The sequence below is a fragment of the Synechococcus elongatus PCC 11801 genome, assembly GCF_003846445.2.
GTDB classification, from domain to species: Bacteria; Cyanobacteriota; Cyanobacteriia; order Synechococcales; family Synechococcaceae; genus Synechococcus; species Synechococcus elongatus_A.
In genome coordinates this window covers 687,110-740,855 of sequence record NZ_CP030139.2, presented here as the reverse complement: position 1 = coordinate 740,855, position 53,746 = coordinate 687,110, and the positions used below count along the sequence as shown (strand labels likewise).

General features: G+C 55.3%; 62 protein-coding genes and 1 pseudogene (1 of these 63 only partly in view). 20 read left to right on the top strand and 43 right to left on the bottom strand.

Translation table 11 applies throughout. From position 1 onward, the window contains the following. The 3 genes from DOP62_RS03505 to DOP62_RS03495 form a co-directional block, all read right to left on the bottom strand. Positions 1 to 384, bottom strand: partial view of a methylenetetrahydrofolate reductase gene (locus tag DOP62_RS03505; protein ID WP_208673308.1) — the 5' end (the start) only. The gene continues 549 nt to the left of window position 1, outside the view; only the first 384 of its 933 coding nucleotides appear in the window; its start codon is at positions 382 to 384; its stop codon lies off the left edge, out of view. Beyond that, complete coding sequence (gene trpS / locus DOP62_RS03500; protein ID WP_208673307.1) at positions 381 to 1,394, bottom strand: tryptophan--tRNA ligase; 1,014 nt, start codon at positions 1,392 to 1,394, stop codon at positions 381 to 383. Before trpS ends, DOP62_RS03505 begins: the two co-directional genes overlap by 4 nt. 66 nt (positions 1,395 to 1,460) lie before the next feature. Beyond that, a complete protein-coding gene (locus DOP62_RS03495) occupies positions 1,461 to 2,276 on the bottom strand; it encodes an ABC transporter permease (protein WP_208673306.1) in 816 nt (271 codons plus the stop codon). 100 nt (positions 2,277 to 2,376) lie between these two features. On the opposite strand from DOP62_RS03495, the gene DOP62_RS03490 reads away from it, so the two are divergent. Then, positions 2,377 to 2,943, top strand: a complete 567-nt coding sequence (locus DOP62_RS03490) for a DUF3172 domain-containing protein (protein ID WP_208673304.1) — start codon at positions 2,377 to 2,379, stop codon at positions 2,941 to 2,943. Positions 2,944 to 3,123: 180 nt separating this feature from the next. Here DOP62_RS03490 and DOP62_RS03485 read toward each other — a convergent pair whose 3' ends face one another. Next, complete coding sequence (locus DOP62_RS03485; RefSeq protein ID WP_208673302.1) at positions 3,124 to 3,852, bottom strand: Bax inhibitor-1/YccA family protein; 729 nt, start codon at positions 3,850 to 3,852, stop codon at positions 3,124 to 3,126. Positions 3,853 to 4,019: 167 nt separating this feature from the next. Between DOP62_RS03485 and DOP62_RS03480 the strand changes: the two genes are divergently transcribed. Together DOP62_RS03480 and DOP62_RS03475 are read left to right on the top strand one after the other, a co-directional pair. Next, positions 4,020 to 4,379, top strand: a complete 360-nt coding sequence (locus DOP62_RS03480; RefSeq protein WP_208673301.1) for a tetratricopeptide repeat protein — start codon at positions 4,020 to 4,022, stop codon at positions 4,377 to 4,379. A gap of 67 nt (positions 4,380 to 4,446) precedes the next feature. Continuing rightward, on the top strand, positions 4,447 to 4,620 hold the full coding sequence (locus DOP62_RS03475) for a hypothetical protein (protein WP_338462504.1): 174 nt from the start codon (positions 4,447 to 4,449) through the stop codon (positions 4,618 to 4,620). Here DOP62_RS03475 and nblB read toward each other — a convergent pair. Then, positions 4,617 to 5,279, bottom strand: coding sequence for a phycobilisome degradation protein NblB (gene nblB, locus DOP62_RS03470; protein WP_370538863.1), 663 nt, complete (start codon positions 5,277 to 5,279; stop codon positions 4,617 to 4,619). The genes DOP62_RS03475 and nblB overlap by 4 nt on opposite strands. 6 nt (positions 5,280 to 5,285) lie before the next feature. Beyond that, positions 5,286 to 5,750, bottom strand: coding sequence for a CBS domain-containing protein (locus DOP62_RS03465; protein WP_208673298.1), 465 nt, complete (start codon positions 5,748 to 5,750; stop codon positions 5,286 to 5,288). 85 nt (positions 5,751 to 5,835) lie between these two features. Between DOP62_RS03465 and pgsA the strand changes: the two genes are divergently transcribed. Further along, positions 5,836 to 6,357 carry a CDP-diacylglycerol--glycerol-3-phosphate 3-phosphatidyltransferase gene (gene pgsA, locus DOP62_RS03460; RefSeq protein WP_208677030.1) on the top strand — a complete coding sequence of 174 codons (522 nt, stop codon included), beginning with the start codon at positions 5,836 to 5,838 and terminating at the stop codon, positions 6,355 to 6,357. Here pgsA and DOP62_RS03455 read toward each other — a convergent pair. Next, the gene (locus DOP62_RS03455) at positions 6,349 to 7,284 is read right to left on the bottom strand and encodes an NAD-dependent epimerase/dehydratase family protein (protein WP_208673296.1); all 936 of its coding nucleotides are present in this window, start codon (positions 7,282 to 7,284) and stop codon (positions 6,349 to 6,351) included. The two genes, pgsA and DOP62_RS03455, sit on opposite strands and share 9 nt — an antisense overlap. 122 nt (positions 7,285 to 7,406) lie before the next feature. Between DOP62_RS03455 and DOP62_RS03450 the strand changes: the two genes are divergently transcribed. Genes DOP62_RS03450 through hisA form a run of 3 tightly spaced genes read left to right on the top strand, consistent with a single transcriptional unit; the run spans position 7,407 to position 9,092 of the window. Next, a complete protein-coding gene (locus tag DOP62_RS03450; protein WP_208673294.1) occupies positions 7,407 to 8,030 on the top strand; it encodes a hypothetical protein in 624 nt (207 codons plus the stop codon). After that, the gene (locus tag DOP62_RS03445; RefSeq protein ID WP_208673292.1) at positions 8,031 to 8,288 is read left to right on the top strand and encodes a TIGR02450 family Trp-rich protein; all 258 of its coding nucleotides are present in this window, start codon (positions 8,031 to 8,033) and stop codon (positions 8,286 to 8,288) included. A gap of 33 nt (positions 8,289 to 8,321) precedes the next feature. Then, positions 8,322 to 9,092: a 1-(5-phosphoribosyl)-5-[(5-phosphoribosylamino)methylideneamino]imidazole-4-carboxamide isomerase gene (gene hisA / locus DOP62_RS03440; RefSeq protein ID WP_208673290.1), complete on the top strand. Its 771-nt coding sequence runs from the start codon at positions 8,322 to 8,324 to the stop codon at positions 9,090 to 9,092. A 252-nt stretch (positions 9,093 to 9,344) separates the two neighbouring features. On the opposite strand, the gene trxA is transcribed toward hisA, so the two are convergent. From trxA to DOP62_RS03425, 3 genes are all read right to left on the bottom strand, one after another. Beyond that, entirely contained in the window at positions 9,345 to 9,668 is a 324-nt protein-coding gene (trxA, locus tag DOP62_RS03435) for a thioredoxin (protein WP_208673288.1), read from the bottom strand. A 309-nt stretch (positions 9,669 to 9,977) separates the two neighbouring features. Then, positions 9,978 to 11,141 carry a GuaB3 family IMP dehydrogenase-related protein gene (locus DOP62_RS03430; protein ID WP_208673286.1) on the bottom strand — a complete coding sequence of 388 codons (1,164 nt, stop codon included), beginning with the start codon at positions 11,139 to 11,141 and terminating at the stop codon, positions 9,978 to 9,980. Positions 11,142 to 11,273: 132 nt separating this feature from the next. After that, positions 11,274 to 11,723 (bottom strand): CAAD domain-containing protein, encoded by a 450-nt coding sequence (locus tag DOP62_RS03425; RefSeq protein ID WP_208673284.1) that lies wholly within the window; start codon positions 11,721 to 11,723, stop codon positions 11,274 to 11,276. 170 nt (positions 11,724 to 11,893) lie between these two features. Between DOP62_RS03425 and DOP62_RS03420 the strand changes: the two genes are divergently transcribed. From DOP62_RS03420 to DOP62_RS03410, 3 genes are read left to right on the top strand one after another with little or no spacing between them, the layout of a single operon-like run. Continuing rightward, positions 11,894 to 12,655 carry a ParA family protein gene (locus DOP62_RS03420; RefSeq protein WP_208673282.1) on the top strand — a complete coding sequence of 254 codons (762 nt, stop codon included), beginning with the start codon at positions 11,894 to 11,896 and terminating at the stop codon, positions 12,653 to 12,655. Then, entirely contained in the window at positions 12,652 to 13,110 is a 459-nt protein-coding gene (locus tag DOP62_RS03415) for a hypothetical protein (RefSeq protein ID WP_208673281.1), read from the top strand. Before DOP62_RS03420 ends, DOP62_RS03415 begins: the two co-directional genes overlap by 4 nt. A gap of 42 nt (positions 13,111 to 13,152) precedes the next feature. Further along, positions 13,153 to 13,779 (top strand): rhomboid family intramembrane serine protease, encoded by a 627-nt coding sequence (locus tag DOP62_RS03410; RefSeq protein ID WP_208673280.1) that lies wholly within the window; start codon positions 13,153 to 13,155, stop codon positions 13,777 to 13,779. On the opposite strand, the gene DOP62_RS03405 is transcribed toward DOP62_RS03410, so the two are convergent. The 9 genes and pseudogenes from DOP62_RS03405 to DOP62_RS03365 all read right to left on the bottom strand — a co-directional run bounded on the left by DOP62_RS03405 (position 13,780) and on the right by DOP62_RS03365 (position 22,103). Further along, complete coding sequence (locus DOP62_RS03405) at positions 13,780 to 14,112, bottom strand: DUF2973 domain-containing protein (protein WP_208673279.1); 333 nt, start codon at positions 14,110 to 14,112, stop codon at positions 13,780 to 13,782. 39 nt (positions 14,113 to 14,151) lie between these two features. Continuing rightward, entirely contained in the window at positions 14,152 to 14,496 is a 345-nt protein-coding gene (locus DOP62_RS03400) for a DUF2605 domain-containing protein (protein WP_208673278.1), read from the bottom strand. A gap of 56 nt (positions 14,497 to 14,552) precedes the next feature. Next, the gene (gene bchB, locus DOP62_RS03395; protein WP_208673277.1) at positions 14,553 to 16,079 is read right to left on the bottom strand and encodes a ferredoxin:protochlorophyllide reductase (ATP-dependent) subunit B; all 1,527 of its coding nucleotides are present in this window, start codon (positions 16,077 to 16,079) and stop codon (positions 14,553 to 14,555) included. A gap of 136 nt (positions 16,080 to 16,215) precedes the next feature. Next, positions 16,216 to 16,956 (bottom strand): esterase/lipase family protein, encoded by a 741-nt coding sequence (locus DOP62_RS03390; protein ID WP_208673275.1) that lies wholly within the window; start codon positions 16,954 to 16,956, stop codon positions 16,216 to 16,218. Between the two features lie 343 nt (positions 16,957 to 17,299). After that, a complete protein-coding gene (locus DOP62_RS03385; protein WP_222610238.1) occupies positions 17,300 to 17,806 on the bottom strand; it encodes a pentapeptide repeat-containing protein in 507 nt (168 codons plus the stop codon). A 42-nt stretch (positions 17,807 to 17,848) separates the two neighbouring features. Continuing rightward, complete coding sequence (locus DOP62_RS03380; protein WP_208673273.1) at positions 17,849 to 19,225, bottom strand: UDP-N-acetylmuramoyl-tripeptide--D-alanyl-D-alanine ligase; 1,377 nt, start codon at positions 19,223 to 19,225, stop codon at positions 17,849 to 17,851. A 22-nt stretch (positions 19,226 to 19,247) separates the two neighbouring features. Then, a complete protein-coding gene (locus DOP62_RS03375) occupies positions 19,248 to 20,048 on the bottom strand; it encodes a DUF362 domain-containing protein (RefSeq protein ID WP_208673271.1) in 801 nt (266 codons plus the stop codon). Then, positions 20,048 to 20,535, bottom strand: a pseudogene (gene queF / locus DOP62_RS03370) (preQ(1) synthase); the annotation flags it as partial. The pseudogene queF and the gene DOP62_RS03375, both read right to left, overlap by 1 nt. A 98-nt stretch (positions 20,536 to 20,633) precedes the next feature. Beyond that, positions 20,634 to 22,103: a TldD/PmbA family protein gene (locus DOP62_RS03365; RefSeq protein WP_370538862.1), complete on the bottom strand. Its 1,470-nt coding sequence runs from the start codon at positions 22,101 to 22,103 to the stop codon at positions 20,634 to 20,636. Between the two features lie 149 nt (positions 22,104 to 22,252). Between DOP62_RS03365 and DOP62_RS03360 the strand changes: the two genes are divergently transcribed. Continuing rightward, complete coding sequence (locus DOP62_RS03360) at positions 22,253 to 23,086, top strand: ABC transporter permease (protein WP_208673267.1); 834 nt, start codon at positions 22,253 to 22,255, stop codon at positions 23,084 to 23,086. Positions 23,087 to 23,188: 102 nt separating this feature from the next. Here DOP62_RS03360 and DOP62_RS03355 read toward each other — a convergent pair whose 3' ends face one another. The 4 genes from DOP62_RS03355 to rpmG all read right to left on the bottom strand — a co-directional run bounded on the left by DOP62_RS03355 (position 23,189) and on the right by rpmG (position 26,720). Next, positions 23,189 to 24,124 (bottom strand): Hpt domain-containing protein, encoded by a 936-nt coding sequence (locus DOP62_RS03355; RefSeq protein ID WP_208673265.1) that lies wholly within the window; start codon positions 24,122 to 24,124, stop codon positions 23,189 to 23,191. Between the two features lie 97 nt (positions 24,125 to 24,221). After that, complete coding sequence (locus DOP62_RS03350; protein WP_208673263.1) at positions 24,222 to 26,237, bottom strand: ribonuclease R family protein; 2,016 nt, start codon at positions 26,235 to 26,237, stop codon at positions 24,222 to 24,224. A gap of 21 nt (positions 26,238 to 26,258) precedes the next feature. Then, positions 26,259 to 26,474, bottom strand: a complete 216-nt coding sequence (rpsR, locus tag DOP62_RS03345) for a 30S ribosomal protein S18 (protein WP_011242738.1) — start codon at positions 26,472 to 26,474, stop codon at positions 26,259 to 26,261. 51 nt (positions 26,475 to 26,525) lie between these two features. Next, positions 26,526 to 26,720 carry a 50S ribosomal protein L33 gene (rpmG, locus tag DOP62_RS03340; protein ID WP_208677026.1) on the bottom strand — a complete coding sequence of 65 codons (195 nt, stop codon included), beginning with the start codon at positions 26,718 to 26,720 and terminating at the stop codon, positions 26,526 to 26,528. Between the two features lie 218 nt (positions 26,721 to 26,938). Between rpmG and DOP62_RS03335 the strand changes: the two genes are divergently transcribed. After that, the gene (locus DOP62_RS03335; protein ID WP_370538861.1) at positions 26,939 to 29,053 is read left to right on the top strand and encodes a protein kinase domain-containing protein; all 2,115 of its coding nucleotides are present in this window, start codon (positions 26,939 to 26,941) and stop codon (positions 29,051 to 29,053) included. Positions 29,054 to 29,270: 217 nt separating this feature from the next. Next, complete coding sequence (locus tag DOP62_RS03330; RefSeq protein ID WP_208673261.1) at positions 29,271 to 29,426, top strand: high light inducible protein; 156 nt, start codon at positions 29,271 to 29,273, stop codon at positions 29,424 to 29,426. 655 nt (positions 29,427 to 30,081) lie between these two features. Here the strand turns inward: DOP62_RS03330 and DOP62_RS03325 are convergent. The 9 genes from DOP62_RS03325 to DOP62_RS03285 form a co-directional block, all read right to left on the bottom strand. After that, positions 30,082 to 30,741 carry a Na(+)/H(+) antiporter subunit B gene (locus DOP62_RS03325; RefSeq protein WP_208673259.1) on the bottom strand — a complete coding sequence of 220 codons (660 nt, stop codon included), beginning with the start codon at positions 30,739 to 30,741 and terminating at the stop codon, positions 30,082 to 30,084. Beyond that, positions 30,738 to 31,322, bottom strand: coding sequence for a DUF4040 domain-containing protein (locus tag DOP62_RS03320; RefSeq protein WP_208673257.1), 585 nt, complete (start codon positions 31,320 to 31,322; stop codon positions 30,738 to 30,740). The genes DOP62_RS03325 and DOP62_RS03320 overlap by 4 nt, the downstream gene beginning before the upstream one ends. Further along, positions 31,315 to 31,608 carry a monovalent cation/H(+) antiporter subunit G gene (locus DOP62_RS03315; RefSeq protein WP_208673256.1) on the bottom strand — a complete coding sequence of 98 codons (294 nt, stop codon included), beginning with the start codon at positions 31,606 to 31,608 and terminating at the stop codon, positions 31,315 to 31,317. The genes DOP62_RS03320 and DOP62_RS03315 overlap by 8 nt, the downstream gene beginning before the upstream one ends. Then, on the bottom strand, positions 31,605 to 31,862 hold the full coding sequence (locus DOP62_RS03310; RefSeq protein WP_370538860.1) for a hypothetical protein: 258 nt from the start codon (positions 31,860 to 31,862) through the stop codon (positions 31,605 to 31,607). The genes DOP62_RS03315 and DOP62_RS03310 overlap by 4 nt, the downstream gene beginning before the upstream one ends. After that, entirely contained in the window at positions 31,859 to 32,245 is a 387-nt protein-coding gene (locus DOP62_RS03305; protein WP_208673255.1) for a Na+/H+ antiporter subunit E, read from the bottom strand. Before DOP62_RS03305 ends, DOP62_RS03310 begins: the two co-directional genes overlap by 4 nt. Further along, positions 32,242 to 33,681, bottom strand: coding sequence for a cation:proton antiporter (locus DOP62_RS03300; protein WP_208673254.1), 1,440 nt, complete (start codon positions 33,679 to 33,681; stop codon positions 32,242 to 32,244). Before DOP62_RS03300 ends, DOP62_RS03305 begins: the two co-directional genes overlap by 4 nt. Continuing rightward, positions 33,678 to 34,013: a cation:proton antiporter subunit C gene (locus DOP62_RS03295; RefSeq protein WP_208677022.1), complete on the bottom strand. Its 336-nt coding sequence runs from the start codon at positions 34,011 to 34,013 to the stop codon at positions 33,678 to 33,680. The genes DOP62_RS03300 and DOP62_RS03295 overlap by 4 nt, the downstream gene beginning before the upstream one ends. Before the next feature lie 353 nt (positions 34,014 to 34,366). Next, complete coding sequence (locus DOP62_RS03290) at positions 34,367 to 36,556, bottom strand: transglutaminase family protein (RefSeq protein ID WP_208673253.1); 2,190 nt, start codon at positions 36,554 to 36,556, stop codon at positions 34,367 to 34,369. Between the two features lie 75 nt (positions 36,557 to 36,631). Beyond that, positions 36,632 to 37,006 (bottom strand): c-type cytochrome, encoded by a 375-nt coding sequence (locus DOP62_RS03285; RefSeq protein WP_261789802.1) that lies wholly within the window; start codon positions 37,004 to 37,006, stop codon positions 36,632 to 36,634. 180 nt (positions 37,007 to 37,186) lie between these two features. Here DOP62_RS03285 and petG point away from each other — a divergent pair, with 180 nt between their 5' ends. Further along, positions 37,187 to 37,300, top strand: coding sequence for a cytochrome b6-f complex subunit V (gene petG / locus DOP62_RS03280; protein WP_208673251.1), 114 nt, complete (start codon positions 37,187 to 37,189; stop codon positions 37,298 to 37,300). A gap of 170 nt (positions 37,301 to 37,470) precedes the next feature. Here the strand turns inward: petG and DOP62_RS03275 are convergent, their stop codons facing one another. Next, on the bottom strand, positions 37,471 to 38,382 hold the full coding sequence (locus tag DOP62_RS03275) for a restriction endonuclease (RefSeq protein WP_208673249.1): 912 nt from the start codon (positions 38,380 to 38,382) through the stop codon (positions 37,471 to 37,473). A gap of 83 nt (positions 38,383 to 38,465) precedes the next feature. Beyond that, the gene (locus DOP62_RS03270) at positions 38,466 to 38,873 is read right to left on the bottom strand and encodes a response regulator (RefSeq protein WP_208673247.1); all 408 of its coding nucleotides are present in this window, start codon (positions 38,871 to 38,873) and stop codon (positions 38,466 to 38,468) included. A 110-nt stretch (positions 38,874 to 38,983) separates the two neighbouring features. On the opposite strand from DOP62_RS03270, the gene DOP62_RS03265 reads away from it, so the two are divergent. Continuing rightward, the gene (locus DOP62_RS03265) at positions 38,984 to 41,569 is read left to right on the top strand and encodes a DNA gyrase/topoisomerase IV subunit A (protein WP_208673244.1); all 2,586 of its coding nucleotides are present in this window, start codon (positions 38,984 to 38,986) and stop codon (positions 41,567 to 41,569) included. A 6-nt stretch (positions 41,570 to 41,575) separates the two neighbouring features. Here the strand turns inward: DOP62_RS03265 and DOP62_RS03260 are convergent, their stop codons facing one another. Next, on the bottom strand, positions 41,576 to 42,316 hold the full coding sequence (locus tag DOP62_RS03260) for a pirin family protein (RefSeq protein ID WP_208673242.1): 741 nt from the start codon (positions 42,314 to 42,316) through the stop codon (positions 41,576 to 41,578). Positions 42,317 to 42,464: 148 nt separating this feature from the next. Further along, positions 42,465 to 42,737, bottom strand: a complete 273-nt coding sequence (locus DOP62_RS03255; protein WP_208673240.1) for a CDGSH iron-sulfur domain-containing protein — start codon at positions 42,735 to 42,737, stop codon at positions 42,465 to 42,467. A 193-nt stretch (positions 42,738 to 42,930) separates the two neighbouring features. On the opposite strand from DOP62_RS03255, the gene DOP62_RS03250 reads away from it, so the two are divergent. Then, the gene (locus DOP62_RS03250) at positions 42,931 to 43,272 is read left to right on the top strand and encodes a winged helix-turn-helix transcriptional regulator (protein ID WP_208673238.1); all 342 of its coding nucleotides are present in this window, start codon (positions 42,931 to 42,933) and stop codon (positions 43,270 to 43,272) included. A 63-nt stretch (positions 43,273 to 43,335) separates the two neighbouring features. Here the strand turns inward: DOP62_RS03250 and DOP62_RS03245 are convergent, their stop codons facing one another. Together DOP62_RS03245 and fcl are read right to left on the bottom strand one after the other, a co-directional pair. Beyond that, positions 43,336 to 44,727 (bottom strand): MATE family efflux transporter, encoded by a 1,392-nt coding sequence (locus tag DOP62_RS03245; RefSeq protein WP_370538859.1) that lies wholly within the window; start codon positions 44,725 to 44,727, stop codon positions 43,336 to 43,338. A gap of 34 nt (positions 44,728 to 44,761) precedes the next feature. Next, a complete protein-coding gene (gene fcl / locus DOP62_RS03240) occupies positions 44,762 to 45,706 on the bottom strand; it encodes a GDP-L-fucose synthase (RefSeq protein WP_208673236.1) in 945 nt (314 codons plus the stop codon). 104 nt (positions 45,707 to 45,810) lie between these two features. On the opposite strand from fcl, the gene DOP62_RS03235 reads away from it, so the two are divergent. Beyond that, positions 45,811 to 46,347, top strand: coding sequence for a TIGR04376 family protein (locus tag DOP62_RS03235; RefSeq protein ID WP_208673234.1), 537 nt, complete (start codon positions 45,811 to 45,813; stop codon positions 46,345 to 46,347). Between the two features lie 223 nt (positions 46,348 to 46,570). Further along, the gene (locus DOP62_RS03230) at positions 46,571 to 47,524 is read left to right on the top strand and encodes a CHAD domain-containing protein (protein WP_208673232.1); all 954 of its coding nucleotides are present in this window, start codon (positions 46,571 to 46,573) and stop codon (positions 47,522 to 47,524) included. Here the strand turns inward: DOP62_RS03230 and pyrR are convergent. The 3 genes from pyrR to DOP62_RS03215 form a co-directional block, all read right to left on the bottom strand. Next, positions 47,491 to 48,030 (bottom strand): bifunctional pyr operon transcriptional regulator/uracil phosphoribosyltransferase PyrR, encoded by a 540-nt coding sequence (gene pyrR / locus DOP62_RS03225; protein WP_208673230.1) that lies wholly within the window; start codon positions 48,028 to 48,030, stop codon positions 47,491 to 47,493. The genes DOP62_RS03230 and pyrR overlap by 34 nt on opposite strands. Positions 48,031 to 48,096: 66 nt before the next feature. After that, complete coding sequence (locus DOP62_RS03220) at positions 48,097 to 48,948, bottom strand: metal ABC transporter permease (RefSeq protein ID WP_208673229.1); 852 nt, start codon at positions 48,946 to 48,948, stop codon at positions 48,097 to 48,099. Between the two features lie 6 nt (positions 48,949 to 48,954). Then, on the bottom strand, positions 48,955 to 49,692 hold the full coding sequence (locus tag DOP62_RS03215) for a metal ABC transporter ATP-binding protein (protein ID WP_208673227.1): 738 nt from the start codon (positions 49,690 to 49,692) through the stop codon (positions 48,955 to 48,957). 64 nt (positions 49,693 to 49,756) lie between these two features. On the opposite strand from DOP62_RS03215, the gene DOP62_RS03210 reads away from it, so the two are divergent. Continuing rightward, the gene (locus tag DOP62_RS03210) at positions 49,757 to 50,791 is read left to right on the top strand and encodes a metal ABC transporter solute-binding protein, Zn/Mn family (protein ID WP_208673225.1); all 1,035 of its coding nucleotides are present in this window, start codon (positions 49,757 to 49,759) and stop codon (positions 50,789 to 50,791) included. Positions 50,792 to 50,956: 165 nt separating this feature from the next. Beyond that, positions 50,957 to 52,357 carry an FADH(2)-oxidizing methylenetetrahydrofolate--tRNA-(uracil(54)-C(5))-methyltransferase TrmFO gene (gene trmFO, locus DOP62_RS03205; protein ID WP_208673224.1) on the top strand — a complete coding sequence of 467 codons (1,401 nt, stop codon included), beginning with the start codon at positions 50,957 to 50,959 and terminating at the stop codon, positions 52,355 to 52,357. A gap of 416 nt (positions 52,358 to 52,773) precedes the next feature. Here trmFO and DOP62_RS03200 read toward each other — a convergent pair whose 3' ends face one another. Both DOP62_RS03200 and DOP62_RS03195 read right to left on the bottom strand, forming a co-directional pair. Further along, a complete protein-coding gene (locus DOP62_RS03200) occupies positions 52,774 to 53,229 on the bottom strand; it encodes an SRPBCC family protein (protein WP_208673223.1) in 456 nt (151 codons plus the stop codon). Positions 53,230 to 53,314: 85 nt separating this feature from the next. Further along, on the bottom strand, positions 53,315 to 53,641 hold the full coding sequence (locus tag DOP62_RS03195; RefSeq protein ID WP_208673222.1) for an MgPME-cyclase complex family protein: 327 nt from the start codon (positions 53,639 to 53,641) through the stop codon (positions 53,315 to 53,317). Between the last annotated feature and the right edge of the window lie 105 nt (positions 53,642 to 53,746).

Below are 53,746 nucleotides of genomic sequence, written 5' to 3'. Positions count from 1 at the left end.
CACGGATTCCAGCTCAAACACTGGCCGCGCTTCAGGACTATCGCCGGCTTTGACCGGGTCACCCGTCAGCGCCAAGATATTGTCCAGACCGAGGGCTTGCGCCCCGAGGAGATCGGCTTGTAGGGCAATGCGATTGCGATCGCGGCAAGCAACTTGGCAGATTGGCTCAATGCCCCGCTGGCGCAGCAACACCGTCGCAGCGAGGGAGGACATCCGCATCACGGCGCGACTGCCATCGGTGATGTTGATGGCATGGACGCGCGATCGCAGCAGTTCCGCATGGACAAGCATGCCACTGGGATCGGCTCCCTTGGGTGGCGCTACCTCAGCGGTGATTAAAAACTCACCAGCGGCGACCGCTTCGCGAAAACGACGCATGTTCATGCCACGGGCCGACTAAAACCAAGGGCATCTTGGACACGGCGCAAGGTAGCATTCGCCACTTCACTGGCCCGTTCTCGGCCTTGCTTCAGCACACTATCCAAATAGCCTGGCTCCGATCGCACTTCGTCGTATTTGGTCTGGATCGGACGCAGGGCCTCGATCGCCGCTTCTGCCAACAGCGGTTTGAATTGCCCCCAGCCCATGTCGGCACATTCTGCGGCAACAGTCTCGCGACTACGGCCACTCAGGATCGCGTAGAGGCTCAACAGGTTATTACACTCGGGGCGATCGGGGTTATCAAATTCCAGCCCGCGCTGCGGATCGGTCTTACAGCGCTTGATCTTCTTCTCAATCAGCTCGGGCGGATCCAGCAGGTTAATCCGGCTCAGTTCCGTCGGATCTGACTTCGACATTTTCTTGGTGCCATCGGTCAGGCTCATCACCCGTGCCCCTGCCTTAGGAATCAAGGGCTCCGGCAACTTGAAGACTGGCGTTTCGTCGCGCCCAAACAGGTGATTGATGCGAACCGCAATGTCGCGGGTCAACTCTAAGTGTTGCTTTTGGTCTTCGCCCACCGGGACGCGATCGGCATCGTAGAGCAGAATATCCGCTGCCATCAGCACGGGGTAATCCAAGAGCCCCGTCGAGACGTTCTCTCCTTGTTTCAGCGCTTTTTCCTTGAACTGAATCATGCCTTCCAGCCAGTTCAGGGGCGTCACGCAGTTCAGCAGCCAAGTCAGCTCACTGTGCGCTGAGACATGGGACTGCACAAAAATCGTCGAGCAACTGAGATCGATGCCACAGGCCAAATAGAGCGCTGCCGTGCGATAGGTGTTCTCAGCCAGCGTGGTTGGGTCGTGGGGAACCGTGATTGCGTGCAGATCGACCACACAGAAAAAGTTGTCGTACTGCTGCTGACCTTCGACCCAATTCCGAATCGCCCCGAGATAGTTGCCGAGGTGCAAGTTGCCGGTCGGTTGAACACCGGAAAGAACGCGGGGCTTCCCCATGGGGCAGGCAGAGTCCAAATGGCTACAAAGGACTATTGTGCCTGAGGATCTCCCTGCGCCCGCGCCTTAGTCTTGCTGGCTAGCAAACTGCTTGGCACCCAAGGCAGCCAAACTTGTCGCTAACAGCACCAGGATCACCAGGCTGTACCACGGATATTCGGCAGGATTGTAGGCGGCAGCGCGCAATCCCAAATTGGTATAGGTCAGGGGCATCAGATAGACCGCTGCTTTAAGGGCGATCGGCAGTTGTGCCGGATCGAAGAAGGTTGCCCCTAAAAACGACATCGGCACAATCAAGAAGTTGTTGTAGAGGCCGACAGTCTCCAAAGACTTGACCCGCAGGCCAACCAAGACACCAATGCCAGCGAAAGTGGCACAGTTCAGGACCAGTGTCAGCAGAAAGAGCGGATGCAGGAAGCCCCAGCTCCCCGTCGCTAAAATCGCGATCGCCAGCAAGGAGACGGAGGTCAGTAGTCCGCGCACAACGCCCGCGATCATCTTGCCAATGTGCAATGCCAGCGGATGAACCGGCAGCAGCAGCGTTTCCTCAAAGGTTTTGCTGAATAGTCGCTCGCCACAGATCGAAAAAGTGGTGCCGCCAAAGCTAATTGCCATCGATGACAGCGCCACCATCCCCGGCAGGATGAATTCCAAATAGCTGTTGTATCCCTCTGGCAAACCAGAGCCGGGGCGCAAGGAACTACCTAAGCCAAAGCCAAAGGCAACGATATAGATTAGGGGCGAGACTAAACCAGAGGAAACGATCTGGGTGACGCGAACCCGCAGATCGAGCCAGTCTCCCCAGAACACGGTTAGGCTGTCTTGCCAGATCAGAGCCAAGGGCGATCGCGGCGTTGTGATTGAAGCGAGGAGAGGAGCCATGAGGTTCCGGGAACAATCGTGCTAAACCAGTACTCAGATCAGGATACGGTGCGTTTTTGGTCGCACCCTCACCTTCCTGCAGTTGCCAACGAGGCTTTGCATGCGACGCCGTCCTTCTCCTCCTTCCTACCCGAGCCGCTATTCAGAGCCGCCGAGCCGATCGCCCCAGCCGCCACAGGACAAGGGCAAAAATCCGTTTGACTTGATGACGCTGTCGATTCTGGGCGGGGTGTTGATCATCGGAATTGGCATTGGCTCGGTGATCACCTCGAACCTCAGCTTCTCGCCGGAGAACGTCGTCTCGCGGGAAGCACTGGACCAACAAGCCCCCGATCGCGATATCTGTGTCCAGTACGGTGCCAGTGCCGTCGCCATGGATATGCGGGTCTTCATGACGCTCAACCCGTTTAGCGTCTATGTTTCGCAGCCTGTGATGCAACCTGGCTGTGTGATTCGCCGCAATAACTGGGCAGTGCTGGAACAACAGGGGGCAGTCAGCAGCAACGATGTCCGCGACTGCAAAAACCGGATGAATACCTTTGCCTATACAGGCACGCTGCGCAGTAAACCGGCGGTGAACTGCGTCTATCAGAACGATGCAGCGCAGAATCTCTTCCTATCGCCGGGCGGGGCTGAACAGTCACCGAATGAAACCAACCAGTTTTAAGCCTTACAAGCTGAATACTGGTGAGGTCAGGGGCATCCGCCCCTTGCCCAAAGGATGGGGTAAAGACTTGAACTCAGCCTGAAAATGCTCTGCTTGCGATAGCAAAAAGGCCAGGTCCACTCAGGACTTGGCCTTTGCAACTATTAGGAAGTGGTAGAGCCCTAAATGGGCGATCGTAGCCTAGTCGCGACTGCTGCCCGAAATAGCGATCAGGAAGCGCAGGATGAAGATGAACAGGTTGATGTAGGTCAAGTACATCGACAATGCTGCGGCCAAGTATTGGTCATCGCGATAGGTGCGCGGCAGCGTATAAAAGTCGACGAAAGCAGCACCGATAAACAAGACTGTGCCAGCACCGGCGATCAACAGCTCCAGTCCACCCCGCAGTGCCGGGATGAAGATGCCGCCAATTAGCTGCACCAACATCACCAAGAACAGGGCGCCAATGCCCAAGGTGACTGTCTGGGTGAGGGCTTGACCCGTCGACTCGGACATTTTTTGCCCGAAAATGCTGGCCAAGATGAAGGTGATGCCGCAGCCGAGAGCTGCAATCCCAAGGCCACCAATGCCAACGCTGCCGAGGGCGATGCTGATCAGGCCGGTCAACGAAAAACCAGTGACCAGACCATACAAGGCCAGAATCGGTAGGGCTGTGCTGTTGTTCCCACGCGAAGCGATGCCTTGGGCAACGAAGAACAGCACCAGCTGTAGCACGATGGAGCCGATCCAAAGCGGCATAAACAGGCCAGGATTGCTGCCCAGAATGCCTAAACCACCGTAAACACCGACAGAGGTCAGGATGAGACCGCCGCCCACAAAGGGCAGGGAGCGACGCACCACACTGGGGCCTACCAGTGCGCTAGTCTGGGCCTCACGAATTGCGTCTCGAAAGTTGCTCGAGGTGGACATGAAAAATCTCTCCAGAGCTGCTGCAGGCTTTAAGAGGCCCGCAAGAGGCTGATTGCTTACAGCATAGCGACTGTGGCGATCGCACGCAGGACGGTTTTCCGCCTCTCGACATCGCTATCAGACAATCAAAGCTTGGGAAAATTCTCGAACTGAATGGAAGGCTCGACATGGCAGCTAGCGATCGCAAAGGCCGAATTGCAAAACTTCTGCTGGTTTATGTCAGTGGCATTGCCTTTATCGGCACCAGTGCGGTCGGCATTGTGGGCGCGCTGCAATCGAGTTGGCAAGCCAGTCAGGAATCCGAAACTGCAGGGCTGGTCAGCGCTGACCTGCTGAAACAAATTCAGGGTTACCGCAATGTGGTCGAGCGCGAACCCAACAACCGCTTTGCCCTAGAACAGCTCGTGCAACTAGAGCTGCAACTGGGCCGCAAGACCACGGCGCAGGAGTATCTCGATCGCTTGCTGAAACTGGATCCACAAAATTCGGCGTACCAGTCGCTCCAGCAACAGCTCGCCCAAAAGTAGCCTCTGCTGCTAACCAGCGCAGACAAGTTGCGTAATAATCCGTTACATCAGCACGGAGAAATCGCCCATGTTGCCCTTCTTCCTTGGCTGCGAAACGAGTGCAGCGGCAGAACAGGAGTACAAGTCACGAAAGTTACGCTTCCTGCGTTGGATGCGCGACGACCTGAAAACCCGTTTGGCAGGAATCAATGCTGCGATCGCTGAGCTCGAACAGCAGGTCGCTCCTCCAACCCAGGACTAGGCAGATTCGAGTCCTTCACCCCGCGCGGCGGCAGCAACGGCTGCCGCTTTGTCTTGGGAAAGTTCTGCTAAAGCAGCTTGGGCGTCCGGATGGGTGAATCGTTGCAGCGCTTGCGCCAAGCGATGTCGAATCTGCCAGTCGTCATCACTGGTTAAAGGCAGAAGCAAGGGAATGGCGCGCTCATCACCCAATTCGCCTAGGGCTGCTACGGCTGCGGTGCGAATCAAATCCGTTGGCGACTCAAGGGCAGTAGCCAGCAACTCAAAAGCTCGGCGATCGCCCAGCTCTCCGAGAGTTGCAACGATACTGAACTGCAGCACCCAGTCAGACGATCGCTGGTAGGCTGCCTCCAGCGCTGGGTAGACATCGCTAAATTGCAGCGCCCCCAAGGCATCAGCAGCAGCAGCTTGTACGTCAGTCTCGGAATCATTCTCCAAGCGATCGATCAAAATCGTGCGTGTGCGATCGCGATCCTGATGTCCAAGGCTTGCCATCTGACTGACAGCGGCATAGCGAACTCGGGCATTGCTGTCCGCGATTGCCTTACAGATCAGTTCAAAGGCTTCAGCTCGCTCTAGAGCCCGAATCAGATTCAAAGCCTTCAGTCGATCGCCGTAATCTTCCGAGTCGAGCAACGCTGATATTTCTGCCGGGGTCATTCGCAGCTAGGCTCCCTGTGCCATCGCCCGGATGATATCACCGCGGGTTAGCACCCCGACTAACTGTTGATCCCCGGAGAGCACAAATAGACGATGCACTTTGCGATCGTTAAACAAGCGGGCTGCGTCTGGCAGCGGGCGATCGGCGGCGATCGTGAGGGGCTTGGCCGTCATCACCTCAGCGACCGTTTCGCCTAAGGCCTTGTGAAGTTCTTTTTCGTAGCGGGCTGGATTTTCCAGATAGATAAAGCTGTCGAGAACCTGAATGTAGGGCGGTGGGGTTGGCACACCACTTTCGCGCCACATCAGATCGGTTTCAGAAATCACCCCGACCAACTGACCGGCTTCATCGACCACGGGCAGGCCGCTAATGTGCTTGTCCGCCAAGATGCGAATGGCTTCCGTCAGCGGTGTTTGTGGCTTCACAGCGATTGGGTCACGGGTCATGAAATCAGCAACAGTCGCAGTCATGGGCGAAGCCTAAGGTCTGCTCTAATTTTAGGGATCGCGATCGCCGCGATTAATCTACCGGGGTAAAGATTTTCGAATGGCCACGATCACACTGCCTACTTGGGTCACGCTTACTCGCCTGTTGGCAGTGCCAATTTTGCTGGTGGGCATGGAGCGACCGGGTCTGTTCCCCGTCTGGATTCCGCTTGTAGTCTTTTTGCTGGCGGCCGCGACCGATTGGCTGGATGGCTGGCTTGCCCGTCGCCTCAATCAAGTGAGTGACCTCGGTAAAGTCCTTGATCCCCTCGTCGATAAGTTGATGGTGCTGGCGCCGTTGATGGTGTTGGTGGCCCAACAGGTAGTGCCCGCTTGGGCGGTGTTTCTGATTTTGGCGCGGGAACTAACGATCGCCGGTTGGCGGGTCAATCAGCCGAAAATTAGCGGAGCGAGTCTCTGGGGCAAGCTTAAAACGGTTGTCCAGATCGCTGCGATCGCCTTACTCTTACCGCCCCTCAGTCCTCGCTTGCTACCACTCGGACTAGGCTGCTTTTGGGTCGCCGTTGCCTTGACCTTGATCTCTGGCTGGACTTATCTGCGCCCCACCAAAGTTGTCCAAGGATCAGATTGAGACTGCAGCCAAAATCTCGTCATCCAAGCTGAAATCAACTGTTTGCTGATCCAATCCCCGTGCCAGATAGTCGTTCTGGAGTGAATCTTGTAGGCCTTCAATTAGCGAGAAGCGGGGCGACCAGTTGAGGTCTTGCTGAGCTTTTTCGATCGCGGCGATAAAGTGCTGCGCCCGTAGTGGGAAGGCTTTGCGTTTGCCGAGATTGAGGGACTTGGGATCGTAGTGAACCAGTTGCAGCGCTTGCGGATCACGACTGGCTGCGATCGCACAGGCACGGGCCAAGCCATCAAAGCTGACGTAGCGATCGCCGGAGAGGTTGTAGACCTGTCCAATCGCACGGGGATTGCTGACCGCTGCCACCATGGCTGAGGCCAAATCCTCGACATGCCCTAGCTGAGTCAAATGAAGACCTGACCCTGGAATCAGAATGGGGCGATCGCGCAGGATGCGATCGAAGAACCACTGTTCGATTGGGTTGTAGTTACTGGGGCCATAAATATAGACCGGGCGGAAGGCTGTAAAAGGTAGTCCTTGCTGACGGAGCCAATCTTCTGTTTCAAACTTGCCGCGATGGCGACTCTGCGGATCCACTGGATCGCTTTCCCGCAGCGGCAGCTGATCGCTCGCAGCATAGACGCCGGCAGAGCTGACGTAGATCAACTGCTGAAACTGACCATCGAGGCTGGCGACGAGGGATTGAGTTTCAGCGGCTTCACGGCCGGTGTTGTCGAAAACAACGTCGAAGAATCGGCCTTTCAGTTGAGCAAGGGTTAAAGGATCGTGGCGATCGCCCACTAGTTGCTCAACCCCAGTTGGCGCTGGACGACTGCCCCGATTTAAGACCGTGACTTCGTGACCTGCGGCCAACAATTGACGGACGAGGGCAACTCCAATGAAGCGACTGCCGCCGATGACGAGGATCCGCATTTCCCTGGCTCATTCCTTCTCCGATCGCCATTAGAGCAGGTTGGGGGGCACGCTGACAGTCAGGACAAGGGCTGGCAAAATCCTCTGGTTGGCGCAAAATACAGCAAGAGCAGGTGATCGGCATGGCAGGCAAACGGGTTTGGCTGGGGTTAGCGGCAGTGTTGGGCCTTGGCTTTTGGCCCCAGGCTGCGCAAGCGGAGTGTGGTGCAGTGGCTGGACAGCTGGGTCGGGTAATTACGGCCTATAGCGATGAAACGGTGGCTCTGTTTGCGACTCCTTACGGGAGCCTCACGCCGCCCAGTGTGACGGGTGTATCGCAACGTCTAGATAGTGGGGCAGTCGTCTCGGTTCTAAGCCGTGCCCTGAATCAGATTGATGGCTATGAGTATTTCCAAGTCGCCCCTGTTGTCTTCGAAGGTGGGGTAGGCAATGCTGGACTGCGGACTGATTTGGCACGATCGGGCTGGTTGCGGGGCGATCGCCTGCGCCAGCTCGACTGCAAAATTGCCAACGCGGGCTGGGCGTGGGGACCGACTAAAGCACAACAGATTGTGGCGCTTCGCAATCAACTACTAGGCTTGGCCCCTGATGAAGCAGCTACGCTCCTAGAAGCCAGTGGTTATCAACGCCGCCAAGTCGTCGATGGCAACCAAGGCCGTCAAGAAATGTGGCAACGGATCAACCCAGAGGTGACGCCCTTGCTGACGATTCAAGGCAGCCAAGTCATTGAGGTGCAGTTCTACTAAATGGCGCGCAAGCAGCGATTCCCATTTCTGGTGGGCTCTCAGTGGACTGCTCAGCAGAAGACTCTGGGGTGGCGGCATTTTCGCGTTGTCACTCGCAAAAATCAGGGCAAGCTGGTCTTTGCTGAACTGGTGGCTGCCTGTGATGAGCAGGTGAGATTGTGGGTAAATGCGGAATCTCTGCGCGATCGCGACCTCTGGCAACCGGGCTGGCAGCCTTTGCAGGCGATCGCAGCTGCAGAGTCTGCTCAGGCAGACTGATAGCCTAGATCCTGCAGGTTTCAAGTCAGTTCTATGGACGTAATCCCAGCAATTGACCTCCTCGGAGGCCAGTGTGTCCGCCTATTCCAAGGGGATTACGACCAGGCCGAGATCTATGGGCAAGATCCAGTTGGTATGGCACTTCGCTGGGCTGAAGCTGGTGCTCAACGCCTGCATCTTGTGGATTTGGATGGAGCCAAGCAGGGATCGCCAGTGAATGCGGAGGCGATCGCGGCGATCGCCCAACGGTTATCGATCCCGATTCAAGTTGGGGGCGGTCTGCGCGATCGCGACACCGTGGCACGTCTCCTCGATAGTGGAGTCGAACGAGCCATCCTTGGAACAGTTGCCGTTGAAAAGCCGGAGCTGGTCGAAGCTTTAGCCCAGGAATTTCCTGGTCAGATTGCCGTGGGTATTGATGCCCGTGGCGGGAAAGTGGCAACTCGCGGCTGGCTAGAGGACTCCGGCTTGACTGCTGTCGCCCTAGCGCAGCGTATGGCTGAACTTGGGGCTTGTGCGTTGATTTGTACCGATATTGGTCGAGATGGCACCCTGCAAGGGCCGAATCTTGAGGAATTGCGAGCGATCGCGGCGGCTGTTCCGATCCCTGTGATTGCTTCTGGCGGTGTCGGCTCACTGACCGATCTGCTTAGCCTGCTACCGCTGGAAGCTCAGGGCGTAAGCGGGGTCATTGTCGGTAAAGCGCTCTATACCGGTGCTGTCGATCTGCAAGAGGCGATCCACGCGATCGGACCAGGACGCTGGCAAGATATCAGCGCTGATGATTCATCTCGCTGGGTTTGAGCCAAAGGTTAAGAAAATCAAAACTTCTGTGCAGTTATTCCTGAGTGCCTGCAATATTTTTTTCATAACTTGAGCGTTCGTCACAGCAGAAGCACTACGCCCCCAATTTTTGGGGGTTTTTTGTTAGGAAATATTGAGCGAGTAGGGCAAATTATGACAGCGATCGCCTTCACTCAACCATGCAAAAGCGCCCCGAGAAAAACTCAAGGCGCTGACAGGAAGGATCGTTGACCCGATAACCAGTGAAAGACCCTAGAGGTGCTTGTCGAGGGTATTAGCCAAAGTGGTTTTGGGCACAGCACCAACGACTGTATCTACCCGTTGACCATCCTTAAAGATCATCAGCGTAGGGATGCTACGGATGCCATACTGGCTCGCAACACTGGGATTTTCGTCCGTATTGACTTTGACAACTTTGACTTGATCGGAGTACTGCTGAGCGATCTCATCAACAACAGGAGCAACCATCCGACAAGGGCCGCACCAAGGCGCCCAAAAATCAACAAGTACCGGAATATTACTTTCGAGCACTTCTTGCTTAAAAGTGGCGTCTGTCACAGCGGCAGCTACTGACATAGGATTCAGCCCTTGCTTTGATCAGGTCATTAAAATCCTAAGATAGCGGATGTCTTACGGCCCTGTCTGCTAGACAACGAAAGAATTCATAAGTCTGTCGAGTCGGGGATCACCGTACTCGCTGCAATTGCATAAAAAACGCCCGAGCGCTGCCCGGGCGAAGTGTGGTGTGAGGAGTGAACGGAAACATTTGTCTCCGCTAATTTCATTCTAAGTGATGGTTTCCCAGACCGCTGCAAGACTCAGCTGGCAGCGGCGGTTTCTTCATACCGGTACAAGCGATCGCTCGCACCTTCTTCTCTATCTTCTCTATTTGCCCATGCCCAACTGTTGGGCTTTTTGGTAGACCTTCCCTTCTGTCAACAGCGAGGGAGCGATTACAACAGAAACCTGTTGCATTTCCTTCAGGGTTTGTGCCCCAAGTGTTCCCATGCTGGTCTTCAAAGCACCGAGGAAATTGTGGGTGCCATCATCCAGCTGCGCTGGCCCACGTAGGATTTGCTCCAACGTTCCGGTAGTACCCACTTTAATGCGGGTACCCCGCGGCAGGACAGGGCTAGGCGTTGCCATCCCCCAGTGGAAGCCGCGACCTGGAGCCTCAGCTGCTCGGGCAAATGGCGATCCGATCATCACGGCATCCGCACCGCAGGCAATGCACTTACAGATATCGCCACCGGTGATCAAGCCACCGTCAGCAATGATTGGCACATAGCGACCAGTTTCCCGTTCGTAGTCATCGCGAGCTGCCGCACAGTCCGAAACGGCAGTTGCTTGGGGAATGCCGACACCCAGAACCCCACGCGAGGTGCAGGCAGCACCGGGGCCAATGCCGACCAAAATGCCAGCAGCACCAGCTTTCAGCAGCTTCATGGTGACGTCGTAGGTGACGCAGTTACCCAGGATCACGGGGATGGGCATCGACTGACAGAAAGCTGCTAGGTCGAGGGGTTCAATCCCTTCAGGAGCGATGTGATCGGTGGAAACAACCGTTGCCTGAATCAAGAAGAGGTCTGCCCCCGCTTCTGCAACAACAGAGCCAAATTTTGCAGCGCCAGCAGGGGTAGCACTGACTGCAGCAATTCCACCCTGGGATTTGACCTCCGCAATCCGTTTGCGGATCAGGTCCTCCTGAACCGGCACGGCGTAGAGTTCTTGCATCAGCGGCACAAATTCAGTGGGGCCAACCGAGGCAATGCGATCGAGGATCGGTTCGGGATCCTCGTAGCGCGTTTGAATACCTTCGAGGTTGATCACCCCGATCGCCCCAAGCTGCGACAGGCGCACGGCCATCTTGACGTCAACGACCCCGTCCATGGCGCTGGCGAGGATGGGGATTTCCCGCTCGATGCCGCCGATGGTCCAGCGGGTGTCTGTCACGGCAGGATCCACCGTGCGATCGCCTGGTACTAGCGCAATTTCGTCAATACCATAGGCTCTGCGGACGGTCTTGCCGCGTCCCAGTTGGATATCCACTCGTCCCGTTCCCAAAGGTTATTTAGGCTAGCGTATCAAATTGGCTTGAACAGCGCCCAGTCATCCTGTCCGTGACCGACGCTACAAAAAGGGGGCTAAGTCGCCCCCAGACCTCAGACGGTGCTTAGGAGATTAGCGTTCGCCCAGCACTTGTTTCTTGAGGGTATTGAAGCGCACTAGCAGTTCGCTACGGCTTTCTGCTTTCAGCAGGTAGCGATAGATGAACCAAGCGGAGTAGGCCAATCCGATAATTTCGAAGGTCGGTTCCAGAAGAGGAACTTCATTGATGGCGCCCAGAACGGCCAATGCAACTTTCAAAAGAATGACAGTTGCGATCGCCAAACCAACAGCGATGACCGGCTGACGATATTGCTGGAAGAGAGTTGTTAGCTTATCGATCGACAGCCATTCGATGACTTGTTGAAGAATTTCTTGTACGTCACTCGCGGCGGTGCTGGAGCTGCCACTCGGCAGGGTGAGGGGGGCACCACTATCAGGGGTTGGCGAGGCTTCTTGAGAAGGGGCTTCCAGACGCACCGACTGCGCAACAGCAGATTCAGGCAGGTTGGATTCGGAAGTCATGGCGAGTACAGGGGATGACAAAAAACCAGCAACTCAGTGTAGAGCTGACCAGAGCTTTACCCAAGTGGTGATCAGCACTAAGAATAGCGCCTTGCCTGAAGAAAAAAGAAGGGCGGCATTTTAGTTTGCATTCCGGTCTATAATTTCTGCTTCGCTGCGCGAGGTTGTTGATGCTGACGGTCACATGCGCATCGCTCTCAGGCGGACAAGGAAAAACCACCAGCGCGCTGTTCTTGGGAAGATCGCTGGCAGCGCAGGGTCAACGCGTGCTGATGATCGACGCTGATCCGCAATCTAGCTTGAGTTTTTATCTGGGCTGCGAGCTGAGCCCGGATCAACCGACACTTTTAGAAGTCCTGAAAAAAGAGATCGATGTCGTCGATAGTCTTTTGGCTGTAGACGATCGCCTCACATTGATCCCCGCCGATGATGCTTTAGATAGTGCTCAGGATTTCTTGGCAACCAGTGGCATGGGAGCGATTGTTTTGCGTCGCCGGTTGCTGCCGCTCCAAGATCGCTTTGATTTCTGTGTGATCGATGCGCCACCTCAGCGATCGCAGCTCTGTATGACCAGTGTGGGTGCTGCCGATCAGCTGTTGATCCCTGCCGAAGCTTCTTCCAAAGGACTGAACTCGCTCTTGCGCACTCTTGATCTTGTGGCGGAAATGAGCGAGGTCGAAGCTTTTCAGGGACAAATCCTGGGAGTTCTGCCCTTTCGCGATCGCTGGTTGGGCCGAACCCAAGCAAAGCAAAGTCAAAAGAGTTTGGAGTCGATGCAGGAAGTAGCTGCAGGCCATCCGATCTTGCCGTCGATTTTGGAATCGGAGCAATTTAAAAAGGCGATCGACCAAGGGGTGAGTTTGGCAGCCCTCGGCTATGCCGATCTGGAGTATCCTTTCCGGACGATCCTTGAAAAGCTTGGCTGCGAATGACTGACGCCTTTGACCGCCTCAAAAAGCGATCGCGAACACCTATCGCGCGGGAGGGAAGCCTCACGACTGGCTCCGAACCGAGCGATCGGCCACTGCAACTCTTGCCCCGAGAATTTGAAACTTTTTGCGATCGCTATGCCGTCGATGCAGGCGATGTGATCGAAGCCGCATTGGATTTGGTCTTACTCGATCCCGACTTACAGCAACGCCTTTTGCAGCGTCTGCGGCAGGGTAACGCCAGCGATCGCGTTTGGTTGGGCACCGCTTGTCCCCGTAGTTGGCAGCAACAATTGCAGCAACAGGCGCGGGATCAGGGTCTGTCAGAAGCGGACTTACTGCAAGAGGCGATCGCTCAACGCCTTGACTTAGTTCTTGGTCAGACGACCTTGCGCGAAGAAGTGGCCCTGCTCCGTCAAGAACTCGATCAGCTCAAGCGCAAACTGCACGGCTGGTAAACTGGCAGCGATCGCCGCGCATCAGATTCCCTGAGGTTGACGATGACTGCTCCCCTCGATCCCCAACCTCCCAAGTCAGCAGCTCTCGAGCGCTGGGGAACCGGGGTGCAATCGCTACTGATCTTGCTGGGAACCATGTGGGCGATCGCCCTGATCAATGGCCTACTGTTCAGCAACCGTCTGATCTTTTACGGAATTCACCCGCGTACAATCAGCGGACTCTGGGGCATTCTCTTCGCTCCCTTCCTGCACCTCAATCTGGCGCATCTTGTTGCGAATACGGTGCCCTTTGTGGTGCTAGGGGGGCTGATTCTGCTGCGCAGCGTGCGTGACTTTTGGGTCACTACTATCGTCACGATCCTGGTCAGCGGCCTAGGTGTCTGGTTATTCGGCGCGACGCGATCGGTTCACGTCGGGGCAAGCGGCTTAGTGTTTGGCTTCTTTGGTTTTCTGCTCAGCCGTAGTTTGTTTGACCGTAGTCTCTCGACGCTGATTTTTGCAGTTGTCGCTTTCTTCCTTTACGGCAGCCTGATTTGGGGCGTGCTGCCGCTGCAAGATGGCGTCTCTTGGGAAGGCCACCTTTTTGGTTTTGTGGGAGGGGCGATCGCAGCAAAACTGTTGGCAAAGCCTGCTGAGCCCTCCGCGCGAGATGATTGGAGCGATTGGTAATTAAGCGAGCGGCGCTGTTGGAGGCTCTTCGCTGTCGCCGCCTTTGTTTTCCGGAGAAGCTTCATAGAGCGCATCGAGGCGATCGCGCACATCTTCGACACTGATCTGCCGCATCACCAACAGCGGCTCATTGATCAGGCGACCGCGATCGTCGAGCAGCTCTGGATGAAGTGTTGGCTGGCGCGGTTCCTGAGGAGCAGAGCCCCCATCCCAAGCTGGCGCTTGCGTGACTCGCTGACTCGCAATGCCCAAGCTCAGCAGGTTGCGGAACAAATTGGCAAACGCCACGATGGCCAGCACTGCGAACAGCAGGATATAGATTGCTTGCAGCACCACCAAACCTCCTGTCTGTTCAGGCAGCAACGACTGATTTCATTGTGACGCCTCAGGGGGCGATTGCTCTGCCTGTTCTCGACGCCAGCGTGCCCCAATTTGCCAGCACTCGGTCACGAGGGCATGCCATGGTTTCATGGCCGCAACCTCGATCCCCACAGTCCCGTCCATTGCTTTGAAAAGGGCTTGAGTCGATCGCACTTCAGCGGTAGCAGTTGCCAAGCGATCGCAGAGGACAGCTTGCTCCTCAGGCGTCAGAAAGTCGATCGCTTCTTGAGTCAGCAATTGTTCAGCCCGACTGAACCAGAAGAGGAAGTCATCGAGCAGAGGCTCCAAAATTGCTTTCAGCAGTTCAGGCTGGGCAGGCAATTCCGGTAAAGTCACGATCGCGTTGAAGACAACAGTATTCGCATCCTAACAGCCTTGGCGAGAAGGCAGGATCACGCTCCGAGTGCCTCCTTGGCTGCGTAGAGCACTTCAGCAGTAATGGCGGTCAATCCTTGCTCCCTTGCATACTTTTCGGTGTTGCGTTTGACCTTGCCGCGCACAAAGCCAGGAATCCGGTTCAATTCCGTTAATCCATCCGGCTTCCAGTCGAGATCGCTATCTGCCGAAACGGTTTTGGTTAGCACTTCTTTGGTGTCGTGGCCGCCAAAGATCTCCAGCAGGTGATCTTCCATTCCCAAGGTGAAGCTGTTGTAGACCAAGTCGACGATTTGGTTTGCGCCTTCGTAGCCAACAAAGGGACGATAGCCGACCGGAAAGTTTTGGATGTGGACTGGGGCTGCGATCACCCCACAGGGAATATTGAGCCGCTTGCCGACATGGCGTTCCATTTGGGTGCCAAAAATTGCAGCCGGTTCGAGCTCCGCGATCGCATCCGCAATCACCGTGTGGTCGTCACTGATCAGCACGCGATCGCAATGTCCCGCCACTTCCGCTTCAAACCAGTCGGCATCGTGTTTGCAGTAGGTGCCGGCCAGCACGACATGAATGCCCATCTCGCGGCTGAGGATTTTGGTGAAGGCCGCCGCATGGGTGTTGTCACCAAAAACGACTGCTCGTTTCCCCGTCAGGTTCTGACAGTCGATCGAATGGCTAAACCAAGCTGCTTCTGAAGCAAAGCGAGTCTGGCGATCGATAAAGGGTTCAAAATCGACCGCAGTGTCCTGCTGATTCAAGACCTGTTGAATTTGGCGGATGCAGTCTGCTGTTGCAGTAATCCCCATCGGCGCGATCGCCACCATCGGCTGATCAAAGGTTTCCTGCAGGTACTGCGCCGTCAGCAGCCCCACTTCGCGGTAGGGCACGAGGTTGAACCAAGCGCGGGGGAGATGCTGTAGTTCTTCCACGGAAGCACCTGCAGGAATGACCGCATTGACGGTGATCCCTAACTCCGCCATCAACCGCTGCAGTTCGGTGGTGTCGTGGCGGTTGTGGAAGCCAAGGGTGGTCATGCCCAGAATGTTGACGGAGGGCTGCTCCGTTCGCTGGTGCGAAAGTGTGCCCTGCCGCTGGGCGCGATCGAGGTAGAAGCGAACAATCTGCTCCAAGGTGCGATCAGCAGCCTGCAGTTCGTTGATGCGATAGTGGTTGACGTCCGCTAGGAGCACGTCACACTGAGCACTTTCCTTCGCTCGCTCGACGAAGTTCTGCAAATCTTCTTGCAGGATGCTGGAGGTGCAGGTGGGGGTCAGGACAATCAGATCTGGCCGCTCTTCCACATCCTTGCGCAGGATGTTGTCGATCACTTTCTCTTGGGAGCCGCGCGCCAAAACATTGCGGTCGACGATGCTGGTCGTGACGGGCGTGAAGTTACGCTCGCGCTCCAACATCGATCGCATGACGTTGAAGTAGTCATCGCCCAAGGGCGCATGCATGATCGCATGCACGTTGCGGAAGGAACTGGAAATGCGCAGCGTGCCGATATGAGCAGGGCCTGCATACATCCAATAGGCCAGCTTCATGCGCTTGCTCCTGGGGACTGAAAAGCCACGGCCCGCCCCGATCGCGGGTCATTTCCCGATGGTGGCAAAGCCAACCCTGATCCCCGGCGATCGCAGGAGAAACGTTACGTTGCTGGAGTGGTCGCTACGCTGGTCGTTACGCAGCTGTTGTGAGCAGGTGCGATCGCCACTGTTCGGCAATCTGAGGGCTGCCATACCAGAGTCGATTTGGGCGGGGGGAATGATAGACCGCCTCGTAGGTCAGATTCAGGGCGCCTTCTAGGTGCGCTGCCGCGATCGGCGTGATGCCATCACCCCAACTATCGCCTTGGCCAATCGTCAAACTGTAGCTGTTGTAGGCTACCCACTGACCCCAGCGTTGGGCACCCTGCACGGCTTTACCGGCGACACAGACGTAGCGAACGTCGCGGTAAAAAGCCTCAGGATATTGCTCGTTGACGAAATCGATGTTGCGGCGCGTCCAGCGTTCTTGGCTGCGGTGCGGGGTCCCGAGGCAAATCAGCGCGGCCGTGCGATCGCGTCCCTGCCAAATCTGCTGAGTGGGTCCGTAGGGGCGATCGCCCAACCAAATCCTCGATATCCAGCCACCAGCTGAATGGCCGATCAAATTGATTCTCGTTGCGCCCGTTTCTTCCAAAACTTGGGCAACGGTAACTTCCAGCGCTCCTAGGATCGGTGTAACGGGGCGGCCGCCTAAGGTCGGGAACCAGTCACTCCGTTTAAGCGGTACCACCGTGGTTGGGAAGCCACGATCGCTCAGCCATTGCGCCAAGGGTTGATAAGGTTCTGCTCCAGCTAAGTACCCTGGCAGGATGACCGTCGGTAAGCCTTGGATGTCCGTGGCAGGCTGCGCAGAACTGGCACTGATTTGATCCATACAACAGTCTTCAACTTCAACTGGCTGAGGACAATCTGAGCTGAGGGAGAGATCCAAACTTGCTGTCCGTGGGGATGATTGCGCACCCCCACACCCACGCACTGGGGGACTCGACTCCCCCAGCCCCCCCGCAACAAGATTTCGGATCAGACTTATCAGTGGAGCAGCGATCGCAGCCGGTAAAACTAGCCGGTGTTGACCTCAGGTAGGAAGCTGATCAGGTCTGACAAAGCGTTCTAATGGGTCCCGACAATGCTACTGGGGGTCGATTTCGTGGGGAGAGAGTGAGCGATCGCACCTGTCACTCCAGAAGCGATCGCTGAGTTGGGTCTTCAAGTGGGCTTTAGTCGGGGCAGCCCAGCGACTCACGGGTATCCGCACCCGTTTTGGGATTGGTGCCACTGGCGGTTGTGCAGAGCGCCGTAATTTGTTGCTTACTGAGCACCGCAAAGCTGAAATCAGCACCAGTCACATCGGAGCCTTGCAGTTCCGACTGCAACAGCATGGCTGAGGTGAGATTGGCGTTGCGGAAATTGACATTGCGCAGATCACTGACGTAGGCGATGCCATCGGTGAAGTCAGCGCCTTCAAAATCAGCCTCCCGCAGGTCGACACCATTGAAGACTGCACCACGGAGGTCAGCCTCACGGAAACTGACGCCATTGAGTCGCACGCTGGCGAATTCTGCCTGGATCAAGCTCTGACCCGAGTAGTCTTTACGGGTAACCTCAGCATCATCAAAAGCGCGAATCGCCGCAGAACTGGCAGCCCAAGCTGAAGTCGGGACTGCAACAAGAGCAATCGCGATCGCCAGCACCATTCCCTTGAGCAAGCGTTGCCAAACTTTCACCGGCGGCACTCCACATCGTCCAAGGCTGAGGTTAACATTTCTTCATGTCGTTAAGGTGGCGGAGTAGACTGCCACAAAGTCTGCCAGCACGCGATCGAGAGCAACACTCCGTGAGGCCTTGAATAAGAGTCGATCGCCCCTCTCGACGGTTTCTCGTAGCTCGGTTACGAGGTCGTCAGCGCTCGTGAAGATTTGGGTGGCGATCGCGGCAGCTCCGGCTTGCATCGCAGCCGCTTCGGGCGGATCGGCATAGATAAAGAGGCGATCGAGCCCGAGGGCAGCGGCTTTTTCTCCAACTTGACGATGGTAGGTTTCGCTGAAGTCGCCTAACTCTTTCATCGTGCCCAGCACTGCAATGCGGCGCTGGCCTGGCGTGTCCGCTAGTAGTTGTAGGGCTGCCAACATCGATTCCAGACCGGCGTTGTAGGTCTCATCCAGCAGCACGATGTCCGGCGACAGTTCTAGACGCCGCGCCCGACCTTGGGGCAGTGTCACAGTGAGGTTTTGGAAAGCGTCCCAATCCAGCCCCAATTCCTGAGCGATCGCTAGACCGGCAAGGAAATTGAGGGCGTTGTGGGCACCGGGCAATGGCAGATGGAATCGCTGACCTTCGACGATCAAGGTTTCTGGATCGAGGAGCTGGCCCTGCAGATCACCATTCTGCAAGCCATAGGTGCGACAGCGGGGTAGCTGGAGGCGACTGGCGGTGGCGATCAAGCGAGGATTGTCAGCATTCAAAATCGCTAGCCCTGTGCCGGACAGTTGGGCTAGGAGTTCACACTTAGCCTCAGCGATCGCCTGTTCGGATCCGAGTAGACCGATATGGGCTGTGCCGACGTTGGTGATCACCGCAATATTCGGCTGGGCAATGCGGGCTAGCTCGGCAATTTGACCACGGCCGCGCATTCCCATTTCCAGCACTGCTGCCCAATGCTGATCGGGGTCGATTTGCAGCACTGTTTTGGGCACGCCAATTTCGTTGTTGTAGTTAGCCTCTGTTTTCAGCACCGGCCCGCGCACCGCGAGCATGGCCGCGATCAGTTCTTTAGTCGTGGTTTTGCCCACCGAACCTGTGATTCCAATCAGTGGCAGTGGACAGCGCTGTCGCCAGAGGCGAGCAATTTCCTGATAAGCCCAGAGCGTGTTGGGAACTTGCAGCAAATGACCAGCGGGCAAATTACTGGGAGGTTGATAGGCCGCATCGACGATCGCCGCGATCGCGCCAGCTGCCAAAGCTTGAGCCACAAAGTCATGGCCATCAAAGCGATCGCCTCGCAAAGCCAGAAAAATGTCGCCGGCTTGAATCTGGCGGGAATCGGTGGTCAGTGATCGGGCTGGGCGATCGCAAGCCTCCCCGACCTGCAGGGGAACTGCACCCAAACCCAGCTGAATCTGAAACGGCGAGAAGAAAGTGGTCATACCCGCTCCGGCGATCGCTGGATTAGTTTACGCCGAGGGCTTGCCGGAACTGCGCCAAGGTTTGCAGATACTCTGGCTCATCGAACTGGGCTGCACGACAGGCTTGGCGGTCAACGGCAATCGGATCCTCGCCCCAGACCACTTGTCCTAGCCACTGGCCCGCCTTGGCGCGATCGGGTTTCCAGTCGGGACTGATGTAGCGCCAACTGCCATCCACGACTGCACCATCAAAAAGATGGCCAATGCAGCCCCAGACATCGCGCAACACGAGGGGTACCGAAGGACGATGCAGTTGTCCCCGTGAATGACTACTGCGGGCCTTGTAGCGATCGCGAGGCAGCAGTCCGTAAAGATTCTTGAGCGAAGCGGAAATCAGCGGGCTGCTCTGGAGACTGGTCTGCTTGAGCGTTCCCACCGTGATCCGACAGTCCACTTCTGTGAGTAGCTGCGGTGCCCAAAGGCTGGCAAAGCGGGTCGGGCTCGGCAGTCGATTGGGATATTCTGCCTGGGGCAACTGGTCGGCATCCAAAAGCTGCATGCCCTCATCTAGCAGCGATCGCACTCCGAGGCGATCGGCAATTTCAGAGAGGGGAACTGGCGAGCAAACCCCTTCCACAATCAGGATCTCAGCGCTGGGGTTGACCTGCCGCAAGCCTGTCAAAACAGCTTTGAGGACCGGCATTCCCACCGTCACCGGCGGCCCGACAGGATAGCCCAAATTGGGTTTGACCAGAATCCGTCTAGCTGTCGTTGCTGCTGGCGGAGGGGTATAGCAAAAGTCGGCTACCGCTGCCTGCTGAACTGTCTCAGTTGCCGCTGGCATCAGCCGCGACCTCGGTAGGGCGCAACCCCTTGGTCAGGCACCCAAACTCCAGCAGGTGGCTCTCCCGATTGGTAAAAGACATCAATGGGCAAACCACCGCGGGGATACCAGTAGCCGCCTAATCGCAACCAAGTTGGGTTCATCGCCTCTTCGAGGCGTTTCGCAATCGTCAGGGTGCAGTTTTCGTGGAAGGCACCGTGATTCCGAAAGCTCCCGAGAAAAAGTTTGAGTGACTTGCTTTCAACGAGCCGTTGGTCTGGCACGTAGTCGAGCACCAAGTGGGCAAAGTCCGGCTGCCCTGTCAGCGGGCAGAGCGACGTAAATTCCGGCGCGACGAACCGTACGAGGTATTGGCGATCGGGGTGGGGATTCTCAAAGGTTTCCAGAACGGCAACTTCTGGACTAGCTGGTAGGCCAACCTGTTGGCCGAGTTGGGTGAGCGTTTCGGTCATGAACTTCTGCAGCGATCGCTTCTATTCTCGCCTGTCCTATCTGAGCAAACTGCACTCCCTCATGCGATCGCTCAACCCAGTTGCTCCTTAACCAAGAGCATCACTCGCTCGAGATTCCTCGCTAGGTACTCGACTAACGACCGCCAACAGTGATCGCATCAACCTTGAGGTGGGGTTGACCCACAGTCACGTAGACGCTGCCGCTGACAGAACCGCAAAAGCCGGGAGCGAGACCCAGATCATTCGAACACATGGAAATGCGCTGCATAATCTCCGTGGCCTCGCCGATCAGAGTGGCACCTTTGAGGGGCTTGGTAATCCGCCCTTTCTCAATCAAGTAGGCTTCATCCACGGCAAAGTTGAACTGGCCGGTCGCGCCAACACTGCCACCACCCATCTTCTTGCAATAGATGCCGCGATCGATCGAGCCTAAGAGATCGTCGAAGCTGTGCGGTCCCGGTGCAATGTAGGTGTTGCGCATCCGCGAGGCAGCTGCATAGGTGTAGTTGCTGCGACGACCACTACCAGTGCGAGGCTGTCCTGTGCGCAGTTCACCAGCGCGATCGGCGATGAAGTTTTTGAGGATGCCATTTTCAATCAGCAAGGTACGCTGAACTGGCATTCCTTCATCATCCATATCCAAGGTGCCAAAGGCATCGGGCGAGAGTCCTTCATCCCAAGCTGTCACGCTGCTATGGGCGATCGCTTCTCCCTTCTGGTCCTTAAACGGCGTCGTTCCCCGTTCAATCTGGGTGGTCTCTAGCAGGTGGCCACAGGCTTCGTGGAAGATCACACCGCCGAACTGGTTCGCCAAAATGACTGGATAGGTACCGGACTCGACAAAGTCTGCGTAGAGCATTTGACCTGCGGACTCGGCAACCTCAGCTGCATCCGCTTCGGAATCCCACGATCGCAAAAAGTCAGGATTGCTGGTGTCGCCGACTCGTTTGCCGATTGAGGCGCGATAGCTGCCATCGGCACAGAGCAAGTTGTAGCCCACGGATTGGGTGAGGCGAATATCCCGCGCAAAGGTGCCATCGCTGGCAGCAACCAAGACCTCTTGCCAGTCACGGAAATAAGCAGCGCGGCGCGACTGGGCATGCTTGGCCTGCCGTTTGAGGCGATCGCTAGCGGAGAGCAACAGATCTCCCATTTCGGCCATCGAGCTACAGCGGCTTAGCCACTGGTCTTTCTGGCGAAGGTGTCCATAATCGCGCAGCGGCTCCAAATTCACCGGGGGCACAAGGGACTGAGCACTGGGCAATTGCAGACCAAGGATGCCAAGCGCCTGTTCGAGCGATCGCTTCAGCCCTTCATAGGAGAGATCATTGGTGCTGACATAGCAATCCGTGGTGCCGCGAAAGACTCGCACCCCTGCACCACTGGATAAGCGCGGCGACAGACTGGTGACAGCATCCTCTTCCACCAAGCAGCTGATGTACTGAACGCGCTCGAGGAAGAACTCGACAAAGTCTGCACCCGCTGCCCGTCCGAGCCCCAGCAGTTGCGCCAGCGCTGGTGTCCAGCTGCTATCAAAACGTTGGCGATCGCCGGCTGCGAGATCAGCATCCAAGGTGAGGGAGAGGGGCGGTGCAACAACCATGGCAATCGCAAGACTTGAACTTCCGTTCAGTCTAACAACGACTTTTACTTGGCCTAAAAGGACTGTTCGCCTCAGAGATTGCGCCGCTCATTGAGGACGATATCGACTGCGATAATCAAGCGACGTGACTCTGTCCCTGTCGCATCGTGATGGCTCCTCGGCGCTCCCCCATTTTCCCCTTTCAACGCTGGCTTGGAGCACAACGACGCCAACGACTACGACTCTGGCTAACCCTAGTTCGGCGTGAACTGGAAGCACAGTATCAGGGGTCAGTGCTGGGTAATGCTTGGCCTTTGCTCAACCAACTGTCGCAACTGCTGATCTACACCTTTATCTTTTCGATCATTCTCAAGTCTCGTCCGGCTTTGGCCAGCTTGGGGGATAGCACCATGGGCTATGGCCTTTGGCTCTTTTGTGGCCTCTTGCCTTGGATTGCTTTCACGAATGGTTTTAGTCGAGCGGCAACGGCGGTGATCCGGCAGCCTAACTTGGTCAAGAAAGTTGTGTTCCCATTGAACCTCTTGCCGCTGGTCGATCCTGGTGTGGCAATGGTGGAGAGCGCCTTTGGCACCTTGGCACTCTTAGTGGCCACAGCGATCGCAGGGGTAAATCTGCAAGGCGCTCTTTGGCTCCCGTTACTCTGGCTGCCTCAGTTTCTGCTGACTGCGGGGCTGGCTTATTTGTTAGCTGGCTTGACCGTTTATCTGCGAGATATTCCTCAAGTCGTGGGTGTTTCCCTCAACCTCTGGTTTTACCTGACACCGATTGTTTACCCCCTGAGTCTCATCCCAGAGCCTTGGCGAGGGCTACTACTCACCGTTAACCCCATGGCCCAATTAGTTGAGTTGTATCGAGGGGTCTTATTTGAGCAGCAATTTCAAGGAGGACTTTGGCTAAAGTTCACCGCGATCGCAGTGATCCTGTTCTGGCTGGGTCGGCGCTGTTTCCAGCGCCTGCAGCCTGGGTTTGCCGACATCCTCTGATGCTCAAGAAGCTGAGTCGTCGTCACTGAATCAGAAGCGATCGCCCAGTTAGCAATCAGGACTCATGTTCTTCCTGCTGATGCAATCAGCGATCGCCGCTATCTAGCCTTCCCGTAGTACTTGAACGAGTTGTGTGGCAAGTACCAAGAGTTGCGCACGCTCAAAGCTAGCAGCGAGCGCCCGAGCGGCCTCATTCGGCTCAATCGGGATACTGACCACCGTCGCCGTATAAGGATCGGTTGCACCGCCTGCCAAACGGGCTAGAGCCGGTGTGACAGCGACTTGATCCGCCCGTCCCAGTTGCCATTGGTCACTGGCCTGCTTGAGGTTACGAACCACGACAGCTGCGAGCTGCGCAAAACTGTTTTCGGGCTTGGCGATCGCTCGCGCACAGATATCGAGCAGGTACTGCCAAGCGGTCTCGGCCGAGAGATCGCGCAGCTGCTGACAGGTTTGGAGGATCTGTTGCCGCTGTTCTGCTGTTTCCTCTGCACGGAATTGTTCAAGGAGTTGTTGCAGGAGCCCCGTGACTGCATCGTCTGCGGCGGCGGGAGTGGAGGCAATCGGTGTTGCTGCCAGCAAGCTTTCCCAGCGATCGACTTGTGGTGCTTGTGGCGTGGTTTGACTGGCAGCAGACAGTAGAGCCTGTAACTCAGTAAAAGCAGGGTCAGACTGCTCTATGATCTGGCGAGTGTATTCCGCCTCTAGATCGCCATTGTTCTGCAGGTGCTCGAGCAGGTTGCAGAGAAAATCAAAGCCCTGTAAAAACAGGGACTGAGCTTCGGGGCTAGCGACCTCAGGTTGATCGCGCAGCACTTTAAAGCCATCTTCCAACCTGTGGGCGACATGTTGGATGCTCTGCAACCCCAACATGGCCGCGCCCCCTTTGACCGAGTGAGCCGAGCGGAAAAGTTCATTGATGCGTTCGGTATTTTGGCTAGTTGCCACCAAATCCATCAAGCCCTTCTCGATCGTGTCGAGATTTTCGCGGGCTTCTTCAATGAAGTATTCGAGAACCTGTTGCTGTTCTGCATCCACGAGCCCTGTCCCTCTCCGCTGAAGCCAAAATTATGCATGGCCTATTTTGCCTGACGCGGGCAAGCTCTGGGCGGCCTGCATGGAATTGCTACGACTTTTAGGTAACAGACTCCAAGCTTTCAACCACTTCAAATTGAATGCGATCCTGGCGCGGATCTGCATGGGTCACTCGTAAGGCCAAGCGATCGCCCAGCTCCACCGGCTGTTGAAGACGAATCGGTAACTCCAACCCCAGATCTTCGATCAAAATCAGGGCTAACCGCTCATGCTCTCGCAGCCAGCGTAAGACCAGAGAAGACCACAGGCGATTGCCTTGGCGGCGAAGGTACTCCAAGCCCCAGTAGCGATTGGTCTGACGCTCTACAACCACGGCTTCGGAGCTGATGCTGAGGGTGCTTTGCAATAGCGTCTGCAGATCTTCAGCACTAAAGGGCAATTCATCTCCCCGCAGATGCGCCTTGATCTGGAAGTGAGTCACTAAATCGGTATAGCGCCGAATTGGCGAAGTGACCTGGGAATAGCGATCGAGACCCAAACTGGCATGACGCTGGGGACTGAGGCTGGTTTCGCTGCGGGGCATGCAACGCCGGATGGCACAGGCTCGCACAGGCCCCGCTGGCAAAGCTAGCAATTCCTCTTCACTGGGTAACTCGGGTTGGGGCTGCCCACGGAACGGCAGCGGTAGACCATTGGCCTCGCCATAGTGCCCCGCGACTTCACCCGCCAGAATCATCATCTCGGCGACGAGTGTTCGCGCGGCTGAGTCTTCAAGGACCGAGATCTGAATTTCGTCAGAGGCCTCAGAGACTTTGATCACCGCCTCGGGCATGTTGATGGCGATCGCCCCCTGCTGCTGACGCCATTGCTGCCGTCGTCGCGCAAAATCCCAGAGGTCCAGTAACTCTTGCTCAGCAGTCACGCCGAGGTCGAGCATTTCATCGACATCCTCGTAGGTGAGGCGATAGGTGGGCCGAATCTGACTGGGCACAATTTCGTAGCTGGCGATCGCCCCGCTTTCATCAAGACAGATACCAAAGCTAAGCGCACAGCAGGGCTTCCCCTGAACAAGGCTCATCGGGCCTGCCGCCAATTCCAAGGGGAACATGGGCACCATACCCGTCGGGAGGTAAATGGTGGTGCTGCGGCGACGGGCTTCCAGATCGAGGGAATCACCGGGCTCGATCAGGCGCGTGGGATCGGCCACATGTACCCACAGTTGTAGGCGACCATCGCTGAGACGTTGGCAGCTGAGACCGTCATCGATCTCCCGCGTGCTTTCATCGTCAATCGTGTAGACCTTGAGGTGAGTGAGGTCCTGACGGCGATCGCGATCGACGGGCGGAGAAAGTAAGCGAGTTTGAGCCACGTCCATCACCGCGACAGGGAATGTTGTCGGGACTTGGCTGCGGCGCAAAAAGAGGTTTTCGTGCGGTTGCCAGTAACCCAAAGCGACCAAAAGATCGTGGGCAGCTTGAGCAGAGGCTGGGCGACCCAAGGCGGTCAGAACTTCGGTCGCTGCTCGATTTTGATTGTTGCTGTCTTCATTCAAGAGTGCCCATTGTTCGAGGGCCTTCAACCAAGGGCGATCGCTATCAGCCCAAGTCACGGACTGCCCAGCTTGAGCTTGCTGACAGCGATCGAGAAAGTCTTGCCAAAGTCGAGCTTTTTCAGCCGCAATCGCTTGCTGGCGTTGTTGCTCAGCGACCTGTTCACGGCTACGTGCCTCGTAGCGATCGCGGCGCTGCCGAAAATAGAGCCGATCCTCATCGAGGAGTCGAAAAGTGGCATAGAGTGCCGCTGGCTCGGCCTGCGAAAACAGCAGATCACTTAGCAGCGATAGTTCAGCTTCAGTCCCTTCATCGACCAGCATTTCCCAGGCGATTGCCAAGGCCTCGGGGTCGAGCAGGGCTTCGACATCCTTGCGAAATGCAACCAGTTCCTGAGGTTTGTAGGTTTGTCCTACCACCACATAGGTGAAATCGCGGGGGTGCAATGAGCGATTGGCACCACGTTCATCGACGACAATCCAGTTCTTTTTGCCGTCGGGACGATCCAAAACGCCTAAGTGGCGTTGACCACCTAGGCGAAACTCAATCAGCGTTCCTGCTTCCACAAGTGTGTCCTAGGGCAGGAATTAGCCTTCTTGGTTGAGGAACGGCAGCAGAGCCAGAATGCGGGCCCGCTTGATAGCAACAGCCAGATCGCGCTGTTGACGTGCGGTCAAACCGGTAATCCGACGAGGCAGAATTTTGCCCCGCTCGGTGATGAACTTGCGCAGCAGATCGACATCTTTGTAGTCGATTGGATCGCTGGGCTTGATAGGAGAGAGACGACGACGGAAGTAGCTCATAACGAATCCCGAAAAAGACAGACGACAGTAGAGACCCAGTCAGCCGATGGCTTACTTGATTTCTTTGTGTACGGTGTGCTTGTTGCAGTGCGGGCAGAATTTTTTGATTTCCAGCCGTTCCGTCGTGTTGCGACGGTTTTTCTGCGTGGTGTAACGGGATACGCCTGGAGAGCGCTTAGCTGTGTTGGACCGACATTCCGTGCACTCAAGAGTGATCACGATGCGGGCGCCCTTCGCCTTGGCCATGGTTGTTTCGACCTTGATGGTTAAGACACAATCTTGAATCATGCCACGCGATCGCAGACTTCGGCAAGCCATTGCTTAGGCTGCGGCGTCCCCTCCACGCCGGATTGAGGGCTGGACGATCGCGACACCAAGCAGGCGATGCACACAGTACTCTGTAGGCTAGCCAGGCGCTGGACACTATGACTTCCAATCCTTCCTCTTCACCGTTCCCGGCCAGAATGGTGACCGAACTCCAACTTGGGGTGGTGCTAGGCGATCGCTATCGGATCGTACGGGAGCTGGGCCAAGGCGGCTTTGGGCGAACTTATCTGGCGCAGGACTTAAACCGCTTTCAAGAAGAGTGTGTCCTGAAGGAGTTTGCGCCCCAAGTCGAAGGGGAAGAGAGCCTTCAGAAAGCCCAAGACCTCTTTCATCGCGAAGCTGGGGTGCTCTATAAGATTGAGCATCCACAGATACCGCGCTTCCGTGAACTACTGAGGGTGACTCATGCGGGTCATGGGCGGCTGTTCTTGGTGCAAGACTATGTGGCGGGCCTGACCTATCAACAGATCCTCGAAGTCCGCCGAGCCCAAGGTAAGACCTTTAGTCCAGCGGAAGCGCTGGGTCTGCTGCAGGAACTCCTGCCCGTTTTGGATTACCTGCACCAAGCCGGGGTCATTCACCGCGATATTTCGCCGGATAACTTGATCTGTCGCGATCGCGATGGTCTGCCTGTGCTGATTGACTTTGGCGGTGTCAAGGCAGCCGCGGCAGAAGCGGTTTCTCAATTTGCTCAGCGTCGTCCACGTCCAGTGACGGCTACTCGCCTCGGAAAAGTGGGCTATGCTCCCGGTGAGCAGATGCAGCAGGGGGTCGCCTATCCCCACAGCGATCTCTATGCTTTGGCAGTGACGCTGTTAGTTTTGATGACGGGCATCGACCCCCAGGAACTGCAGCATCCACTGACCTTGGAATGGCTGTGGCGCGAGCATCTCAGCCTCGATCCAATCTTTGCGCAGGTTCTCGATCGCATGTTGGCGCTGCGGCCGAGCGATCGCTTTGCCAGCGCAGCGGCAGTTCAGGCTGCTCTCCGAGGGGTGGAGCTGACGCCAGAACCGATTCAGCCTCCGCCACCTGCGCCCAGTCAGCTCGACACGGTAGTTGTTGCCCCCCGTCAAGCCGTAGCTTCACCCATTGCTGTCGTCGCACCTACTCAAGTTCTGTCGTCTACTGCAGGCGAATCGGCGATCGCATCGGTTCCAGAAGAACCCGCTCCTGCTCAACGCTTGATTTGGGTGGTGTTGGCGATCGTGTTTGCTGTTTTTGCAGCAGGAACAGGCTGGTGGGCAGCCCGAACTTGGCTAGGCTGGCAAACCTCGGACTCGGGGCCTGCTAATCCGACATTGCCGCTACCCGATCCGACGCCAGAGAGCGACTTCGGTCAGCAGCGAGCGGATCTCGCCAACCAACTACAAGCCATGCAGGTAGATCCTGCTTTCTTTGAATTGTTGGTCAATGAAAGCTTTTTCCAAGCCGTACCGGAACGACAGGGGCAACCGCCGAGCGATCGCCCTGAGGATCGGGGGCTGCAACAGCGCTGGCTCAGTCTGGCGAAAAACTGGATCGTGCGGCTCAATAATCTGCCAGTCGCTGAGCGATCGCGCTTGGGGCGCTACAGCATCAGTGAGTTGACGGGCTGGTTAGATATTGCCCAGCAGCAGTCTGTTAGCGAAGCCGCTTTCCGGACGGTGGTTGACTCGCAATACGCCTACCTTAGTGATGGTCCAGCCTTGCCCCAGCGAGGCAGCCCACGGGAACAGGTGTGGCTGGCGATCGCGGCGGCTCAAGCCGCTAACTTGCAAGCCGGAGAAGGGGTAACCCTGCTGACTTGGAATGAAGATGGCACGGCCCAAGTCGGCGGCAATTTGGCCCCAGGGCAAGGTCGCATTTTCCTCCTACCGCTCCAAGCAGGGGAGGTTCTCCAGCTCAATTTTTCAGGCGGGGCGGGCAGCGCCTACAGTCTAGTCGCACCTGCCAATGCGGGTGGTGAAGCGATCGTCAATCAAGACAACGCGCCACAACGAGAACAAAACCTGACTGCAGGGGGCATTTATCAAATTGTGGTGACGTCTGCTGCTGGTGGAACGGTCAGTTTTAGCCTGACCGCGCAGCGGGCGATCGCCGCACCGAGCCCAACAGCTCCGCAGCCCTCTCAACCTGGCACGAATCCTGATGCAGATCCGCCTAGTGCTGGCACGCCCACCCAACCCGAAGTGACACCGCCGCCTGAGCCTTCTGCTCCATTACCTGATCCAGAAGCTCCAGCAGCGCCCGAAGCGCCTCAACAACCCTAGGAAGCTTGTTAACCGAGCGTTTGGCTGAACTTTAGGGTATTGGCTGCTTCCCCTGAAGTATCAGGCCCTCTGTAAGCTGCAAAAAATACTGATTAAAGTTGATCGAGGTCAACTAGCAGAAGTCGCGTCGCACGTCTTTGTGTTCATCAATGGTTTACATAAATTTACAAAACGCAATAAATGCGTTACATTAAGGAAGCCGTTAGAGAATTTCACCATGGACGAACAACAAGGTCTTGACCCGAACTACGGCTTCACGAGCGTTCGGGCTGAGCGTTGGAATGGTCGCTTCGCCATGATGGGCTTGATCATTGGCTTGCTAACCGAAGCGCTGACGGGTCAAGGTATCTTGCATCAATTGGGCTTGCTGTAAATCGGTTTTTGTCTTAGCTGAGGCAGTTTCTCCCACCAACTTCTAAACCAATGGCGATCGCCTCTGGATGTAGTGACAGGGCGATCGCTCTTTTTTGGGGATGTCCCTGCCGGGACGTTGAGCGTTGCGACCGTAAGGCGCAAGCTTTTGCAGGACTGCAGTTGCAAAGTGCCAGCAAGCTTGTAGAACCAGTCTCAGGCATCTGTTGATGCAGATCTTCCCGAAAGAGTGATCAATCAAAAGTAGTGACATAGGCTTCCGCGATCGTCCTTCCGCGAAAATCTGTGCCAAGTAGAGAAAGTGGCATAAACTATATCGATGCTCTTTACTCAGCCGTTAGGCTAAAGGGCAAGTGAGGAGTGAACGCTCAGAATGACTCCGAGGTCGAAACACGGCAAGACCTCGGAGTTGTTCTTTGTGGGGCTGCTATTGATTCAGTTCAAACGAGTTAATGAGTGCTGACTGAGCCAATTCTGCCAAAGCACGATCTGTCAATACAGATTGATCGCAAAGACTAGATCAAAGAGCGCAGTAAACTCTCTCAGCTATCGGATATCTAAGTTAGTGAAATTTAGATATCCGATAGCTGCAGCGCTAAAACAGCAATCTAAGCAAACGAATGGCCATAACTGACAATGCCAACAGTGCCTGAGATTTATAGTAAGCCTCGGTAACGAATAAACGTCAGAATAACTGACCAAGCTCCTAGGGCAACTTTAATCGCAACAAGGATATTCAGAATCGGAATCATCCCACCACTCAAGAGTGACCCCAATTGTCCTTGAGACAATTCAAACCCGATCAGCGTCAGGACTGAAAGAACAATGAAGACGAGCACTGCAACTTTTTCCCAAGTTGCGGCTTGCCAACGCTGATAGACCTCTTGCATCCTGGCAGGTGATGATGTCATTGCAATCAACCCAATTGCTGTACCACCAGCCACTCCAGCGGCAAATCCACCACCAGGGCTGAGATGTCCTCGAATTGCTAGCTCAATTCCGACAAGGGCAGAAATCGTTGCTCCCAGTCGTGCTAATAGCTGAGAGGGAGGATCAGTAAATTGATGAATTTTTGAGGGAAGCGGGTCATTGGCTAGCAGGAAGTGAGCCCCCATAATCGCAATCGTAAAGACAATGACTTCAAAAATCGTGTCGTATAAACGATTCCGAAAAATTACCCCTGAGACAGCATTGATCACCCCACTATCTTGAACAATGGCCTCAACGATTGAGAACGATAATTGAGGGGCTGGGTTGGGGAGTAGCAATATTTTGAAAAAAGCAACAATGCCAGCAATTAGATAGACCCACTTCATAAAAGAACTCCTGTTTCACTGAATGAGTTGCCATAGGCGATGTAAGTTAGATCAGACTTGAAATTGGCAATCATAATTTCATGTAGTCGTTGAAGGCGCGTGATTATCTGAAAGCGGTATCCCAAAACAGAGTGTTCTTTGCCTATTTCTTCTGCTTGTAAACAAATTGCATGAACTTCTTTGTTCGATAAGCTTCGCATTAAATCACTTGAGTCATCAAAGGTGACGATTTCCAGACGTAGATTGTACTTGTTGAATATTTTTCGAAAATCAGCGATTAGCTCATTGAGCTGACTATTTGATTGGTCAGAATTATCTTCTGATCTCATCTGGCAAAGAATACCTAGGCGAATAACGAGTGAAGAGCGGATGGCAATGGCATAGAGAGTAACTGCTAATAAAGTTCCGACTAAAGCCTCAGTTAATGCAACATCAGCTGCACCCATAATGGTGTACATCAGTGCAGCGATCGCCCCTAGAATTCCTCGAGTTAATAAGGCTCGATAGGGATTGGTTTGATAGATTAGAACAGCCGAGACTAAGGGTAATAAGGCTGCAATGAAATAGATGTAACTATCCATTCATATTCCTTTGGTGAGAGAGTTGTTCACTTGAGCAGTAGGCAAGGACATAGCCTAGCATTGTGTTCCAAAGGGCTAATGAAAGAATTGCGAGGATAAGTAAAGGAAGTTCGCTCGGCCTTCTTAAGAGCAAACCTAAAATGATACTAATCGATCCCAATGTGTCTGAAACTGAAAGATTATGTAGTTTAAAAAGAACCGATCGCCTACTCAATAAAATGGGTGTTCCCCAAATCCAGAAAAATAGTCCAATGCCAATCAAGCAATAGCTTAAAATGCTGATCATGAGTCACCTAAACGCTTCAAAATATGTGCCAATAACATGAATCCTGAATTGCCCACGCTAAGAATAATCACACCAACCACTCCAATCATCCAGTCATCACGCAGAACAGAAACGAGAAGAATGATAACGGATGCTTTTGTTGCAACGCTTGAAAAAGCTAGCATTGCCTGCCAAATATCCTCGTTTTTTGAGGCTACATAGAGAGGAATGAGAAGCGTTAAGATCATAGCGATCAAAACTAAGTTTAAAATCACTTTTTCTTCCTCCGCACACGATGTACCTCGTACCAGCCCTGCTCGTTGTATTTTAGGACGACAGTTTTAGGTGTAAGAGTAATCAAGAAAATATCCAAGAAAACTAGTCTTGGCGATCGCTCTGATTTGATTCGCTCGATTACGATTTCCTCTTGCCGATGGGGATGGAGAATAAGCTGAAATGCTTCTAAGTAAGCCTGCGGAATTGCGATGGCTATTTGCCATAAGCTCTTCAATAAATCTTGAATCTTATCAGTTGATTTAAAAAGAGGGATATAGGGAAGAGAGAGAGCAACAATAATCCCAATAATAATATTGGGAAGCTCAAAATTAGCCGTTAGTAGAAACCAAATAATAATCCTAAGCAGAAAATGGCCAATCATACTGCGGTCATTCCAAAAATGATGACAAGACTGAGGATCATAATCCCCATCAAGTGCTCAAACTGTTCAAAAACACGTGGTAACTTAACAACTAGTTTCTGGAAAATGAAGAGGTAGGCTAACCACCCACCGGCAATGGTTAGAAGCGGTTTTGCAATGTTCTCGAATGTGTAGGCCTCGTAGTAGGCAACATTGGCTACTACCAACCCTCCTAAGAGCACTATCATGGCTACCCAAAAGCTTGCTTGTTGAGGCGATTGCTCTGAGTCTGCTTGCTGATGGGGGAGAAAGATAAACTTTGCAAATGAGATAGCCGTGCCTAAAGCAGCTAGATTCATGCCAATTACCTGCCAAGGAAGCAAGTTTTTCATCGTCAAGACTTTTGCACCAAATCCTGACAAGAGAGGAAATCCTGAGATTGAAAAACTGGCGATCGCGAGAGCTATCCATATAGAAGTTGACATGCTCTGCTGTTGTAGCTCCTTGATATTGCGACTGGGTAACACGCCTGCAATGAGGAATAGAGCCGCTTTCACCAATCCATGAGAGAGAGCATAGAAACCGCCGACTTCTGGTGCAGCCAGAATGAAACCAATCTGGGAGATGGTGTGAAATGCCAAGATACGCTTTGTATCTTTCTCAAGGACAGCGTAGAAGACACCAAATAGGGCGGTGCTAACACCAAAAAGGCGAACAATCGGATCGACTTCCTCAAATAGCAGTGCGCAGCGAACGAGGGGCAGTACGCCTGCCTTGACAACAACCCCAGACATCAATGCAGAGACAGGGGACTCAGACTCTGAATGGGTCAAAGGAAGCCACAGCCCTAAGATGAAAATGCCTCCTTTGACCAGTAGACCGACGAAGATGAGGGCGATCGCTTCTAAAGGGGCATTCTGCAACCCTTCAAAGGCAAAGGAATGATTGGCTTGATAAACCAGTGCTGTACCGACAAGATAGAACAGCATGGCAACATTGCTAACAAAGAGATAGCGAAGACCAATCCAAATTGAGCGATCGCTACGAGGATAAGAAATGAGGAGAAATGCTGCAATACTCAGAACTTCTAAGGCGACGTACAGACTCATAAAATCTGCACAGGCAAACGCAGCATTCACACTGCCATGCAGCATCAAAAGCTGTGTGTAAAAGAAAGCTGTCTTGCGGCCACTCCAACAGTAGATGACAACTGCTGAAGTAACGAGTGCATTCGTCAGAATGAAGAACGCTGTTAAGGGATCAAGTAGGAGTTGAACCCCAAACTGATCAAGTAATTGGAGTGTTAACGGGGTGTCTCGAATAAAGAGACTGCCTGCAAAAGCTGCAGACGCGATCGCCATCAATAGCGAGAGCGATCTACTGAGCTGTGGGAAAATATAGGCTAAAAATCCTAGTAAAAATGGAGAGAAGATCCAAAGGATAGTTAAGTCTGTCATGGTGTATTGTTACGTTCAATCTCACTGATTTCTAGGGTTGGATTGTCTTTGGATAACTTCATAACTCCTACTAGAATCAGTGCCTGAATCGAAAATCCAATGACGATCGCAGTTAGAATTACTGCCTGTGGCACTGGGTCAGCATAGGCACGAGTCTGTTCGCCAGTCAGAATTGGGGTAAATAGTCCGTCGCGGGCAGCAATGACAACAAAGTAGGCAATGACTCCCGTGGTCATCACATCCATGGCGATGACCTTCATAATCAAATTTTTCTTGAATAAGATGCCGAAGAAGCCTAGCAAAAGAGTTGCTAAAACAAAGCTTTCTAGCATAAAAGAAGCCTTCACAAACTGATTTGAAGTTAGTCAGCTGCAAGCAATACAAGCTGGCTATCGTAAGCGAAGTAGCTCAGTCGACTCAGTTGGTTCAATTGTGTTCATAGAAATCAGTCAAGGCAAAACTGAGCGACTTTTTTCATTATTCTGTATCACCTGATTCTCGCCCAGCGCTCAATGATTGAGATCTAGCTTGGATAATGATTAAGAACCAGGCTCTAAACCTCGGTTGACAGTGGATTTGTCGATTGCTGCCCTTGAAGCGATAGCAATCTATATGAATCGTGGAGTCGCTCAGATTGAGGATTGATCTGACTGTTATCCCAAGGTCAGCACTAAACGATCGCTTATCAGTACGACTGCGATCGCCGCAGGTCAGCGGTCTCAGGAAATTCTGCTGCCATCGCTAAGTGCGGCCAATCCTGCCAAGCAACAGCGGGAAGGGCCTGAAAACGATCACGACACCGTTGAGCGGCTTCGGCAGTGGTAGTCGGTAACTGGTCATAGAGTCCGCCACCAGGAGCTTCGGGCCAATAGCGACAGCCTCCGAGTCCTTGCTGAGCCTCGAAGAGTTGAATCTCCAGCGGGACTTGAGGAGCGATCGCTGCTAGCGGCACGGTCCCGAGGCGAGGACGGGCACGAAAACGCACGATCGCGATCGCCTGATTATGGCTTTGCCAGTGCCAGGGAATTCGCCAACCATTGCAGACGATCTCTAGCGATTGCAGGCGATCGGCGGGGCCTTGCACCCGAATTTGCAGCCGTTCTAAAGAAGCATCAACCCGTCGACTGGTTCCGCTTTCATTGACGTCATCCGCTAGCACCGGCCAGGGTTCGAGCCCCCGCTGGAGATCTAGTGACCAGTCGGGCGTTAGTTCCAGATTGCCTAGGCAGGGAAAGCGCTCAGCAAAGTGGCTGTCAAACCAGGCTGGATTGAAGACAAATCCTGCTTCAGCAAGGTCAGCTAGCACTGCTTGAAAATCAGCTTGGATCGCCTCAGGACTGAGAAAGCGATCGTGTAGCTGAGTGCCCCAACGACGTAGCGGTGCTTGAAAAGGCGATCGCCAGAACCAAGCGACCAAAGCGCGCACCAGGAGCAGTTGCAGGAGGCGTTCCGCTGCATCCGGCGGCATGGCAAAAGCTCGTAATTCCAGCACGCCCCACTGTTGAGTGGGGATTTGGCTAGGCCATAACTTATCCAGACAAAACTCAGCACGATGGGTGTTGCCACTGACATCCGCCAGCAAATGCCCTAGAAGGCCATCAATGGCGGCGGGCTCTGCACTCATTTGGAGTTGCTCAAAGGCCAATTCCAACTCGTAGAGCACTTCTGGGCGACCTTCATCAACTCGTGGCGCTTGGCAGGTAGGGCCAATGAACCAACCTGCAAACCCATAGGACAAGCTGGGGTGATGCTGCCAGTAACTGATTAGGCTCCGTAGCAGATCGGGTCGCCGCAACAGAGGACTGGTTTCGGGCGATCGTCCGCCCAAGGTGATGTGTGCACCCCCGCCCGTATCGGTTGGTAAGCCATTGAATTGATAGCGCCGCGCCGTCAGCCCCAGCGTTTGCGCTTCCTGATAAAGACTCTTGGTTTGGTCAGCCAGCGATCGCCAATCTCCGACTGGATGGATATTGACTTCAAGGACACCGGGATCTGGTGTGACCTGGAAGCCCATCAGCTCAGGATGGCGCGGTGGTGGATAGCCCTCGAGTTGAATCGGTTGCTGCAAGCGTCGGCTAGTCTGCGCGATCGCTTGCAATAGGTGGAGATAGGCGGGGGCTGAAATCAAAGGGGGCAGAAAGACCCGCAATTGCTGCTGAACTTCGCGGACGATCACAGCCAGCTTCAGACTATTGGGAGGCGCGAGAACAGCGGTATCCGGCTGCCAGTCGACTAAGTCAGTGCTGTCATCGGGCTCATAGGGCAAGTCCACTTCTCCCAGTTGTTGAAGAGGGAGTCGCAGTCCTAAAGGAGTTTCACCTTCGAGTGGAACGAGGTCTGCCCCTGACACAGAAGACCACGTGCAGGTGGCCCAAGCGGGCTGATCGGCCTTGCGAATTGGCAGTAGGGGTAAGACAACAGCTGCTTCTTGGCGCACTCGCCACGGTGCAACGTCTGGCAGTTGAAGAATTTGTTGGAGGGTTTGTACAAACTGTTCTGCTGACGCGATCGCCACAGTTCCAGAACGCATCGTCAGGGGGTCGCCCGTCCAGAGCGGCTGACCGTCCCGTCGCCAATAGGCACCTAAAGACCACCGTGGAGCAGCCTCACCGGGATACCACTTGCCAGTTCCTTCAATCAACAAAGGGTGCGGCAGCTGAAACGTTGTGACGAGGCGATCGCGCAGTTGCTGGCCGAGCTGATATTTCTCAGTCCCTAATGCAGCGGTTCGCCATTGCGGATCTTCCAGTTGATCAGCGGCCACAAAGGTAGGTTCACCACCCATCCAGAGATCAACACCTGCTGCTTGCAGGGCTGCTTCCACGCGATCGCCCAAGGCTGCGATCGCTGGCCAATGTTCCGCCGCTGACCCCATCGCTTGCTCTGTAACAGTGCTCTCAGCAAGCCATGTTCGCGCTCGGGCTGCAGTGTCAGTTGTTACGAGCCGGCACTACAAAGTTTCGAGATAGCTGAGGAGGTCTGCCATCGTCTCTGGACTGGGCTGAAACTTGGGCATGGGGGGTGTTTCGCCGGTTGTGACCTGTAAAATCAGGTCTTTGCGTGACTTGCGATTCGAGACGTTGGCGAGGTCTGGCCCCACAAGTCCACGCCCCTCTAGGCCATGACAACCTGCACAATTAATTTGGAAGATGGCTTGACCGCGCTCTGTATCACCCGTCAAGGTCAGCACGGTACTGACGTAGGGGTCAGTGGGGCGAAAAAAGGTTAGCAGCAGGCCGATTGCGATAACAACGACGCCAGCGGCGATCCAGCCCAAGACTTGAGCTGCGCGAGGTTCAATGACTTTGGAGAGAGATTGTTCCACAGCGCTCGCGATCGCGGGACCAAGACCGTTTCTTGCCCTTAAGACGTGTCTCAGAATGATCATACACCTTTACAATCAGAGGGGCAGCAGCAGCGATCGCCGCTTGCCTTGGGCTTTTCGGCGGGTCATCTCAGTCGCTACACTGCTTAAGCACCCTGTATTTCCAAGAGGCAGCAGATCATGATCGAGCCTTTGCTCTGCGGTATCGTTCTCGGCCTAATCCCGATTACCTTGGCAGGCTTGTTTGTGGCGGCCTACCTGCAATATCGTCGCGGCAACCAAATCGGTGCCTAACCACTCCAAGTGATTGACCGTCCCAGTCGCAGACTCTTTCTGAATTCTCATGTCTCTGCGGCTGGGTTTCAGTTTATTAAGCGATCGCACGGCCCCGCCACATCAGCCGCGTGATGTTGGCCGTTATCTATTCTTCTCAAATCAGTTATCCACAACGGGTTTAACCGCACTTAGTCTTCAATGAAATAATCGCGATCAATTCGCTTTAGCTCATAGATTGCTTCTACCGTCACTCCGACGTTGTTATCAATCATGTATTCCGCTAAGGTTTGACCGTCAATCAAAATGATTTTCGAGTCAATCTTACGAACATAATCGGCAGCTTCCTTAGAGAAAGCAGAGGTCGTGATAAAGATACCTTTGCGAGCCCGTTGCCCCTGCAGCGCTCCTGCAAACTTTTGAATCTCCGGCCGGCCAACGACTGCATCCCAGCGCTTCGCTTGGATATAGATAATGTCTAAGCCCAAACGATCCTCTTTGATAATGCCGTCAATGCCTTCATCGTTATTGCGGCCGATCGCTTGACCCGCTTCTCGGCGGGAACCGCCATAACCCATGGCCACCAGCAGCTCAACGACTAAGCGCTCAAAAAAGGCTGGGGAGCAACTCTTGATAGTCTGCAGCAAATCAGACCTAAGATCAGACCTTAGTTGCTGATAGACCGCATCTAAATCTTCTTCAGGCGTATTGGGTGTTTGCGTTAGATCAGCGATCGCTGGCGTTTCGGTAGTCGTACCAGATAGACCTCGAAATTCTCGGAAGCCTTCGAACTGATCAAGATAGCCAACATCAATTTTGGAGGGATTATGTCGGAGTACCTCCTGTCCTGCAGCCGTAATCTGCAAAAAGCCCCGTTGAGGACTGTCAATTAACCCTGCTTTCTTCAGGTATGTGCGTGCCCAACCTACCCGGTTATCAAACGTAAATTTTTTACCGCTGGGTAGTAAGTGCTGTCTCTCAGCAGAAGTCAACTGAAAAGACTCTGCCAAGGCTTCAATGACAGCGCGAGTGCGATGGACTTGCTGATCCGCCAACAACTGTAAGAGCGGCAACATCAGGGCTTGATAATCCGGCAGGGGCATCTTGGCGATTGCTCGGTGACTCGGTGTGGGCGATCGCAAATTGCACTTGACTTTGTGATCAACCCTGTTCTGACTCTAGCCCGCTAGACCGAACGGGGCGCCGCCTGTAATTGCTGAATCAGCTGCAGAAAGGCGTCGTAGTCGATCACCGGTTTGACGATGTAGGCATCAGCTTGGCTGGCCTGCAGAAACTGATCGCGATCGCCGATCATGGCGTGGGCTGTCAGCAACACGATCGGGAGCTGCGCTGTCTGCGGGTTTTGGCGCAACAATTGGGCAATTTCGATGCCATTCAGTTGCCGTCCTTGATAGGTACTGTGGGCGAGGGAGATATCGAGTAAGACCAGAGCGATCGCGCCGCTGGCACAGACCGACAAAATCGTGGCGACATCTTCACAGTGCTGCACGCTGTAGCCGCCCCGTTTTTCCAAGATTTTGGCAAGGACCCGAGCATTGGTTGGGTCATCCTCGACCAAGAGTAAGGTCGCCATCGCCAAACCTCGCAAGCACTGACTTTGGAGTCTGCCACAGCAGGACGAAAGCGTCCGTTATGCTAGGCCACGTTGCTTACTGCGACAACGATCGCCAGTTTGGCTAAGGCATGACCGACTCGATCCAGTTCAACGGCGCTGATCGCATTCTGCCGACAGCACTCCACCAAGAAATGCAACGCTCCTATCTGGAGTACGCCATGAGTGTGATCGTGGGCCGGGCCTTGCCCGATGCTCGCGATGGCCTCAAGCCAGTGCAGCGGCGCATTCTCTATGCCATGCATGAACTGGGTCTGACACCCGATCGCCCCTTCCGCAAAAGTGCGCGGGTGGTGGGTGACGTGTTGGGTAAGTATCATCCCCACGGCGATCAGGCGGTTTACGACGCGCTTGTGCGCTTGGTGCAGGACTTTAGTAGTCGCTATCCCTTGCTGGCGGGGCATGGCAACTTTGGCTCGATCGATAATGATCCGCCAGCGGCGATGCGCTACACCGAAACCCGCCTCGCACCCGTCAGCCACGTGGCGCTGCTGGAAGAAATTGGCGAAGAAACCGTCGATTTTGTTGCTAACTTCGACAACTCGCAGCAAGAACCCTCGGTCCTCCCAGCCCAGTTGCCCTTCCTGTTGCTGAATGGTTGCTCGGGCATCGCCGTCGGCATGGCGACCAACATTCCGCCCCATAATTTGGGCGAAATTGTCGATGCGCTGATCGCTTTAATCGATCGCCCCCAACTCAGCGATCGCGATCTGCTGCGCTATGTGCCAGGCCCCGACTTTCCCACAGGCGGCGAGGTGATTGATGCGCGGGGCATTATCGATGCCTATTCCGAGGGGCGCGGCAGTATTCCGGTGCGCGGGGTGGCACGGGTTGAAGAAATCCAACCAGCCAAAGGTCGCCACCGTCGCCCAGTGATCATCGTCAGTGAGCTGCCCTATCAGGTCAGCAAAGCGGGCTGGATCGAAAAAGTTGCTGACTTAGTCAACGATGGCAAGCTGCAAGGCATTGCCGATATTCGTGACGAGAGCGATCGCGAAGGAATGCGGGTAGTGATTGAACTGCGCCGCGATGCCCAAGCAGACAAAGTGCTAGAGCAGCTCTACAAACGCACGGCTCTGCAGAGCAACTTCGGTGCTATTTTGCTGGCGATTGTCGAAGGTCAGCCCCAGCAGCTCAGCCTCAAGCAATTGCTGGAACAGTTCCTCAGCTTCCGAGAAGCGACGCTGCGCCGTCGCTACGGTCATGAGCTGGAGCAGACCGAGCATCGCTTGATGATTCTGGAAGGTTTGCTGCGCAGCTTGGGTGATTTGGATGGCTTGATTGAGATCCTGCGCCAATCACCAGATGGCAGCACTGCTCGGGCCCGCTTGCAGGTTCACTTTGATCTGAATGAACGCCAAGCCGATGCTGTTCTGTCAATGCCGATGCGGCGGCTCACGGGCTTGGAGCAGGAACAACTGCAACAAGAAGCTACCAACCTGCGGGAGCAACAGGCTCGCCTGCAAACCCTTCTGAACGATCGCCCCACCCTGCTCAAATCGCTGAAAAAAGATTTGCGCGACCTGAAGCGGCGTTTTGGCAGTCTGCGCCGGACGCGTCTGCCCGAAATTCCCCCAGAAGCATTCGCAGCTCCCAAGCCAGTCGCCGCTCCGGTTGTTCCTGCCAGCGAGCCATCGGCTCCAACACCGACAACGGCAGCCCCGATTCAAGGCGAGCTGATTTTCAACTCAGCAACCGACTCCGCAGCCTCAGATTCTGCCCCAGTCACCGCGCCGCGCTTTGCTTTCCAAGAACCGACTTGGCTCTGCCTCAGCGATCGCGGTCAGCTGCAGGCCGCTAATTCGACTGAACTGGAACCCTGGCTGACTGCCAGGTCGGGCGCTCAAGAGCGAACGGATTTTCCGAAAGTGCTGCAGTGGGCTGACCCCAGCCAAGATTTGCTGGTGATTACCGCTGAAGGACGTGCCTACCGGCGATCGCTGCGCGAGGTTCATCTGGGGCCGATCGCCAATCTCTTGCCCACCGGTCGCCAGTCCACTGCGATCGCTGCGACCTTACTCTTGCCTCCTGCGAGCGAGGAGCGATCGCTCCTGCTGCTCAGCAGTCAGGGTCGAGCAAAACGTCTAGCGCTGACTGAGTTAGCGGAGATTTCTAATCGAGGATTGCAACTGCTGAAGCTGGTGGAGGAAGAAACCATCCAAGCGGCTTGCCTCTGTGCGCCCCAACAGGAAGTCCTACTTGGCAGTAGTGGTGGTCGCTTGCTGCGCTTGTCGCTGTCGGAATTACCACTGGCGAGTCGCACTTCCCAAGGTCAACCTCGGCTCTTGCGTCTACGGGAGGGCGAACAACCGTTGGGCTGCTTGAGTGTGCCTTCAGGCCAAGATTTGCTGCTGGTCTCAACGCTAGGTCTAGTCAAACGTCTGCCATTGGGACTGCTGCGCCTCTGTCGCGCCGGTGACTTGGGCAATAATGCCTTCCGGTTCACCGATAAACGCGATCGCCTGATTGCGCTCCTAGCCGCTCCCAGTCACGGGTTGGCACTGTTCGCCAGCGATCAGCGACTCTGGCAGCGATCGATCAGCGCGATCGCAGTCACGGGTACAGATGCCGAAGGTCAAACCTTATTCAACCTGCGATCGGCTGAAACCCTGCAGTCTGCGACAACACTGGAGGGCGAGCGCCCTCCAGTGACCTAAACGGACTCAAACCAGCTCAAACAGCAGGAGATCAGTCCCTGCTTGGCTGCTAGTTAGCCGCTGGATTTGGCCTTGGCTGAAACCGAGGCCATCGCCACGGACTAGGGTCTGCGAGGTGCCCGCATCAGATTCGACCGTGGCAGCCCCATCAATCAGCTGAATCCAGCCGAGGGTTTTCGCAGCGATCGGGATTTCCAAGGTTGTTCCCGGAGCCGGTTGCGCCCGCCAAAGTCGGATAGGCCGATCGATCGCCATGCTTTCTTGGTCTTGCGTGGGACTCAGCAACGGCGTCCAGCCCTCAGCGATCGCAAATGGCTTCTGCTCATAAGCGGGGGGAATGCCCAAACGAACGGGTTCGATCCAGATCTGCAGCAAGTGGCAGGGGCGATCGCTGGCGTTGACTTCGCTGTGAACGACGCCCGTGCCAGCACTCATCCGCTGCACTTCACCAGCCCGCAGCACCTCGCGATTGCCCATGGAATCTTGGTGAGTTAGCTCGCCCTCAACCATGACCGTGACAATTTCCATGTCTCGGTGGGGGTGCATGCCAAAGCCTTTCCCCGCTGCAATCGTGTCATCGTTAATCACGCGCAGTGGCCCAAACCCCATCCAAGCGGGGTCATAGTGGCTTCCAAAACTAAAGCTGTGCCAACTATCCAGCCACTCAATTTGGCTGTGAAAACGGTCCGCCGCAGGGCGAAACAGTGGTGTTGTCAAAGTTGAGCGGAGATTAGTAGTTGAAACCATCACAGTCACCGAGAATGAAGTCAACAACAGTGGGTTGACTTCTGTTGTTCAGGCAGAAGCACCCTGAGAGTCGATGCGCTCCCTACCCCGGTTAGGGCTTGGAGCGATCGCACTGATTAACCACAAGCTAACAAGCCGAGCAGCGATGCTATCCCCAGAACTTCCACCAAGGCTTGCGGCTGGAAGCAGCTGAAGTGGCACTGATGCGGGTATGGCTACCATCACAAAAAGGAGCATTCCCACTGGCACTGCAGCTACAGAGATAAACTGTTTTGGCCTGATCCAGCTTGAGTATCTGCGGACTTTTGCCCGAGCCTTGGTGAGAGCCATCACAAAAGTGACCGGCTTGACTCAAGCCACAGGAGCAGAGAGCGTGGGTGCCCGCTTCTAGGTGAATAGAATGAGGACTGAGTGTAGACATGATGCCAATCCTTCACAGCAATTTGTGGGCGATCGCGACTCTAATCATCAGGATTAAATAGGATTTAGGCCTAATCAATCAGCTAAATGAGCACTTAATTAGCGATCGCATTTCCTTACTCATCAGTCTGAACTATCATCCGATTTCCTGACAAGAACGCACCGTTAAGTACGTTAGTTACCTGTTTGTAACCATGGACTCATCACCCGGCTATTTAGAGAGTCATGATCACGGTAATTGCCCTGCCGAAATAGCGCTGCGGGTGATGCAAGGTCGCTGGAAGTTACTGATCATTCGGGAACTCGCAGACGGTGTACGCCGCTTTTCGGATCTGCAGCGATCGCTGACAGGGGTGAGCCAGAAAGTATTGACCAGCCAACTGCGAGAGTTGGAAGCAGATGGAGTCCTCGCCCGTACTATCTATCCAGAAGTTCCACCTCGGGTCGAATATGCTTTGACCGAGCGAGGACAGGCACTCTTGCCGGTATTGGAGGGATTGCATGCTTGGGGACAAGGCTTACAGGCTCCGTCCTAGAAAGCACTGCCAATCACCGATGAGCATCGGTGCTGAGCGATCGCCGAATTCATCCCAACTGGGCTACGAATGGGTCGTCAGCGGCGCCTGAAGCGGGAACTGCTGATTTAAACGCTGAGTGAGTCGCAAAAAGCGCCGCAAAAAGAGTCCTCCAGCGATCGCAACCCCCAAGGATTGACCGATCCAGAGTCCGGTGCTGCCCCAGCCCAGTTGAAAGCCCAACAGTGCACTACTCCCGACTCCAACGCCCCAGAAAGCAACCAGACTGAGCAGGAGGGGGATGCGGGTATCTTGTAGGCCATGCAAAGCGCCCATGGCAACCCGTTGCACACCATCGAGAACTAGCGCAAAGGCCGCAATCCGCAGCATGGGCAATGCCAGAGCCAACAGTCCAGCGTTGGCTGGATCGCTAAGGTCAACGTAAATGCCTACGATCGCGCGAGGAAAGAAGAGCAAGGCGCTGGAGGGCAGCAGCATCCAAATCGCGATCGCACTGATGCCAACCAGTCCAGACCGCCGTGCCCCCGGTCCATCCTGGCGACCAAACCACCAGCCCACCCGTGCTGTCATCGCAAAGGAGCAGCCCAAAGGCACCATAAAAATCAAAATGATCGTCTGCGAAACCGTTTGATGGGCCGCTAACGCCTCGACCCCAATCGCTCCCATCAGAATCGTAATGATCGTGAACAGGCCAAATTCCACCGCAACCGTGATTGCGATCGCCCAGCCTAATTGCAGGATTTGGCGGCAAATCGTTGGTTGCAGCAAGCGCCAATGCTGCCAAAACGGATAGCGATGCAGCTCTGGCTGCCAGCCGGTGTAGGCCAGCAACCCAAGAAACATCACCCATAAACCCAGGGCACTCGACAGCCCCAAGCCTGTCAGCTCCAGCCGTGGGAACCCGAACTGCCCATAGCCCAGGAGATAGTTGCCAATGCCATTGACCAGCGTGCCCAGCAAGACCAGCGGCAAAATAATGCGCGTTTGACCCAGCGCTGCCACGTAGCCCCGCAACATGGCAAAGCCCAGTCCCGGAATGATGCCCCAAAGCACGGCATCCCAATAGTTGCGGGCAAGGGCGATCGTGGTTGCCGACTGCCCCAAAGCTGGCATCACGTTGGCTAATTGGCCGATGATGACCATGACCGGTAGTCCCAGCAGGACCGAGAGCCACAGGCCTTGCCGAGCGATCGCAGCAATTTTGTAGTCTTTGCCTGCACCCTGCGCTTCGGCGACTAGCGGACTCACAGCCATGACAGCTCCGCTGGCCGTGGCCAAGATGAATTGAAACAGCGCCGAGGCTAAACCGCCTGCTGCTAAGGGTTCTGGCCCCAGGCGCCCCATCATCACCGTATCGACAAAGCCGACCGCTGCTTGAGCTACTTGGGCGGCAGCCAAAGGAATTGCCAGCTGCAAGAACTGTCGCAGCTCAGCCCGAATGGTTTGCAAATTCACTCCAAAGAAACAGGGACAGTTGCGATCGCTTCGCTCAGAGTCGAGCCTCTTGCAGACGGTGCGCCAAGAACCAATCCACCGTTTGTCGCAATCCCTGTTCTAGCGAAGTTTGAGCAGTCCAGCCCAACTCGGTCAACCGCCGCACATCCACCAACTTACGAGGCGTTCCATCTGGCTTGCTGGTATCCCAAGCGATCGCGCCGCTGTAGCCCACGGTTTGAGCGACTAGTTCCGCCAGCTCACGAATCGAAATATCACTGCCCACGCCAACGTTGACGATCTCGGGCTCGTTGTAGGTCTGCATCAAGAAGAGACTGGCATCAGCCAAGTCATCAACGTAAAGAAATTCACGGCGGGGGCTGCCCGTTCCCCAGCACACTACTTCCGCGTGATTCGCTTCCTTCGCTTCTAGGAAGCGCCGAATTAAGGCTGGCAACACATGGCTATTTTCCGGATGGAAGTTGTCGCTTGGGCCGTAGAGATTGGTGGGCATCAAGCTGATGGCATTGAAGCCATACTGCTTGCGGTAGGCCTGACAGAGTTTAATGCCGGCGATTTTCGCGATCGCGTACCACTCATTCGTCGGTTCCAATTCCCCCGTCAGCAGACAACTTTCCGGCATCGGCTGGGGTGCAAATTTGGGATAGATGCAAGTCGAGCCTAAGAACAGCAGCTTCTGGCAACCGTTGCGGTAGGCTGCATCGATCACGTTGGTCTGAATCTGCAGATTGTCACGCAGGAAATCTGCCGGATAGATGTCGTTGGCATAAATCCCGCCGACCTTCGCTGCTGCAAGAAAGACATAGTCTGGTCGATGCTCGGCAAAGAATCGGTCGACCGCGATCGCGTCGCGCAAATCCAATTGCGATCGTGAGGCCGTCAGGAGATTTGGGTAGCCTGCTGCTTGCAGCCGTCGCGCGATCGCCGCTCCCACCAAACCCCGATGGCCTGCGACAAAGATTGAAGAAGAGAGTTCCATAGAGCTGACAGAGCAGAAAAGCCGCGATCGCAGTCAGCATCGCATGTTCCTCGCCATCTCCCAATCAGCCCGCATACTGAAGGCAGGAGAACCGAGGACGAACGGTGAGTGTTTTTGATGACGTCAGCCGCTTTTTGGAGGATCGGCTCGAAGAGTATCTACGCAACAATCCCCACCTCGAACTACAGGCTTTAGCAGAACAGCTCGACGAGCAGGCCAACGATACACTCCGGCTGATTGCGCAGCTCCAGCGCCAAGAACAAACGCTGCAAGAGAAAATCCTAGCGACAGCCCGCGATGTACAACTCTGGCACGAACGCATTGCCAAGGCGCAATCCAAGGGGCGGTTGGATTTAGTTGAACCCGCGCAGGCCCGTGAAGCTGCCCTGCTACGACAAGGCAATCAGCTTTGGGGTCAAATGACGGCAGTGAAACAGCAGATTGAGCAGAGTCAGCAGCTTTATCGCCAGATTCAAACGCGGCAGCAGGAAGTAAAGCAACGACTTGCAACCGTTCAAGCTAGCCCCGCTACTTGGGGGACTCCGCCTGCAGCCGATCCCAACGATCCGCTAGAAGCCGCTTTCCATGCTTGGGATATTGAGGATGAGCTGGATTCTCTCAAGCGAAATCTCTCTCGCTGATTCACCCCAGCACTCCGAAATGCTGTTGACCAGTTGTGAGCGATCGCTGAGCCAGAGACTTTCACTGGTGGAGGCAGGCGCTTGAGGTGAACCCTCGTTCTTTAGCCTGCTGCGATGCCTGTAACCCTTCTCGCTAGACTGAGACGAGACGGGTCGCTGTCGTTCTGGCTCTTCGCTTGCTAAGCGAGAAGTGGGGTCGTCAGCATGCGATGGAGGGTCAGGAATGTCTGCCTCGCTCAATCTGCCCGCTGACAGTCTGGGTCTTTGTTTGCTGCAAGGGATGCAGCGACAGGTCGATCGCTATCTGCACTATCGTCGTGCGGTGCTGCGCGATCGCGATCCTGAAGATTTACACCAGTTGCGCGTCAGCTTGCGGCGGCTGCGCAGCCTGCTGGAGCACTATGGCTTTGCCCTGAGTTTGCCAAAGGCCGTTCGCCAGCGATCGCTGGCGAGTTTGGGACGCCGTTGTGGTCAAGTCCGCGATCTCGATGTTTTGCTGGAAGCCTTGCAATCCTTACCGAAGCCGGAGCAACACCAAGAAGCGCGCCGGTTCCAGCAGCTTCAAAAACAGTTAAAAGCCCGCTGTCGCCAAGCGCGCTGCCAGCTCCGCCGAGAACTCCAGCGATCGCGCTATCAACGCTGCATCACGGCCCTGCGCAATTGGCTAGCGAAGCCCTCTTTTGAAGCCTGCGCCTATCTCCCTAGTCCAGATCTACTTCCAGAACTGGTGTTGGCCAGCTATGCCCGCTTGCATGTCCATCCGGGCTGGTGGATACGGGTGACGGATCAGCAGCAACTGCGTTCGGCAGATAATCATCAGCTCCACGACCTGCGCAAGACGGTCAAACGCTTTCGCTATGGCGTGGAAGTGCTGGCGACTGTCGCCCCAACCCTCGAACCGCTGTTGCAGCGCCTCAAACCCCTGCAAACAGCTTTGGGCACTTGGCAGGATCGAGCAACTTGGACGGTGTTACTGGACACTCAACAAGCCCACTGGCAGCGGCGGGTCCCGAGCTTGGCCGATCGCTGGCAGCAGGATAGCCGACTGGCGTGGCAGCAATGGTTGGAACAGCAACAAGCGCTGCGAGATCCCAGTACAGGCTTGCAAGCCACGGTCTACGACTGTTTGGGTTGGCGATCGCCTCAGTCAGGCCGGATCAACGCCACTCCTTCGTGACCATCAACGGACTGGAAGTAGACTTCCACGCGTTCACTGCGCCGCGTTGGAACGACTTTGCCAACAAAATCGGGTTGGATGGGCAACTCCCGATTGCCGCGATCGATCAGAACTGCGAGGCGGACGATCGCCGGGCGTCCATAGTCATTCAAAGCATCCATGGCGGCGCGAATCGTGCGGCCCGTGAAGATCACATCATCGACCAGAACAACGGTGCAGCCGGTCAAATCTTGAGGAATGCGGCTGCGCTCGGGTTGGCGGGCCCCAATGCGATCGAGGTCATCGCGATAGAAAGTGATGTCTAAACTGCCAGAGGCGATCGGCTGGCCTTCGAGCTGGGCGATCGCTTGCGCCAGTCCTTCGGCGAGGTAGACCCCTCGGGTGTGGATGCCAATCAACACGAGGCGATCAACCTCTCGGGCGCTCTCGACAATCTGCGAGGCCAAACGATTGAGGGTGCGCCGCTGTTCATCGGCAGACAGCAATTCAATTTGAGAGGGGCTCATAGCGATCGCCAACCAGACAAGCTCATTATTGATGCAGGATTGGCCACCACGTCGGTCAAGCAGATCTCAGCGCAGTTTTGATTTAGCGCGCGATCGCATCCAGAGGCCCCGACTGGGACTGAACAAGAAAGCAGCCAGAAAGGCCAAAAAGCTGATTAGGGCGATCGCCGGCCCCGAGGGCAGGTTGAGGTAGTAGCTGCCGTAGAGTCCCAGACAAGCAGAAGCGACACCAATCACCCCGCTGACCACCAGCATCCAGTGCAACTCCCGCACCAAGAGATAGGCCGCGAGGGCGGGGCAGGAAATGAGGGCAATGATCAAAATGACGCCCACGGCTTGCATCCCCGCGATGATCGTCAGGCTCATCGCTGTCACCATGCCAAACTCTAGCCAGCGCACCGGCAGTCCGATCGCCGCCGCACCGACTGGATCGAAGGAGTAATAGAGCAGGGGACGATAGCAAAGCACGATCGCCAGCAACACACCGACCGCAATACTGCCACTTCGCCACAGATCGGTTGGACTGACGCTAAGAATGTCGCCAAACAGAAAGCCCTCAAGATTCAAGCGACTGCCCAGCACGGGAATCAACAGCATCCCCAGCGCAAAGAAGCTTGCCAAAATCGCATTCATGGCGGCATCGGGTTTGACAACGGCCTGACTTTGAATCCAAGTCAGTAAGCCCGAGCTGAGCAGTCCCGACAAGAAGGCACCGATGCTGATGTCAATGCCGATCGCCTGGGCAATCACCAAGCCCGGTAGCACCGCATGGGAGATGACATTCGCCAAAAAGCCAAGGCGCTGCACGATCAAATAGCTGCCGACCACCGGCCCAATCACGCCCGCGATCAAGCCCATCAGTAATGCCCGCCGGAAGAAGTCGTAGGCCAGCGGCGCAGTCAGACTGTCAACAATCACGATCGCCTAGCAAGCAAAGCCCCATTGTCGATCGGGAGGGTGATCCGCTCGCCGCATGCCAAAGGTTTGTTGCAGGTTCTGGGGCGTGAGCGCCCGCTCGGGAATGTCGTGGCAGATGATCCGGCGGTTGAGCAGAATCAGGCGATCGTAGCGCTGCAGGGCATCGCCCCATTCGTGGCTGCAGACAATCAGGGTTTTTCCCTGCTGGGCAAACTGCTGGAACAAGTCCTGCATCAGCCGCTCAGTGGGGTGATCAATGCCGGTGAAGGGCTCATCCAGCAGCAGCAAATCTGCGCCTTGGGCGATCGCTCGTGCTAAAAACACCCGTTGCTGCTGTCCACCCGAGAGTTCTGCTAGGGGACGGTGACGCAGTGCTGTCAGTTGGACTTGTTCTAGAGCAGCGGCAATCCGTGGCTCGGTCTGAGGCGATCGCCCCCACCAGGAACGGACTTCTGCACCCAATCGCACGACGGTTTCTACGGTGATCGGGTACTGCCAATCGATCTGCGATCGCTGCGGTACGTAGGCAATCGATCGCTGGCCACGCCGCAAGGGCCGTCCTCGCCAATGCACCATGCCCGCATAGGGAGTCAACAACCCCAAGATGGCGCGCATCAAGGTGCTCTTACCCGCACCATTGGGGCCGATCAGGGCCAACTGCTCACCGGCTTGCACCTGCAAACAAATATCTTCTAAGACCCTTTGCTGGCGATAGCAGACGCTGAGGTGCCGGATCTCGAGCATAAGGAATGATAACGATTCTCAAATTAATCTATCATCGAGCAGGGGATATTTTCGGCAAGCCACGATGAAGATTGCGTTGGGTTCTGCTAAAGCACTGGGATTCGTCTGTGTCACTGCGCTGCTCTGGGGCTGTCAGCAAAACACCATCAGCAGCGATCGCAACCGGCCCAAAGTCGTGGCAACAACGGCTGTTCTCTGCGACTTAGCCAAGCAAATTGGTCAGGACAGCATCGATCTGACTTGCTTGCTGAAGCCCGATCAGGATCCCCACGTCTACACCCCCACCCCTGAAGACCGGCGGGCTGTGGAAGAAGCTCAATTAGTGCTTTACGGCGGCTATGACTACGAACCGTCCCTGATTCGCATGGTGCAAGCGACCCAGTCGACGACACCTAAACTCGCAGTGTTTGAGGCGGCAGTCCCCAAGCCGTTGCTGGGTGAGGCGCATGATCACGACCATGGTCACGATCACGGAGAGGATCACGATCATGACCATGCCGAGGAGAAAACAGCGGAGAACACCAAAGTCGCTGAACCAACTCCCGATCCGCACGTCTGGCATGATGCCCGCAATGGAGTGGCGATCGCGCAGGTGGTGACCCAGGCACTGAGTGATCTGCAGCCTGCTGAAGCCGCTACCTACCAACAACGAGAGCAGGCGATCGCGGCGGAATTAGAGCAGATTCAAGCTTGGATCCCTCAGCAAATTGCCTCGATTCCCGCAGCCCAACGTCGGCTGATTACCACCCACGATTCGTTTGGCTACTACGCCCAAGCCTACGGTCTGACAGAGTCGGGGGCGATCGCGGGCCTCAGTACCCAAGAGCAACCCACACCGACGCGGCTGACAGAATTGGTTGATAGTTTGCGAGCGGCGCAAGTCCCAACTGTTTTCCGTGAGACCACTAGCAATCCCCAGTTAATTGGCACCGTTGCCCAGGAAGCAGGCGTGCAGGTCTTTGCTCAACCGCTCTACGTGGAAGGCCCTGGTGGTCCTGAATCTCCCGCCCCCAACTATCAGCAGATGTTGATCCACAACACCTGCGCGATCGCCACCGGACTGGGCGGACGTTGCCAGCCGCTCCAATTACCGTCCTAGAGACTCAACGGCCAGCCACTTCTGCCTTCATTCCCATTCGCTGGGAAGCCACCCGCATGCTGTGAACCCCTGAGAGCGCAGCTCCTGATGCTGACCTTCACGGCGGGTCAGCGCGGGGGGACAGTGACCATTCGCTAGGATGAAGATTGCATTTTTCCGGTTGGCATGGCAGCAACAACGCAACCCGTAATCGTGATTGGAGCAGGGTTGGCGGGAACCGAGGCTGCTTGGCAGATTGCCCAGGCGGGCGTGCCGGTTATCCTCTACGAGATGCGGCCCCAGCGCCAGAGTCCAGCGCACCACAGTGAATCCTTTGCGGAGCTGGTCTGTAGCAACTCCTTTGGCGCGATGGCTAGCGATCGTGCAGCAGGACTGTTGCACGAGGAACTGCGGCGGTTAGGGTCGCTGATTTTCAGCAAAGTCCGTGAGCATCAGGTTCCCGCTGGTGGAGCTTTGGCGGTCGATCGCGCCTTGTTCAGCGAAGATCTGACCCGCACTCTTGCCGATCATCCCTTGATTGAGATTCGGCGCGAGGAACTGCGATCGCTGCCGACGGATGGCATTGTTGTGCTCTGCACTGGCCCACTGACCAGTCCCGACCTCGCGGAAGATTTGCAGCAATTTACTGGACAGGACTATTGCAGCTTCTTCGATGCAGCTAGCCCGATCGTCACGGGTGAATCCATCGATCAAGCGATCGCGTTTCGGGCCTCCCGCTATGACAAAGGCGAAGCAGCTTATCTCAACTGCCCTCTCGATCGCGAGCAATATCTGGCCTTCCGCGAAGCCCTGATCACGGCAGAACAGGCGGAACTCAAGGATTTTGAGCAAGAGTCAGCCAAATTCTTTGAAGGCTGCTTGCCAATTGAAGAATTGGCGCGGCGCGGCGAAGATACGATGCGCTACGGGCCGCTCAAGCCAGTGGGACTGTTCGATGCTCGCTTGGGAGACTGGCGCGACCCCGAAAATCGGAGTCGCCGTCCCTATGCGGTTGTCCAGCTTCGGCAGGAAGATCGGGCCGGTAATCTGTGGAATTTGGTCGGCTTCCAGACCAATTTGCGCTGGGGCGAACAAAAGCGGATTTTCCAAATGATTCCAGGGCTGACTCAAGCTGAGTTTGTCCGATTTGGGGTTATGCACCGCAATACCTTTATCAATGCGCCCCAACTGCTTGACCCCAGTCTGCAATTCCGGCAGCGACCGACACTTTTGGCTGCAGGTCAGTTGATTGGCACAGAAGGCTATAGCGCAGCGGTGGCTGGGGGCTGGTTGGCCGGAACCAATGCGGCACGTCTGGCCTTGGGGCGATCGCCGCTTGTTCTACCCGACACTTTGGTCAGCGGTTCGCTCTTCCGTTTCATCAGCAGCGCAGAGCCTAAATATTTCCAACCCATGCCCCCCAACTTTGGCATCCTGCCCAATCTGGAACAGCCGCCTCGCAGTAAGAAAGATCGCTATGCGGCCTATCGCGATCGCGCCCTCCAAGACTTGAATGGCTGGCAACAGGTTCATTCAGTTGGCAATCCACCCTCAGTCCCGAGTTTGGCGACGGCGATCGCTCACTAAGTTCTAAGTGCTCTGGCAACTACCTTCTGACCTGTTTAGAGGGCTTGCTTGCAGCAGTCAAGGAACTCCAATGCCTTCAGCACCAATCACAATTCGAGCCGAATGCTGATTGAGCTCACGGATGAAACGCTGAGTCAAACGGACTGAACAAGCATCATCGGTGCGGGTTTAGCAAGAGCGATCGCGTCAAACTTAAAATTATTTTGTGATTGTAGGGAAAAAGACAAATTTCCGGTGATTAATTGCTTTGAATAGAGCAACCGCAATCAGTCTGCGGCTATTCCACGTCTCTACCCAAGCTTTTCCCCGCTCAGCGATGGCGGGGTTTTTCTTGGCGATTGGATGCAATGACGAAACTCCTAAATGATGCTGGAATAACTCGATTCATTGGCCCACGAGTCCGTGCGATCGCAGGCTTAGGTGAGGTCATCCGGTAAGGATTCCGCGATCGCCTTAAGCCGTTTCAGTTGGGCTTGCATGTCTCGCTGGGTCACTCCTGCAGCAACGCGATCAAATCCCCAAGCAATCCAGGGCTTTGCAATCTGGAAGCGAAAGCAATTATCGAGACGTGTGTGGTCAGCTTCGGGCCACCACTGCCATGTATCAGTTCCCTGAAAAAATCCCTCAAACTGCCAGACAATCTTCCCTTCGCTGCGATCGCAAACGATACAGTCCAAGCAAGGGTAGAGCAACGGAATTTGAATCTGAAACTGAGTGCGACTGCCGCGATTGAGGCTCCACTCGCCGACGGGACGACAGCGAAGCAGAGGGTTCAACCAGCGATGCATCAGGCTCAGATCACGAAAACAGGCTTCTACCGCTGCACAACTCGCTTGGATTGCGATCGCCTGCTGGAAACAACGCTCAGCCATGCCCGCACCTCTGTCTAGATCGATTGATGAAGAGGAGCGGGTTAGGACGGCTCCACGCCCGCAACTCTCCTTCAATTGAACTGATCTAGACTGCCGCCAAGGATGCTAAGGGATCGGCGATCGCCGCTGTTGGTGCCTCAAAACTGCCTTTGAGAACAAACTCAAGCCGCAGCTTTAGCCAAGTAATGAACTGTGGATTGGTCGAAATGATGGCAGCAGCAGGCTGAGGGCACTGAGCCTTGATGCTGGCCAACTCAGGCGCTTCGAGAAAAGCAGGCTGGCGCACGAGCCAAAAATCGATGGTCTGATTACGCTCTGCATAGTGACGCTGGCGTTCCTGCAATACTTCTGCGAGGGGTTCTTCCTCAATCAAAAACTTTTCGCTAGCCAAAATGTAGTGATAAGTCGCCATTGTCAGCTCGGTCTCAGAACACAAACGCTTTTTCCCTATTGTTGATCAGTCTGGCATACCTGATTGCCTTTAAGAACAAGTGTTTAAACGACGGATCGATTTGCC

What these genes read in the sequence shown, in the direction of transcription:
- DOP62_RS03260 (WP_208673242.1), bottom strand. Translation starts at nt 42,316, where the DNA reads ATGGTTTCAACTACTAATCTCCGCTCAACTTTGACAACACCACTGTTT.
- pyrR (WP_208673230.1), bottom strand. Translation starts at nt 48,030, where the DNA reads ATGAGCCCCTCTCAAATTGAATTGCTGTCTGCCGATGAACAGCGGCGC.
- DOP62_RS03215 (WP_208673227.1), bottom strand. Translation starts at nt 49,692, where the DNA reads ATGCTCGAGATCCGGCACCTCAGCGTCTGCTATCGCCAGCAAAGGGTC.
- rpsR (WP_011242738.1), bottom strand. Translation starts at nt 26,474, where the DNA reads ATGAGCTACTTCCGTCGTCGTCTCTCTCCTATCAAGCCCAGCGATCCA.
- DOP62_RS03275 (WP_208673249.1), bottom strand. Translation starts at nt 38,382, where the DNA reads ATGCCCCTGCCGGATTATCAAGCCCTGATGTTGCCGCTCTTACAGTTG.
- nblB (WP_370538863.1), bottom strand. Translation starts at nt 5,279, where the DNA reads ATGACCCCGGCAGAAATATCAGCGTTGCTCGACTCGGAAGATTACGGC.
- DOP62_RS03450 (WP_208673294.1), top strand. Translation starts at nt 7,407, where the DNA reads ATGGCAGGCAAACGGGTTTGGCTGGGGTTAGCGGCAGTGTTGGGCCTT.
- trpS (WP_208673307.1), bottom strand. Translation starts at nt 1,394, where the DNA reads ATGGGGAAGCCCCGCGTTCTTTCCGGTGTTCAACCGACCGGCAACTTG.
- DOP62_RS03380 (WP_208673273.1), bottom strand. Translation starts at nt 19,225, where the DNA reads ATGACCACTTTCTTCTCGCCGTTTCAGATTCAGCTGGGTTTGGGTGCA.
- DOP62_RS03475 (WP_338462504.1), top strand. Translation starts at nt 4,447, where the DNA reads ATGTTGCCCTTCTTCCTTGGCTGCGAAACGAGTGCAGCGGCAGAACAG.
- DOP62_RS03270 (WP_208673247.1), bottom strand. Translation starts at nt 38,873, where the DNA reads ATGGCGACCTTACTCTTGGTCGAGGATGACCCAACCAATGCTCGGGTC.
- DOP62_RS03465 (WP_208673298.1), bottom strand. Translation starts at nt 5,750, where the DNA reads ATGACTGCGACTGTTGCTGATTTCATGACCCGTGACCCAATCGCTGTG.
- rpmG (WP_208677026.1), bottom strand. Translation starts at nt 26,720, where the DNA reads ATGGCCAAGGCGAAGGGCGCCCGCATCGTGATCACTCTTGAGTGCACG.
- hisA (WP_208673290.1), top strand. Translation starts at nt 8,322, where the DNA reads ATGGACGTAATCCCAGCAATTGACCTCCTCGGAGGCCAGTGTGTCCGC.
- DOP62_RS03455 (WP_208673296.1), bottom strand. Translation starts at nt 7,284, where the DNA reads ATGCGGATCCTCGTCATCGGCGGCAGTCGCTTCATTGGAGTTGCCCTC.
- DOP62_RS03230 (WP_208673232.1), top strand. Translation starts at nt 46,571, where the DNA reads ATGTCTGCCTCGCTCAATCTGCCCGCTGACAGTCTGGGTCTTTGTTTG.
- DOP62_RS03265 (WP_208673244.1), top strand. Translation starts at nt 38,984, where the DNA reads ATGACCGACTCGATCCAGTTCAACGGCGCTGATCGCATTCTGCCGACA.
- DOP62_RS03195 (WP_208673222.1), bottom strand. Translation starts at nt 53,641, where the DNA reads ATGGCGACTTATCACTACATTTTGGCTAGCGAAAAGTTTTTGATTGAG.
- DOP62_RS03200 (WP_208673223.1), bottom strand. Translation starts at nt 53,229, where the DNA reads ATGGCTGAGCGTTGTTTCCAGCAGGCGATCGCAATCCAAGCGAGTTGT.
- DOP62_RS03495 (WP_208673306.1), bottom strand. Translation starts at nt 2,276, where the DNA reads ATGGCTCCTCTCCTCGCTTCAATCACAACGCCGCGATCGCCCTTGGCT.
- DOP62_RS03490 (WP_208673304.1), top strand. Translation starts at nt 2,377, where the DNA reads ATGCGACGCCGTCCTTCTCCTCCTTCCTACCCGAGCCGCTATTCAGAG.
- DOP62_RS03305 (WP_208673255.1), bottom strand. Translation starts at nt 32,245, where the DNA reads ATGATTGGCCATTTTCTGCTTAGGATTATTATTTGGTTTCTACTAACG.
- DOP62_RS03300 (WP_208673254.1), bottom strand. Translation starts at nt 33,681, where the DNA reads ATGACAGACTTAACTATCCTTTGGATCTTCTCTCCATTTTTACTAGGA.
- DOP62_RS03290 (WP_208673253.1), bottom strand. Translation starts at nt 36,556, where the DNA reads ATGGGGTCAGCGGCGGAACATTGGCCAGCGATCGCAGCCTTGGGCGAT.
- DOP62_RS03295 (WP_208677022.1), bottom strand. Translation starts at nt 34,013, where the DNA reads ATGCTAGAAAGCTTTGTTTTAGCAACTCTTTTGCTAGGCTTCTTCGGC.
- DOP62_RS03365 (WP_370538862.1), bottom strand. Translation starts at nt 22,103, where the DNA reads ATGGTTGTTGCACCGCCCCTCTCCCTCACCTTGGATGCTGATCTCGCA.
- fcl (WP_208673236.1), bottom strand. Translation starts at nt 45,706, where the DNA reads ATGGAACTCTCTTCTTCAATCTTTGTCGCAGGCCATCGGGGTTTGGTG.
- DOP62_RS03315 (WP_208673256.1), bottom strand. Translation starts at nt 31,608, where the DNA reads ATGATCAGCATTTTAAGCTATTGCTTGATTGGCATTGGACTATTTTTC.
- DOP62_RS03390 (WP_208673275.1), bottom strand. Translation starts at nt 16,956, where the DNA reads ATGGATCAAATCAGTGCCAGTTCTGCGCAGCCTGCCACGGACATCCAA.
- bchB (WP_208673277.1), bottom strand. Translation starts at nt 16,079, where the DNA reads ATGAAGCTGGCCTATTGGATGTATGCAGGCCCTGCTCATATCGGCACG.
- trxA (WP_208673288.1), bottom strand. Translation starts at nt 9,668, where the DNA reads ATGTCAGTAGCTGCCGCTGTGACAGACGCCACTTTTAAGCAAGAAGTG.
- DOP62_RS03325 (WP_208673259.1), bottom strand. Translation starts at nt 30,741, where the DNA reads ATGAAGTGGGTCTATCTAATTGCTGGCATTGTTGCTTTTTTCAAAATA.
- DOP62_RS03410 (WP_208673280.1), top strand. Translation starts at nt 13,153, where the DNA reads ATGACTGCTCCCCTCGATCCCCAACCTCCCAAGTCAGCAGCTCTCGAG.
- DOP62_RS03415 (WP_208673281.1), top strand. Translation starts at nt 12,652, where the DNA reads ATGACTGACGCCTTTGACCGCCTCAAAAAGCGATCGCGAACACCTATC.
- trmFO (WP_208673224.1), top strand. Translation starts at nt 50,957, where the DNA reads ATGGCAGCAACAACGCAACCCGTAATCGTGATTGGAGCAGGGTTGGCG.
- DOP62_RS03320 (WP_208673257.1), bottom strand. Translation starts at nt 31,322, where the DNA reads ATGGATAGTTACATCTATTTCATTGCAGCCTTATTACCCTTAGTCTCG.
- DOP62_RS03425 (WP_208673284.1), bottom strand. Translation starts at nt 11,723, where the DNA reads ATGACTTCCGAATCCAACCTGCCTGAATCTGCTGTTGCGCAGTCGGTG.
- DOP62_RS03375 (WP_208673271.1), bottom strand. Translation starts at nt 20,048, where the DNA reads ATGCCAGCGGCAACTGAGACAGTTCAGCAGGCAGCGGTAGCCGACTTT.
- DOP62_RS03330 (WP_208673261.1), top strand. Translation starts at nt 29,271, where the DNA reads ATGGACGAACAACAAGGTCTTGACCCGAACTACGGCTTCACGAGCGTT.
- DOP62_RS03250 (WP_208673238.1), top strand. Translation starts at nt 42,931, where the DNA reads ATGGACTCATCACCCGGCTATTTAGAGAGTCATGATCACGGTAATTGC.
- DOP62_RS03420 (WP_208673282.1), top strand. Translation starts at nt 11,894, where the DNA reads ATGCTGACGGTCACATGCGCATCGCTCTCAGGCGGACAAGGAAAAACC.
- petG (WP_208673251.1), top strand. Translation starts at nt 37,187, where the DNA reads ATGATCGAGCCTTTGCTCTGCGGTATCGTTCTCGGCCTAATCCCGATT.
- DOP62_RS03480 (WP_208673301.1), top strand. Translation starts at nt 4,020, where the DNA reads ATGGCAGCTAGCGATCGCAAAGGCCGAATTGCAAAACTTCTGCTGGTT.
- DOP62_RS03445 (WP_208673292.1), top strand. Translation starts at nt 8,031, where the DNA reads ATGGCGCGCAAGCAGCGATTCCCATTTCTGGTGGGCTCTCAGTGGACT.
- DOP62_RS03335 (WP_370538861.1), top strand. Translation starts at nt 26,939, where the DNA reads ATGGTGACCGAACTCCAACTTGGGGTGGTGCTAGGCGATCGCTATCGG.
- DOP62_RS03360 (WP_208673267.1), top strand. Translation starts at nt 22,253, where the DNA reads ATGGCTCCTCGGCGCTCCCCCATTTTCCCCTTTCAACGCTGGCTTGGA.
- DOP62_RS03485 (WP_208673302.1), bottom strand. Translation starts at nt 3,852, where the DNA reads ATGTCCACCTCGAGCAACTTTCGAGACGCAATTCGTGAGGCCCAGACT.
- DOP62_RS03255 (WP_208673240.1), bottom strand. Translation starts at nt 42,737, where the DNA reads ATGTCTACACTCAGTCCTCATTCTATTCACCTAGAAGCGGGCACCCAC.
- DOP62_RS03210 (WP_208673225.1), top strand. Translation starts at nt 49,757, where the DNA reads ATGAAGATTGCGTTGGGTTCTGCTAAAGCACTGGGATTCGTCTGTGTC.